This window comes from Salirhabdus sp. Marseille-P4669 (assembly GCF_900240405.1).
Taxonomy (GTDB): Bacteria; Bacillota; Bacilli; order Bacillales; family Alkalibacillaceae; genus OEQK01.
Map to the genome: position 1 here is coordinate 1 of NZ_OEQK01000007.1, position 57,671 is coordinate 57,671.

Genomic DNA, 57,671 nt, shown 5'->3' on the forward strand with positions numbered 1-57,671 from the left:
AAGATGAGATTTCCCATCATTTTAAATGAGTAAGATTCCTCAGAGACGATGAGGTAGATAGGTCCGAGGTGGAAGCATGGTGACATGTGCAGCTGACGGATACTAATCAATCGAGGACTTAACTAAAAAAATAATCATGCGTGATTCCGATTCTTATCTAGTTTTGAAGGTGTTATGGATAAAAGACTTGTGTTTTTATCAAATTAACGCTATAATTTAATTTGTCTTTAATGTCTGGTGGTGAAGGCGAAGAGGTCACACCTGTTCCCATTCCGAACACAGAAGTTAAGCTCTTCAGCGCCGATGGTAGTTGGGGTGTTTCCCTTGCGAGAGTAGGACGTCGCCAGGCATAAAGAAATTATTGCATAAGCTAAGGCTTAGCATTATCGCGGGGTGGAGCAGTCTGGTAGCTCGTCGGGCTCATAACCCGAAGGTCGCAGGTTCAAATCCTGCCCCCGCAACCAAATTTATTACCGTATTACGTTGAATTACTTCGTTGTAAGGTAATATAGGTAGTACTTTAGTGCAACCAAAAATATTGTACATAAATGCAAATAAATAAATACAATTGGTCCGGTAGTTCAGTTGGTTAGAATGCCTGCCTGTCACGCAGGAGGTCGCGGGTTCGAGTCCCGTCCGGACCGCCATTTTACTATCTTAATTGCATATGATAAATTCAACCTTAGGAGAACCATCCTAAGGTTTTTCTTTTATATAGGAAGGTTGAAATACCTGTCATTATTTCTATTTTAGTAAACAGATTATTTTTGTTATGATTGTAAAGAAAAATACAGACAAATACTAAAAGGTGATACAAATGGATCCTTACATAATTCATACAAATAGTCCCGAAGAGACAATGGCTTTTGCTGAAAAATTAGCGACCTATTTAAAACCTGGAAATGTTTTAACATTAGAAGGGGATTTGGGAGCAGGGAAAACGACATTTACAAAAGGACTTGCAAAAGGACTGAAGATTAAAAGAACAGTTAATAGCCCTACTTTTACAATAGTGAAGGAATATGAAGGCATATATCCTTTATACCATATCGATGCATACAGATTAGAAAACAGTGAAGAGGATATTGGTTTTGAAGATTATTTTGCAGGTGACGGGGTTACGGTTGTAGAGTGGGCGACATATATAAGCGATTTTCTGCCAGATACCTTGTTGAACGTATCCATTACATATGAGTCAGAAAATGCAAGGAAAATACAATTAATGCCACAGGGAACATTTTTTGAGGCAATTTGCAAGGAGTTAATAAAATGAAAGTATTAGCTATCGATACATCTAATCAAACAATGAGTATTGCTCTGATTAGTGATCAAAAAGTAATAGCTGAAATTACAACAAATGTGTCAAAAAATCATTCAGTCCGATTAATGCCATCTATTCATGGTATGTTAAACGAAGCAAATGTAGTTCCACAGGATTTAGATAAAATTGTTGTAGCGATTGGGCCTGGATCCTATACAGGAGTTCGTATTGGTGTAACAACAGCAAAGACCTTAGCTTGGAGCTTAAACATTCCTGTATCTACAGTTTCGAGTTTAGAATTAGTTGCATACAATGGCTTATATTTTAATGGTTTGGTTTGTCCATTTTTTGATGCCAGAAGGGGACAAGTATATACTGGACTTTATAAGAGCAATGGAGAAAGCCTCCAACTTGTTTGGGAGGAAGCTAATTTGTTATTTGTAGATTGGTTGAAACAATTAGCAGAACAAGAAGAGTACATTTTATTTATAAGTAATGACCTAGAGCTACATAAAGAGTCTATAAAAGAAATTTTAGGAGAAAAAGCGATATTCGCACCAGCGTATTTAGCATTACCAAAAGCATCCGTACTTGGTATCGTTGGGGGAGAAAGAATGGAAATAGCAAATATCCATGAATTAGTACCAAATTATATGCGTTTAGTAGAAGCAGAGACAAAGTGGTTAGAGGAGCAAAGGAAAAATAGTAATGAGTAATGTATTTATAAGACCAATGGAATTGGATGATTTGGATCAGATTATGGAGATTGAACATGCTTCTTTTACCTCTCCTTGGTCAAAAGATTCCTTTCAGCTAGAGCTTACGGAAAATCGATTTGCTACTTACTATGTAATTGGAGATGAACAAAAAATCTTTGGTTATTGTGGTTTATGGGTAATTGTAGATGAAGCTCAAATTACGAATATTGCCATTTTACCTGAATATAGAGGGAATAAATATGGAGAGCAATTATTTTCTTATGTATTGCAACAGGCGAAGGAAAAGGGTGCAGAAAAGCTAACTTTAGAGGTTCGGGTATCAAATATTGTTGCCCAAAAGCTATATCGTAAATATGGTTTAGTTCCAGTAGGAATTCGTAAAAATTATTATGTCGATAATCAAGAAGATGCATTATTAATGTGGGTGAAATTATAATGGAAAAAAACAATCAAATGATATTAGCAATAGAAACAAGCTGTGATGAAACTGCAATGGCAATTATTAAGAATGGACAAGAGGTAGTTGCAAATGTAGTAGCATCCCAAATCGAAAGTCATAAGCGTTTTGGTGGGGTAGTTCCAGAGATTGCATCGAGGCATCATATTGAACAAATAACGGTAGTATTGGAAGAGACTTTAAAAAAAGCAAATATGACAATGGATGATATCGATGCTATTGGTGTTACGGAAGGTCCTGGGCTAGTTGGTGCATTATTAATTGGTGTAACTGCTGCGAAGTCACTTGCATTTGCTTATCAAAAGCCATTAATAGGTGTTCATCATATAGCAGGACACATTTATGCGAATCGACTTCTGAAGGAATTTCAGTTTCCATTATTATCTCTCGTCGTCTCTGGGGGACATACAGAGTTGATTTTGATGAGAGAGCATGGCAAGTTCGAAGTGATTGGCGAAACACGTGATGACGCTGCAGGAGAGGCTTATGATAAAGTGGCAAAGTCTATTGGCCTCACCTATCCAGGTGGACCTCAGATAGATAAATTAGCGCAAGTTGGGGAAGATACGTATCATTTTCCAAGAGCACTAATGGATGATGAAAGCTATGACTTTAGTTTTAGTGGTTTAAAAACGGCAGTAATCAACACCATTCATAACACCAAGCAAAAAGGGGAAGAGGTATCGAACGAAAACATCGCAGCAAGCTTTCAAGCGAGTGTAGTAGATGTGCTTGTTTCCAAGACCTATCGTGCTGTAAAAGAGCATGACGTAAAGCAATTAATTGTTGCTGGTGGTGTCGCTGCAAATCAAGGGCTAAGAGCAAAATTAGAGGATACTTTTAAACAAGAAGATGTAGAAGTGATGATTCCTCCAATCCAATATTGTACAGATAATGCAGCAATGATAGGTGCTGCAGCTAGTATCGCCTTCGAACAAGGACATCGAGCAAGCTTTGATTTAAATGCAAATCCTTCCTTAAGTTTAGAAAGATATGCGAAACGATCGGTAAAATAAAGTAGATAGGCACAGGGTATTTGATTAAATACCTCGTGCCTTTTTTTTATATTTTGATTCTACGATAGTTATACACAGATAAAACGTCCAATTGTGGAAAATAGATAACCATTGTAATTATAATGGCATTTAAGTTGTGGAGAAAATATGTGGATAAGTATGAGAAGAAATGTGGACAATGTGAATAACTGCTGTGGATAGCTTTAAATTAGTAGTTTTTTTGTGTGTAAGTCTGTGGAAAAGTAGTGGACGTCTAATCAAACACCGTTCTTAATAAAAAAGAGCTTATCATTTTTAAGATAAGCCCTCTTCGTTTAATGATAATTATTCACCGCGGCCAATTGTATTATTTAATTTTTTGCGATATTTGTCCTTCCAAGTTTGCTCATCCTTGACTAGCTCGTCACAGAAAGCAGCTACGTCTTCGCCCATGATATCAGTTATTTTCTTGCCTTCTGCTGCTGCTTGCTCCAAAAGGTCCAGAATGCCGTCAAAGATACGCTTTGTTCCCTTCCAGTCAGTGGGTGCACCACCAGCAGTCCACATATATTTTTGAATCGCTTTGTAGGCATTATGGTACTCACTTGGCAGCTCCCTCGCACGTGCCTCCATTGCTTTCCATTCCCGTTTGTCTTCCAAACTTCCGATAATTTTTTCAAATAAACTCATGTTACTTCTCTCCCTTTCTTTTATTTGCTTTGAGTTCATTAATTCTACTTGAGACGAAATCCCACTTTTTCCAAAACAGTTCAAGTTGTTCCTGACCTGCTGCATTAAGTGTGTAAAATTTTCTAGGCGGTCCTATATTGGAGGGCTTTTTCTCGATGTTAACCAAATTTTTTTTCTCAAGCCGCATAGTAATTGTATAAACTGTACCTTCAACTACATCCGTAAAACCAAGTTCTCGCAGGTGCTGTGTGATTTCATATCCGTAAGTCTCCCCACGACTGATGATTTCAAGTACACAACCCTCCAGTACCCCTTTTAGCATTGCCGTGATATTTTCCAAGCTTATTCCTCCGTTTTCGGTATAATCTCCAGTAACCTTTATCACTTGTATTCAGTATTACTTATTACTGGTATATAGTATTACAAAGTAGCTTGGCATGTCAAGCATTATAGAAATATTTTTACTTTTCTAATGCTTACGTATTAAAAAAAGCTTCGCCAAATATGTTGACGAAGCTGATGAATTGCACACTAATATCGATTGTTTTGATTTTATTTTGGAGTTCTTTTAAACTTTCGTATTCCATATAGAAACCGTATATTCTAAGAGAAACCTTCTAAAGAAGCTCCGCTAGCTTCTCTTCTGTTTCAGTCCATTCGTCCATCATGGAATCCAATTCTTTCTGTAACTGATTATTAGATTCGGCGATTTCTCGAAGCTTTTCGTGATCAGCGACTATGTCGGGCTCATACATTCGTTTTTCGTTTTCTTCCATTTTGCTTTCTATTAGTTGAATATTGTTTTCTAATTCTTCGATTCTTCTTTCCAGCTTTCGTATTTCTCGCTTTTGCGCTTTATCCTGAAAATATTGTGTTTTATCATCTTGCGTTGTGGTTTCCGTGGTATGGTTCTCATTTAAGGCATTTATTTCATGTTCTTCTTGTTTTTTCTCGGTGTAGTAATCGTAATTTCCTAAGTACTTCGTTGTTCCTTCCTTGGACATTTCTATAATCGTTGTAGCAATGCGATTGATAAAGAAACGGTCATGGGAAACAAAAAAAATCGTGCCTGGAAAATCAATTAGGGCAGCTTCTAATACTTCTTTACTGTCTAAGTCTAAATGGTTCGTCGGCTCGTCCATAATGAGAAGATTTGCTTTCTCTAACATCAACTTAGCTAGCACTAACCGTGCCTTTTCCCCACCACTTAAGGATGCCACTTGCTTTAATACATCATCCCCAGAAAAAAGGAAATTACCGAGTATGGTACGAATTTCTTTTTCGGGCTTTGTCGGATAGTTGTCCCAAAGCTCTTGTAAAACGGTTTTTTCCTTTGTTAAATTACTTTGTTCTTGATCGTAATAACCAATTTGTACATTTGTACCATATTGGATTTGTCCAGAGCTTGGCTGAAGCTGGTTCACAATGTTTTTAAGTAAGGTAGATTTCCCTATCCCGTTTGGCCCCACTAATGCTACACGATCCCCGCGGTGAATCATTATATTAACATGTTTAAATATTGGCTCATCGGTTGCGTGGTAACGAAAAGCAAGATCGTTTATTTTTAAGACATCGTTCCCACTTTGACGTGTAATTTCAAAGGAAAACTTAGCAGATTGATTTTCGATTAATGGCTTTTGCATGACATCCATTTTCTCAAGCTGCTTTCTTCTACTTTGCGCTCGCTTTGTTGTAGAAGCACGTGCGATATTTTTTTGGATAAACTCTTCAAGCTTTTTTACTTCTGATTGCTGTTTTTCAAATTGTTTTATATTACGCTCATATTCTTCTGCTTTTTGTTCTAAATACTTACTATAGTTCCCGTGATATCGAGTAGATGTTTGAAAGGAAATTTCATAGACTGTATTCACCGTCTTATCTAAAAAGTAGCGGTCGTGGGATACGATGACAACAGAGCCTTTATAGCCTTGTAAGTATTGTTCTAGCCAATCAAGCGTTTCGATATCCAAATGGTTTGTAGGCTCATCTAGTATTAGAATATCTGGCCTAGATAATAGCAGCTTTCCTAAAGCAAGTCTCGTTTTTTGTCCACCACTTAGCTGTTGAATAGGAGTTTGAAAATCATAATCTTGGAATTTTAACCCATTCAAAACGCTTTTGATATCGGCTTCGTATTGAAAGCCGCCATCTCGCTTAAATGTTTCTTGCTTCGCATCGTATTCCTTTAATAGTTGTTCATAAGCTTGGGTATCCTGTAAGACTTCAGGATCGCCCATCTTTTGCTCGAGCTGTCTAATTTCACTCTCCAATTTCTTTAAGTGGGTAAATACCTGCTCCATTTCATCCCAAATACTTAATGTAGATTCAAATCCCGTCGTTTGCGATAAATATCCAACTGTCGTTTCCTTTGGCTTATGTATTTCACCGTCATCGAATGACAATTCCCCAGCCATTATTTTTAATAAAGTAGATTTGCCAGCTCCATTCCTACCGACAATTGCGATTCGGTCCTGGCTATGTACTTCTAGTTTAATGTTCGATAAAATAAGGTCAGCACCAAAGAATTTCTTTATATTATTTAATTGCATTACTATCATTTATTTTCACCTCAACGATTTAAGTGTATCTTAACTATTAGATGAATAGCAAGATAAGAGCAGTTGCGAAAACAAGGGAAGTATTACTTGAAAAACGCTCTTGTGAAATATTTAACTTTTAATATATGATGTAAATAGACAGAAAAAAGAAACAACATTGGAAACAGCGGTTTCATTGTGAGGAGGAATAATAGTGACATTAGGAGAAAATACGAAGATTCCACAAGCTACTGCAAAACGATTGCCTTTATATTATCGTTTTATCAATAACTTATATAATCAAGGTAAAACAAGAGTTTCCTCCAAAGAGCTGAGCGATGCGGTAAAAGTAGATTCGGCAACAATACGTCGTGATTTTTCCTACTTTGGAGCATTAGGAAAAAAGGGTTATGGCTATAATGTAAATTATCTTTTAACGTTCTTTAAAGAAACATTAGAGCAAGATACATTCACGAAAGTGGTTTTAATCGGAGTAGGTAATTTAGGTACTGCCTTTTTACATTATAATTTTACGAAAAATAATAATACAAAAATTGTGATGGCTTTTGATACGAGTGAGGATAAGGTTGGGACGAAGGTAGGTGGGGTCCCGGTTTACCATATTAACGAAATGGATAAGCGATTGAAGGATGAAAATATTTCGATTGCCATTTTAACGGTGCCAGCACAAGCTGCTCAAAGTATGACGGAGCAAGTAATCGATCATGGGGTAAATGGTATATTGAACTTTACACCAGCGCGAATTAACGTCCCAAGCAATATCCGAGTTCACCACATTGACCTATCGATAGAGCTACAGTCATTGGCATATTTTTTAAAGCATTATCCATTAGATCAAGAGGGATTAGAGAACCTAGAATAAGAAGAAAAGCTAAATCCTAGTATAGACCAGGATTTAGCTTTACTTTTTTTTGCTGTTTTTCAGTTTCACATGAACCGTTAGCAGCCGAATCGCCGCAGCAAAATCTAATGTTGCAACAAGTGCTAAAATGATTGTGGTTAAGTTCCATACCGTATCTTCTACACTTTGGACAGCGATATAGGTAAAACCACTTCCCATTAGGAAATACAGTATAGCCATGGATAATGGTGATGCTCTCATAAGAAAATGAATCCTCCAATTATACTTTGCATTTGCTCATATTGTTCTAATATTTTCTCCATTTCTTCAGGTGGTACTAGAAACTGTATGATAAATACAAATGAATTTACTGATATATGGGTTAAAATTGGTACAAGAATACGCTTCGTCTTTACATAAAGAAACGCAAATACTAAACCAGCTGCAGTATATCGTAATAAATGCTCAGGCTCCATATGTAATAAACCAAATAATAGAGAAGAAATAACGATACTTAAGAAAAAGCTTCCGTATTTTTGATAGATGGAACCAAAAATGATTTTACGAAAAACCACTTCCTCTAAAATCGGTGCGATAATAGCAGTTATGACAATAAATAACGGCATATAGCTTGCGATTTCAACTAGATTTGCGGTGTTTTCTGAATCTGGACGTACTCCAAATATGTTAATTTCAATATTACCAGCTATTGTTTGGGCAATGAGAACGAGAAAAAAACCAATGATTGTCCATAAAACAATCATTCCGATATCTGTTCGATTGCGTGTAGCGGATGACTTCATATCTGGACGTAAGAAGTATAACGTTAACAATAACATAATCGGAAAACTAATGAGTGACCAGATTCCGGTTAGTGCTAGAACATCTCTTGGTGCTCCAAAAAACAATAAAATCGGTGCACCTATGTTTACCGAGAATAGACCAATAACATAGGTAAAGATAACATACCAATATCTTCTAGGCAATGAACACGACTCCTTTTTGTTGACTATAGAAATAAATTTCCATGTTTATACATACTTTAATATGGACAGCATTTTATAGATAGCATATTCCAATTATAAATGAAAAATTAATACAAAAAAAATAATAACAACACTTGCATTCTGACAAGGAATTCATTATTATAATAATTGGAATTAGCACTCAACTAACATGAGTGCTAACAAAATCGAATTTTACTATTTCTAAAATTTGAGGAGGTTGAACTTTATGTTAAAACCACTAGGTGATCGTGTAGTAATTGAAGTAGTTCAACAAGAAGAAACTACGACAAGCGGAATCGTACTTCCGGATTCTGCAAAAGAAAAACCACAAGAAGGTAAAGTTGTTGCAGTAGGTACTGGCCGTGTAACAGATAACGGTGAAAGAGTAGCTCTAGAAGTAGCAGAAGGCAATAGCGTAATCTACTCTAAGTATGCTGGAACAGAAGTTAAATATGAAGGTAAAGAATACTTAATTCTTCGTGAAAGTGATATTCTAGCAGTTATTGAATAAGTTTTCTCGAAGAACGAGATTGGTATAACATAATAGATTAAAAATTTGAGGAGGGCATATTACATGGCTAAAGAGATCAAATTTAGTGAAGAAGCTCGTCGCGCTATGTTACGCGGTGTAGATACATTAGCAAATGCTGTTAAAGTTACACTTGGACCAAAAGGACGTAACGTTGTATTGGAGAAAAAATACGGATCTCCACTAATTACAAATGATGGTGTAACAATTGCAAAAGAAATTGAGTTGGAAAACCACTTTGAAAATATGGGTGCACAACTAGTTTCAGAAGTTGCTTCTAAAACTAATGATGTTGCTGGTGACGGTACAACTACTGCAACTGTATTAGCACAAGCAATGATTCAAGAAGGTTTGAAAAACGTTGCATCTGGTGCAAACCCTGTAGGTGTACGTCGTGGTATTGAAAGAGCAGTTGCAACTGCTGTAGAACAATTACAAGCAATTTCTAAGCCGATTGAAGGTAAAGATTCAATCGCTCAAGTAGCTGCTATTTCTGCTGCGGATAAAGAAGTAGGTCAACTAATTGCAGAAGCGATGGAACGCGTTGGTAACGATGGTGTTATTACAATTGAAGAATCAAAAGGCTTCACTACAGAGCTAGAAGTAGTAGAAGGTATGCAATTTGATCGTGGTTACGCTTCTCCATATATGGTAACAGACCAAGATAAAATGGAAGCTGTTTTAGAAGATCCATATATTTTAATTACAGATAAGAAAATCGCTAGCATTCAAGAAGTACTACCAGTTCTTGAGCAAGTAGTACAACAAAGCCGTCCAATCCTTATCATTGCGGAGGATGTAGAAGGTGAAGCACTTGCTACTCTAGTAGTAAACAAACTACGCGGTACATTTAACGCTGTTGCGGTTAAAGCTCCTGGCTTTGGTGACCGTCGTAAAGCAATGCTAGAAGATATAGCTGTTCTAACTGGCGGTACAGTAATCACAGAAGATGTAGGTCTAGAATTGAAGAACGCTTCTATCGAACATTTAGGCCGCGCTTCTAAAGTAGTCGTAACCAAAGAAAATACTACTGTTGTTGAAGGATCTGGTGATTCTGCACAAATTTCTGCTCGTGTAAATCAAATCCGTGCTCAATTAGAAGAAACTACTTCTGAGTTCGATAAAGAAAAATTACAAGAGCGTCTTGCTAAATTATCTGGTGGTGTAGCGGTAATTAAAGTTGGTGCTGCTACAGAAACAGAATTGAAAGAACGCAAGCTTCGCATTGAAGATGCATTGAACTCTACTCGTGCTGCAGTAGAAGAAGGTATCGTAGCTGGTGGTGGTACAGCACTAGTTAACATCTATAACAAAGTAGCGGAACTAGATGCTACTGGTGACGAAAAGACTGGTGTAAGCATTGTACTACGTTCTCTAGAAGAACCAGTTCGCCAAATCGCTCACAATGCAGGTCTTGAAGGCTCTGTAATTGTAGAACGCTTGAAAAACGAAGCGGTTGGCGTAGGTTTCGACGCTGCAACTGGCGAATGGGTAAACATGGTTGAAACTGGTATCGTAGACCCAACTAAAGTTACTCGTTCCGCACTACAAAACGCTGCATCTGTAGCTGCTATGTTCTTAACTACTGAAGCAGTAGTAGCAGATCTACCAGAAGAAGATGCACCTGCAATGCCTGATATGGGCGGTATGGGTGGAATGGGCGGCATGATGTAACTTTAACCACTTTCTTATGAGAAGTGTTAAGTGCATCCTAGAAACCCAAGAACCATTCATTAAAAACATATATCAATGACAACAACCACTTCCTTTTAATTAGGGAGTGGTTGTTGTGTTGTTAAATAATTTGGTGTGTAAGGCTGTTTTTGATGACAACCAAGATGAACTAAAAATTACCAGCTACAGGGATGTTAATTCTAAATGGTCTTCGCCCCTCTAAAAGACTCGGATGTTTCATCTTTATCCCGTTTCAAAAACATTTTCAGGAAAAACAACGGATAAATCATTAAATACAAGTTCATAACCCACCAAGTAATTTCATAGTCATTGCTATAGACCCAAAATGTAATTGCTTGTAAACCAGAACAGAAAGTCAATATTAGTGAGATTAAGGCGAAAGTTTTCCAAGCTTCTCTATTTTTGTTATATAGATATAAGCTGGAAAGTCCGGTTATTGAAATCAATATATCTAAAGGAAAGAAAGACCAATTCCATGCGATAATGATAGAATTATCATAATCCTTGAATGCCCAGCTTTTTGGAATTAAGTTAAAAAAGGTAACGATCCAGTATATGATAAATCCTATGTCTGTTACTAAAAAAAAGGGCTTTAAGTATTTCATCCTATACCTCCAGTTTTTAGGCCAAATACGTAATAGTAAAACAGTAATCCCAGGTTGGTATTCTAAAAGAAATAATAACAGTATAACAACACAGTGTTAGGGGGGATTCATGATACGCCTTATCTTATTTAATTGCCCTTTTCTGTCATCTGTTGACTATTTTCTTTTTCGTGCTCAACAGTAAAGTTTAGTGTTGTTACACCAATAATTATTAGAATAATAGATAGTACCTTAAGCAGACTAAAGCTTTCACCGAAATAAAAAACACCGATAAATGTAATAATTAATATCCCCATTCCTGACCAAATGGCATATGCTACTGAAACATCTATTGTTTTTAATGTTAGAGTTAGGAAAGTTAGACTGCCAACATAGGATATAATCAGTAATGCACTTGGCAAAAGCTTGGTAAATCCTTCAGATAATTTCATGCATGTTGTTCCAGCTACCTCTAGTAAGATGGCTAGACACAAATAGATCCAAGACATGCTTGTTCCGCCTCCTATGATCGATTAGTGATGCCATTTAATAGAATATCCATTACGGTTTGCAGTCTCTCCCCAAAGGTTTGTTGATTCCGGGTAGAAACAGTTGGGTCATATATTTGATTGATGGCACCCAAATATATCTCTATAAATGCTTCTAAATTGACTGGACGAATTAGCCCCAACTCTTTCCCTTGTTCCATTAACTCCAAGACAACAGACCATTCTTTTTTTAAGAAGTAATCTAGCTTTTCCCACTGTTGATAATGGTGTTTTTTTAGATCTGATAATAACCTCATATCCATGGTTTCAAATTCTTTTGGTGTACAGCAAAGTATTTGATTTATTTTTTCAACTAATCCTAGGCTTTCACTCTCTGCAATTACTTTTTCCTTTTCTTTTATTTGCGAAATGAGTTTATCAATAATCATCTCAATAATCTGATCTTTTGAAGTAAAATGTTCATAAATTTTTCTTTTACTCGTCCCTAGTCTTTTAGCCAATTCTGCTGTTGTAAAAGTAAAACCTTTTTGATGTATGAGAATGATTGTTTCATCGAAGATTCTTTCTTTCAATTTTGTTCCCCCTTCACGGTACCCGCGATACCAACTTGGTTTCACAGGTATTATACTGGGTATTTTTGGTATTTTCAACAAAAAATTATAAATCTCTTAAAAATAGGAACTTTCTCCTTTGTTAGAAACAAAGAAACACGAAGGAGATAAAGGTTAATAGGTATAAGTGGTTCAGTAGGTTTAGAGAAAAGAATTTATGCTTCTTAAGGTGTAGGTGTGGACGTAAAAGCAGGACTAGAGAAAGATGGGGTGTCATGTCTTTAGGTATTCCTAAGGATACATAGATTACAATAAAGGCTAAAGCTCCTAACGAGAAAGAAGCGAGATGCCAATTATGAGTAATAAAACAAGAAAAGCTAGGGGCGTAATAATTATGTGTGTGAAGTTTGTTAATTTATAGTGTGGGCGAGTAAGAATGTTTTAAGTGAGGTGCTAACATTTTGCTAACGCAATCCAGTGAAAAGGAATAGATCCCAGACCTTAGGGTTGTATGATGTAATAAACATCATATAACCCTTATCTATCTATCAAAGATTTAAGGTTATGGGACTTTCCCGTGACCTTTTTTATTATTTTATTAGTTCGATTTTCGGAAAATTTTTTGCTGGATTTTACCTTCTATATGTTGAATCCATATGGGAAACGTTATGTAAAATGAATCAAAAGGGAATGAATAGGATGGAGGAGTCCTTATATCTCTTTCAATGATTAAAAAAAGGAAAAAGTCCTAATAACAAATGAAAGGAAGATTGAATAATGAACCAGTGGAATGAGCGTTTTCAGACAACGAATTATATTTATGGAACGGCACCAAATGTTTTTCTAAAGGATTACCATAAAAAACTAAACATTTCTGGTGCTGCCCTGGCCATAGCAGAAGGCGAAGGGCGTAATGCTGTTTACTTGGCTGAACAAGGTATGGACGTTACAACTTGGGATTATGCTGAATCTGGGCTAGCAAAAACAAATAGGCTTGCAAAAGTACGAGGTGTCAGCGTTTCCACGGAGCTAGTAGACTTAAAAGAAGCAAGATGGAGTGAAGAACAATGGGATGAAATTGTATGTATATATGGGCATTTCCCCAAAGAAATTCGCAAGAAAACACTTCAAGGTGTAAAGAAAGCTATTAAAAAGGGAGGATATTTTCTTTCGGAGGTGTATTCAAATTATCAAATTCCTTATAAGAGTGGAGGACCTCAAGATGTAGAATTCTTGTACAAACCTGAGGAATTTCTCCAAACCTTTTCTGATTGGCGTATTCTCCATTTCTTTATGGGGGAAGTTGTCCGTCATGAAGGGGAAAAGCATAATGGACTTTCCCATGTGATACAGTTTGTTGGACAAAAACCATAAGATATTAAATGTGATTGATCATCGGAACGGCCAAGTATTCAATTGATGATTAAGTGAAATATCAAGTTACAAATAATTAAGATGGTAATCTGTCTGTTCAACAGCATACCGACAATAGTTTGTAGTTGGTAACTTCTTTCTATTATATTTAATATTGCTATCTTGTTTACACTTGAAAGCACGATTGGGTTATATAAAAATTTATTTAGGAAACATGTACCCTATACAAATTTTATTCATTCATCGGGGCTGCTTCCCAATATAGTAATCACCTATTTTGCAGATTTTTATTTATTATTATTACATCTATTGTATATTCATACACTAAATTGTTTGGGAGTTTGATAGAATATTTATATAAAATTTATTGAGATGGGGGAGATATAATGGATTTGTTTTTAACATATGTTTTAGTAGGACTTTCTGTTGCAATGCCAGTTGGTGCCATCACGGTAGAAATGTCTAAGCAAGGGCTGAAAAACGGTTTTATCCACGGTTGGGCTGTGGGTCTAGGTGGAATGACAATTGATTTAATACTCATCGTTGTTCTTTACTTCGGTCTAGCTTCAATTCTTCAAATTCCTTATATTCAGGTCCCTATGTGGTTAATTGGTGCGGTGTTTTTATTTCTAATTGGATATGAATCGGTTAAGAATGCTGATAAAGATATAACACTAACAGGGGAGAAGCCCAATAAGTCATTTACCTCCTCTTATCGGAATGGGTTCCTTGTTGCTATTTCCCCCGGAAACATTGTTTTTTGGCTAAGTGTTTTTGGCACAGTATTATCTAACACATATGATACTTCAGAGCCGGTGATGTTTTTAATTATTGCTGCAGGAGTATTGACGGGGATATTGCTTCACGATATAGGGTTGCTAACCATTTTGGCTTACACTAGAAAGATAATGAGCCGAACAATGATAAAGTCCTTCTCCATTTTTGCTGGGTTAGTGTTAATTGGTTTTGCTGGTTATTTTATTTATGAGTTCATTGTTGGTATGAATAAACTGATTTAAAAAATTAAATAACCAATACTTGACCGTACTGCACAATGATGAAACAATTCCTTGAGGCTCAAGGGCTAAACTACAAAGAAGTAAATGTGCAGACAGATCCTATTGCCGCTGAAAGATTGGTGCAAGAAACTGGACAGATGGGTGTACCGCAAACAAAGGTGAATGGCTACTGGATTCTTGGATTTGATCCAGAGAAGCTGATGCAATATGTAAAAAAATAGGCAAAAAAAAGAGGCTTAGTCCTCTTTTTTTTGCCTATTTGACTTAATCGACTAGTAGTCTTTACTGTTAAATTTCGCTTTCTTGTTGTCTAGTTATATTTCCCCTCAACTTTACAATGCATCCGCCTTCATTATTAGGATTAACCGAGATTTGATCCACTTAAATACTATATCTATATCCCAATTTTAAATAAACCTCTTTTTATTCATCTCTTTTCTATGTAAGCTAATTAAAAGTAACTTCAATAAGTCTTTTAAAAAATAGATTACTAGAATATATGTTACCAGCTAATTTAAATTATTTTTTTGAAACCTTTTATCTCATCTGTCGTCTAACGTTTGAATTTTTATAAAGGGGAGGTGTCTATGAATTGAAGCAGCTTCGTTTAATCGAACAACAAGGAGTCGTATCTAAAGAGGATAAGCTAATGGAACTTATGGATACTTATGGAGATATGGTAAAGAAAATAGCTTATACATACGTAAAGGACATGAATTTAGCTGAAGATATAGCTCAGGATGTGTTCGTTAATTGCTACAATCATTTGGAACTTTTTAAAGAAAATTCATCCCATAAAACATGGCTATATCGCATTGCGGTCAACCGCTGCAAGGATGTATTGAAAAGCAATGCTTACAAACGTTTTCTTCCATTTAATAAAATATCCGCACGGTCATACGAAAAAACACCCGAGGTAAAAGTTATTGAGGATAGTACCAACAAGGGCGTGACGAACGCTTTAATGAGTTTACCCCCGAAGTATCGAGAAGTACTTTTTCTCTTTTATTATGAGGAATTAAAAATAAAGGAAATTAGTGACATCATCAACCTTAATGAGTCGACAATTAAAACAAGATTAAGGCGAGGCAAGCTATTATTGAAAAAGGAATTAGAAAGGAGACGAATTGAGTTATGAACGATAAAGACTTCTTTCAATTAAAAGAACAGCTTGATAAAGAATCGTATCAACATATATCTTTTTCAGAAAATGAGAAGGGACGTGTCATGATGAGAATTTCAGAAAAAGAAAAGCACAATAAAAGGAAAATTGGACAAACCATCGTATTAACCATCGCAACACTTTTCGTTGTCGTTGGTGGTGGTGCGCTAGCAATTAGTGAAATTCAGAAGAGTCCAGAGGCAACTGTCGAGAAAAGTGTAGATGTAACCGAGGAAGCCCCGGTGGAGGATATACAAGTGAATGAGGATGATACAGAAATGACATCTAATGCTAGTGAGGATACACTTGATGACAAGGCTTGGGAAGATAAGACAATTACAGAAGGATTAACAGAGAATGATCCACAAAATGTCCAGGAATTCATTGCACAATTTGATGAGATTTATAAAGAGCCATTACCAGAGCAGTATTCAGATGACCCTGCACTCTATTACCAAATTGGTGCCATGCTTATTTTTACTAGCCTAGATATGAATTATAAAGCAGAAGGAGTTGCTGTGGAAAAGGATTTGCAGAATCTAAGAGATGTAGCTGCTATCGTTAGGGAAGAGCATGAGGCAAGATATGCTCATTTGGGATTAGAAAACGAAAATCCCCATAAATATGAAGACCAATTTAAGGAACCAAGTGAGAGATTGGAGCAAGGGCATGTCTATGTGAAAGCACTTCTAAATGATTTAAACATAGCGCTTAATGATGCAGAAGGAACAACAGAAGGATATACGTATATGCTAGATGGGGAGAAAATAGAGGAACTAGAAGCGTTTATTCGTAATGAGTAAATTTTAAAATACTAATCTATTTAGTAAAGTAAGAAAAATAGGAGTGATAAACGCTTCTAATCCTGGGATCCTCATGTTAAAATTGAATTACACGCATCTCCCTTTTGTTTTTGTTTATTGGTCTAAACAAAGTCAAACAAAATAGGAGATTGCGTGTTTGTTTTTTTTTCTGAATTTTATCTTCACCCCAACAAATACCATAATAAAAAAACACCCCGAAGTTCTTTCGGGATGCGTTTCCATCTCCTGACAGATGAGACGTTCTTTTATTCGTTATCCAATACTTGCTTCATTACTTCGATTTTACCAAGCATTTCAGCTTCGCGATGGGAGAGCATAATTAGTAAGTCCTCATGTGTTTCGACGCTACCATAAGGAACCTTGAACTTCACGTTTGATTTCCAAAATAGCTCTCCAAAGCTGTTGATTCGGTTTTGTTGATCAACTAAATCCTCGAATAATTGCTCAAGACTAGGTGCTTTTATAGTCCAATCAGCAGCTTTTTTATCAGAACTAAATAATTCAGCATATTCTTGAGGGATTTTTTGTGAATTTTTCTGGCTGACAAACAATAGCTTCTCATTTATAAAAAGGATGTTGCCGATATACCAGCGAATTGTATTATCAAAGTATTTAGACTGCTGATCCAAGAGGTCCTCATCTAAATCTTTAATGAACGTAAGTAAAGAAGTTCTTGCAAGGTTAAATTGTTTAAGAACAGACATGTTACTTCCTCCTATTAAATTGTTCCTCTTAAGTATAGTGGAAATACGTTGAAGGGACAAGAAACGTGCCCTCTATAACTTGTCCATTATTTTCCGGAATATTTTTTAGAATTTCTTTTTGTGAACATAATGGGAGTATAGTATAGTTATAGTATGTATCCTTTTTACTAAAAATTTTGATTATTATATGGGAGGAGTCTCGATAAATGACCCAGCAAACATTTTTAATGAATCATAAGGTTGGAAAACTTTTAAGCAACATTAAAAAGGTTATCATTGGTAAAGATGAAGTAGCAAAGCTAAGTGTGGTTGCATTGCTCGCTAAAGGACATGTGTTGCTTGAGGATGTTCCTGGAGTAGGGAAGACGATGCTTGTTCGAGCGTTGGCAAAATCTTTAAGTTGCGATTTTACTAGAATTCAATTTACGCCAGACCTACTGCCATCCGATGTAACAGGTGTATCCATATATAACCCGAAGGAACTTCAATTTGAATTTCGTCCTGGACCAATTTTAGGTAATATCGTTTTAGCTGATGAAATTAACCGTACATCTCCGAAAACACAATCCGCACTATTAGAAGGCATGGAAGAAAAAAGCATTACAGTAGATGGTACCTCCATCCCGTTAAATAAACCTTTCTTTGTTATGGCTACCCAGAATCCAATTGAATACGAAGGGACATACCCACTACCAGAAGCCCAGCTTGACCGGTTCTTATTAAAGTTGAATATGGGATATCCTTCTCAGCTAGAAGAAATCGAGATGCTCAAAAGAACCTCTGGTACCCATCCAATTGATTCTATCGAAGCGATTATGGAAAAGGAAGAATTAATAGAGTTGCAGCAGCAGGTGGATGACATTTTTATCAACGAATCCATTCAACGCTATATTGTGGATATTGTAAGTGGAACAAGGGAGCATGCAAAGGTCTTTCTAGGTGCAAGTCCACGTGCGTCCATCGCATTAATGAAAGCAGCGAAAGCATATGCGTTAATTCAAGATCGAGATTATGTTGTGCCCGATGATGTGAAATATTTAGCGCCATTTGTTTTATCCCATCGTTTAATTCTTACATCTGAAGGTAAATTTGAAGGGAAGAGTGAAAGAGCTATTGTGGAAGAAGTATTAGCTCAAGTAAAAGTGCCAATAGATAGGGGAGTACAATGAAGCGAACCATTCTTTTTAGCTTAAAGTTTTTAACGATTCTACTATTTGTCGGCATATTATTCGCATATGCAATGTTCCAAGGTGGATTTGTTAGCTGGTTTCTCTTTTTTGGTTCTCTACCAATTTTCCTATATATGGCGTTGTTACTTATTTACCCTATTTCCAATATTAAAATAGAGCGAAATATAAAACAGAATATTATCGAAGCTGGGAATGATGTGAAAATCGAAATCGTCTTTAAACGGAATCCACTTTTCCCGCTTTATTACTGCATTATTGAAGATATTATGCCTGATTCCATTGGTTATCGGGATACGAAGCATAAAAAGTTTAAGTATTTATCCAAACCCGACGCGTTAAAGGAAAAGCAAGGGGCGAAAAAAGTAATCTTTCCCTGGCTGAAAAGAACGTTTTCCTTTGTATATACATTGAAGCATGTTCCAAGAGGAGAGCATGTTTTAAATCAGTTGCGAATCGTGGTTGGAGATTTTACTGGAACGGTGAAAAAGGAAAAAATTTTTAATGTGGAAAGCAAATTACAAGTCTTTCCTGCAAAACGAAAGGTGACCCTTCATAAAACAGCAGCAAGCTTTGAAGAAGGTGTTTCCAACTCGCTAAATCGCACCATTAACAATACGACCGTTGTTGCAGGTGTACGTAATTATGCACCAGGAGACAGAGTGGCGTGGATTGATTGGAAAGCGAGTGCGAGGAAAAATGAGATGATGACGAAAGAGTTTGAGCAAGAGAAGAGTCAGGATATGCTTCTGTTGTTTGATGCAACAAGCTATGAAAATATGAATTGGTTAGCCTTTGAGGGTGCAATAGAATTGGGAAACGCGTTACTTAATTCCCTCCATGGAGAAGCGGCACGACTAATGTTCACCTCTTTTGGTGCAACAAGGGAAACGTTTGCGATCAACCATGATATTTCAAGTAATCAAAACGTATTAAAATACTTAACCTCTTTAAGGCCACAAGCCTCTTTACCGTTTGCCAAAGCCTTAAAGCAGGAGGTAAGTCTATTGCAACGAGGCTATTCGTTGATGATTATTACCACAAACTTTTCTAGAGAGTTATACGACGTTCTTTTGGAATTAAAGCTAAAAAGTCCAAGAGTTGTATTGTTCTTAGTAAAGGATTTAACCTCTTTTTCGAAAGAGGAGCAAGATTTATTTAAACGGCTGAAAAACTATGGAATTATTCTCAATATCATAACAGAAGAAAAATTAATCCACCAAAGTTTTGAGGTGAATGCATAATGGCACTTAAAAATATGCACAATCGCCAAGCAATATTAGACACAATCGTTTATATTGGTAGCTTTTTTCTATTTTGGGAATGGCTTAGACCACTTGAACAAATTACCGATACCGCTGATATTTTTATCTTTGTGCTTTATACAGCTTTTTGTTTTTTTCTCTCCTATATGCAATTGAAGTGGTGGATTGGGTCTCCATTAAAGCTAGTAGGGTTACTCTTTATATTAGATGGACTCTTTTTCTATGATCCATTTCTATCGAAGGAGTGGAGAATTCAATTTATAAATGAAATTCAATTTAATATTAGTGCAATGATGAACCAAGAATGGTGGGAAATGACGTCCATCTTCCGTTCTCTACTCTTTCTTATTCTATTATGGCTTATGAGTTATTTACTCTACTATTGGTTCGTAGTTGCTAAGCGTGTGGTGTTTTTCGTTCTCCTAACCTTTATTTATTTAACGGTTATTGATACATTCACCGCTTACGATGGCACCTATGCTATTGTCCGTACCTTTTTAATTTCATTAATTATAGTAGGATTAGCGAACTTTCAACGGATATTAATGAAGGAGAAAATATTCCGGATTCCAAAGGATAAATACGTATCCTGGATCATGCCTCTAGTAACGGTTATTCTCCTATCCAGTATTATTGGTTATGCTGCGCCTAAGTTTTCACCACAGTGGCCTGACCCCGTACCTTTTATTAAAAGTGCTGCAGCTGGTGCAGGTGGGGAAGGATCTGGTTCAGGCATAAAAAAGGTGGGTTACGGGGAGAACGATGAGCGCCTCGGCGGTTCCTTTGTTCAAGACGAAACAGTTGTATTTCATGCTACCGTTGAAAATGGGCAGTATTGGAAAATTGAAACAAAGGACGTTTATACAGGCAAAGGCTGGGTTCGCTCTAATGATGACGAGCCTTTTGTAGATAGTACGGATGGTTCTATTGAAATGAATGATTTTTCCCCTGTTGTAGAAACGGTTAGTAAAAACGGCGAGCTCGCGTTTAACCCTACAGAGAAACTACCTAAGTTGGCATATCCCTATGGTGTTTCATCGGTTTCCGCCAATGAGCCGGTTGCATTTTATTCTTATCGACAGCAGTCAAACGAAATTTATGCTTTGAATACTGAGGGAGATACGACCGAATTAATCCAATATGAAGTTGGTTTTCATGAACCGACGTATTCCTTAAAAGCATTACGAGAAGTCGATGAAAATGCAGATCCAGAGGAGGTGAAGGAACAATATACCCAAGTTCCTGAAAATTTACCGGAAAGGGTACAGGAGCTTGCATTAGAATTAACAGCAGAAGAAACAAATCGTTACGACAAAGCGAAGGCAATTGAAGACTATTTAGACTCAGCTCGTTTTCAATATAGTACAACAGGTGTAGCAGTACCGGGCGAAGATGAGGATTATGTCGATCAATTTTTATTTGAAACCCAAATTGGTTATTGTGATAATTTCTCCACTTCCATGGTGGTATTGCTACGCTCATTGGATATTCCTGCAAGATGGGTAAAAGGATTTGCGCCTGGTGAAGAAATGGACCAATTAGAAAATGGCCAACGTGTATATGAAGTAACAAATGCCAATGCCCATTCATGGGTTGAAGTGTACTTCCCAGAAATCGGCTGGGTACCATTTGAACCAACCAAAGGCTTTTTTAACCCGACAGACTTTACTTCCGGATTAGATTTGGAAGAGTTAATAAACAACCAAGAGGATAAACCGGATGTTCCTGCAAGCAATATGGAAGAGCCGAAAGAGGAAGAAAAGGAAGAAAATAGTACAGCAGCTCGTAACTGGTCTATCGATATCGATTGGAAGGATGTTTTTGTTGGAGCGAGTGTGCTTCTAATTGTCGGCTTGATTCTTTATGTAACAAGGTTTAAATGGTTAACTTGGTACAAAATAAAGAAATATCGAAAAAAGGCAGACTTAGAAACATATGTGAAAGAATATAAATTTTTATTAGCGTTACTCGCGAAAAAAGGGCTAAAGCTCCAGTCAGATCAAACGTTACGAGAATTCGCGATTGAAGTGGATAAGAAGCTGCACACCATTGAAATGCGTAGATTGACAAGTCAATATGAGAAGATTCTTTACAAGAAGGACCCAGACGAGACCCAGTGGGGTAAATTAACCGAGCACTGGGAGACGTTAATCAATCGGATATTAACGAATTTGTAGGTATAAAAATCGAACATTAATAAATAATGTTATAAAAATATTCGTTAATAGATTGACAATTTGCTAGTATGGATGTACTATATGTAATGTAATCAAGTAAATAACACCGTCGTATAATTTTGGGGATAAGGCCCATAAGTTTCTACCGGACTACCGTAAATAGTCTGACTACGAGGTGATTGCATATAGTACGTTCCTTTTTTATGTGCAATTTCCGTCCGTATGTAGAACACTCATGGCCACAAGCCTGGGTGTTTTTTCTTTTGGGGAAATTTTTTGTGACTCGCCCCTTAGAGGTTTGTAGAGTTTGGTTAGTGCCAATATACGGTGTGAAAAATGGGGAGGAAAAGAGAGTGAAAAAGTACTTTAAGTTTGATGAACTTGGTACAAATTATCGCAAGGAAACGATAGCGGGTATTACTACGTTTTTATCGATGGCTTATATTTTATTTGTGAACCCGAATATTTTAACATTATCCGATATTGAAGATGTACCAAATCGAATGGATGTAGGAGCGGTATTTACTGCTACAGCACTAGCTGCGGCAATTGGTACTTTAATTATGGGATTACTTGCTAAATACCCAATTGCGCTAGCACCTGGAATGGGGTTAAACGCATTCTTCGCTTATACAGTAGTGTTAACTTGGGGGATTCCTTGGGAAACAGCTTTAGCAGGTGTATTGGTATCTGGACTTATTTTTATTCTTATTACCGTTACAGGTATTCGTGAAACGATTATTAATGCAATACCAGCACAATTGAAGCTAGCGGTAGGTGCAGGTATTGGACTCTTTATCGCATTTATCGGTTTGATCAATGCTGGTATAGTCGTCGATGATCCAGCAACATTGGTTGCATTAGGTGATATTACAGAGCCTACGACGTTATTAGCAGTATTCGGTATCGTAATCACCGTAATCCTGTTAGTAAAAGGTGTGAAAGGCGGAATCTTCTACGGTATGATCATTACTGCTATTGCAGGAATGGTTGTTGGACTAATCGACCCACCAGCCAAGGTAGTCGATTCGATACCGAGTCTTGCACCTACATTTGGTCAAGCGTTCGCGCATTTTGGTGATATCTTTACAATTGAGATGTTAGTTGTCATTTTAACTTTCTTATTCGTAGACTTTTTTGATACAGCAGGAACACTAGTTGCAGTTGCGAGCCAGGCTGGTTTTATCAAAGACAACAAATTACCACGCGCTGGTAAAGCCTTATTTGCAGACTCTGCAGCAACAGTAGTAGGGGCATCATTAGGAACATCCACTACAACATCCTTTGTAGAATCGACTGCAGGTGTTGGAGCGGGAGGAAGAACTGGTTTTGCATCTGTTATCACAGCAATTCTATTCTTGCTTGCATTATTCTTCTCGCCATTATTAGCAGTTGTCACAACGGAAGTAACTGCTGCAGCCTTAGTTATAGTTGGTGTGTTAATGGCAGCCAACTTAAAACACATTGAATGGGATAAACTAGAGATCGCAGTCCCAGCATTTTTAACAGTATTAGCAATGCCACTAACCTATAGCATTGCTACCGGTATTGCAATTGGATTTGTATTCTATCCAATTACCATGCTTTTAAAAGGTCGTGCTAAAGAGATTCACTGGATTATGTACGTTTTATTCTTCGTTTTCGCAGCTTACTTTGTATTCATAAGCCCAGGTTTATAGAATCATAGAGTACCAGTCTGGCTAGATGCCAGGCTGGTTTTTTTATGGTGTGGGTGCGTGGGACATAGGATGCGGCGGATGGGATAAGAGGGGCGGGTTGGTTGATAAACTGGATGGGACATAAGATGGGGAGGATGGAACATAAATCCCGGGGAATGGAACACAAGGGTCGTGCGGGTTGATAAGTTGCATGGGATGGAACAAAAACCGAGTAAGGTGGAACACAAGATGGGGAGGATGGAACATAAATCCCGGGGAATGGAACACAAGGGTCGTGCGGGTTGATAAGTTGCATGGGATGGAACAAAAACCGAGTCATGGGATGGAACAAAAACCGAGTAAGGTGGAACACAAGATGGGGAGGATGGAACATAAATCCCGGGGAATGGAACACAAGGGTCGTGCGGGTTGATAAGTTGCATGGGATGGAACAAAAACCGAGTTAGGTGGAACATAAGATGGGGAGGATGGAACATAAATCCCGGGGGATGAAACACAAGGGTCGTGCGGGTTGATAAAAGTCGAAAGTTGGAACAAAAACCGAGTAAGGTGGAACACAAGATGGGGAGGATGGAACATAAATCCCTGGGGATGGAACACAAGGGTCGTGCGGGTTGATAAAAGTCGAAAGTTGGAACATAGACCGAGTAAGGTGGAACACAAGATGGGGAGGATGGAACATAAATCCCGGGGAATGGAACACAAGGGTCGTGCGGGTTGATAAGTTGCATGGGATGGAACAAAAACCGAGTAAGGTGGAACACAAGATGGGGAGGATGGAACATAAATCCCTGGGGATGGAACACAAGTAGCGTGCAGGTTGATAAGCACCGTGAGTTGAAACATACACCGAGTATGATGGAACACAAAGTGGAGAGCTTGAAACATAAACCCCAAGGGATGGAACATAAAGAACAGGTCGGTCGATAAAAGGCTTGAGTTGAATCACAAATCGGATAATCTGAATCATAAAACAAAATAAGTGGAACAAAGCCGTCGTAAACTGAACGATAAACCTTGATCTTTGGAACACAAAACCCAGCTGGTAACTTATCGTTCAAATGATGTACCATAAAACTCAATCTTTGATACATTAATCAGCTTTTTTGAAACACAATACCCAGACACTGAAACATATCCGCACAGCCTCAAAGCCGCGCCCACAAAAGATATGATTTATACATAATAAAAAAGGGTTTCCCGCTACATTTGTCGAAATATAGAGAAAAAGTATAAGGATGTGATTAATTGATTGTTTTTAAACGAGAAGTACCAATGATGATCAAGCTGTTAGAGGCTTTACTCCGTCGTATCCCCCAAAACCACTCGAAGCGTTCAGAAATAGAGGTAGAATTAAGTAAGTACAGAGCTGGATTTAAGGGTGAGCAGTCTTTAGACTATTATTTAGATTTTCTCCCTGAACAAGATTTTCTCATTTTACATGGTTTAAGACTCCCGTTTAAAGATTACCACTTTCAAATAGATACATTAATGCTATCCAGGTCATTTTTCCTCCTCATTGAAGTTAAAAATATTGGTGGCAACCTGTTGTTTGAGGATACATATAAACAATTTCTTCGCATTCTGGATAATGGTGAGAAGGAAGTGTATAAGGAACCAGTACAGCAGGTGAAAATGCAGCAATTTCAGCTTTCCTATTTATTAAATGAGTGGAAATTTCCATCTATTCCAATTGAACATCTTGTTGTGTTTGCGAATCCGAAAGCCATTTTGCAAACGAGCAATCCTAGCTCCGAATATACCAAAAAGGTCATTACGAGCCCTGGGTTATTAGATAAAATCAATGAAATAAAGACAAGGCGAAAGGAAGAATACATAACAGGAAAGGATCTTCGGAAGATTGCTAGAAACTTGATTAAAAAACATGTGCCGGCCAAACCTGATATTTACCATAAGTTTGAAATTTCTCCATCTGATATTAAGCCAGGTGTTTTTTGTTCCAATTGTGATACGACATGTATGAGAAGGAAATCTGGCAGATGGATTTGCACAGAATGCAAAAGTTCCTCACTTCATGCCCACATTGAAGCCCTCGAGGATTATTCCTTTTTAATTAGTTCTAAAATTACCAATCGACAAGCAAGAGAATATTTGCATATCTCTTCTCGGACGACCATGCATCGAATATTAAAAGAAATGAATTTAAAGCATACGGGCTCAAAAAAGAACCGGGCATATGTACTGGAATTTGATTTGTGAAATGAGGTGACCCGGCACGCAAATTACAAGCGCATCTGCTAGAACAGAAGCTTCATATTCTCCTTCACATGGTTAACATTTTTCATCCCCACCATTGTAGCTAAAATGCCATTCGTATTCAGTATTTCCCTCAATTCTCGTTTTGGATCTCGACCCTTTTTCAAAACAGTACCTAAATGGAATGGTGAACTTGTGGTGGTGTGAATTCCAAGTAACTTGGCGGCATTTATTAAAGTATGCCATTCGTCATTTACTTTTTGATTTTTCGTAGTCTGTGCTTCTGGCATGTTCGAGTTTAGTGGGAATTGAATAAACTTAAAGTGATGTTTTTCTCCATTTACCTTATGAGCAATACTCACAACCCGCTCCAATGAGATGTAACCCGCTTCTTTTGGATCACAAGTTAGTCCAGTCCATGTTGCAATTCCATAAAAACGGATTGTACCTTTTTTCACTTGGCTTTCAAAAAAGTTCAGTAAATGCTCTAGCTTTTTATAAAACCTCTCTTCTCCTAAAGCCATCATAGAAATCTCGGGGTTATGTAAATAATAGATATCAATGGTGTCTAAGTGAAGATGACTTCTACTTTGTTGAATGGCAAACTCAAAGTAGCTTGGGGCTAAGACGTGACGATGATGGTCGACTACATTAAGATCCGATTCTGTTATTATTTGTTGATCTAGTAAGATGGTTTTTAAATAATCCTTAGGTACTAGATTTGCTTCGATATCACCTGGGATTATCCCAGCTTTTGTTGAAATAATAACTTTATTTCGATGAATTACGTTTTCTTCGTAAATCAACTTTTTCAAAACAAATCCAATATCCCTTTCCGAACGCATTCCTCGATAATTGATAGCGGTATCTATGAAATTAATGCCATTTTTTAGTGCATAGGATATGGATTGGCGATATAGGTTCGAGTCTGCTATATTCATTTCCCCTAAGTGGGTACCGATTGCAATGGGGGAGGTCATAAAATAAGGTGTATTACGGAATGAAAAAGGAAATGATTGTGCATAGCTTGAAGTACCAGGTAAAGAAGCAAAGCCTTTAATCAACGTACATCCCTCCTAACGTAACACCATAATACCGGAAAAAATCCTTCAATAAAATCCTAAAAAAGGAAGTTTTTATATGCTATACTTAAGGTAAGAACAAAAAATAATTACTAATTTCTAGTAATCTAAAAAAACGGTTGACCACGTCGACAAAAACTGATATATTTTAAAAGTCGTCAAAAGAATTAAATGGGCCTGTAGCTCAGCTGGTTAGAGCGCACGCCTGATAAGCGTGAGGTCGGTGGTTCGAGTCCACTCAGGCCCACCATCCTTTGGGGCCTTAGCTCAGCTGGGAGAGCGCCTGCCTTGCACGCAGGAGGTCAGCGGTTCGATCCCGCTAGGCTCCATACGCAAAAAGCCAGAAAGCAAAACAATGCTTTCTGGCTTTTTTGTATTGTTTTTCTCATTCTTTTGAATCTGTTACCATACCAGTAGGGATTTAATTTTCCAGAACTCGGATGGGTATTTTATTTTTCTTAGACTCTTTTTGAATGAGGCGATAAAGGGTAATGTATAATAGGCCGTTTTGATAAGTTGCATTTATTTTGTCACTGCGAACCGGAAAAGGAAGTTCTATTTTGCGTTCAAAGGTTCCTTGCAGAATTTCCTCTTGAATTAACTGTTTGGAACCTGCTTGAATTGTAATGATTCCTCGTATTTCAAGGATTGCATAATCAACTAGTACATCTACACTTTTAACATCTTTCATTCCAGGTATATTTACAATACAGCTTATTTCGTTATCTGATTTATAAAGATTAATTTGGGGTATAGGTGGTTTTACAATACCTTCAAACTGAGTCCAAAATTCTTCGCCAAAAAAATGGTCCATGTTGCTTTTCCAATCTTGCATTGTCTTGAAAGGATCCATAAAATAAACCTCCATATCATGTTCGTGGTACTAAATTATTTTATGTAAAAACTGGGCGCAGAGTGATAATAATTGGAAATGTTTCAAACAATAAGGAATAGGAGGTACGCTCTTATGGAAAATTTACTTGAAAATGGTCTCATAATGGTTTCCATCATATTGGTTGTGAATATTGTCTATGTCTCTTTATTTACGATTCGCATGATTCTTACGTTAAAGGGGCAACGATATACGGCAGCGGCAGTGAGTACGGTGGAAGTAGTTATTTATGTCGTGGGATTAGGGTTAGTGCTTGATAATTTAGATCAAATTCAAAACCTTATTGCCTATGCGATTGGGTATGGGATTGGGGTTATAACGGGGATGAAGATTGAAGATAAGTTAGCTCTTGGCTACATAACAGTTAATGTTATTTCATCTAGTCCGGATTTGGAGTTTACGAAAAAACTTAGAGATAAAGGGTATGGGGTCACAAGCTGGTCAGCGTATGGAATGGATGGAGATAGATTAGCGATGCAAATTTTAACCCCACGAAAATACGAATTGAAATTATATCAATCCATTAAAGAAATTGATCCCAAAGCGTTTATTATAGCTTATGAACCGAAGACCATTCATGGCGGATTTTGGGTGAAGCAAGTAAAGCGAGAACGATTGAAGAAAAGAGAAGCACAAGAGTAGGTGATAGTATGACGAAGAAACCGAAGAAGATGCGCTTTCGGGTCGAGGAAGGCGAAACGATCTCGGACTGTTTAGCAAGGATGGACCGGGAAGGATATAAACCAAAGAGAAGAATGGAAAAGCCAATCTTTAAAGAAAAGGAAGATGGTGTAGAACCAGTCGCAAGAGAAATCATTTTTGAAGGTGTATTGAAAGAATAAGAAAAGCCCTTGAAGAATGTGGCACTCCGAAAGTTAGATTTAATTGTTCTAACTTTTGGGATGCACTTCAGTATCAAGGGCTTTTTCAATTTGCGCACTCCCAATGCTTCACATTTTGGGAGGCTCTTCATCATCAAGTTGTTGATATAACCTTTTGTCATCTTCCTGATTTGGGAGAATATCATGTAACATATTGGAAACCTTTGGACTTTTCACAACTGCCGTTACCGGACAGTATCTTACAATTCCTTCAGCAACCTTCATGGCGCTTAAAAAAATGATGAGGAGGCTGCTTTGTTGCCAAGGTCTTTTGATTAATCGTGCAGTTCCATAACTTAAAAACGATAAGCCAGCAGTTATTCGAACAAGTGCGTTCATGATACCAATATTTGATTTAAACAAAACTTTTCCTTCCCTTCATGTATTTAATGTATTAAAATTTTACATAACAAAAGTTTTTTCAGATTTTTCAGAGATGGGGGATAGACATGGGTGATTACTATCAATGGCGTAACCGACAGCTTCGTGAACAAGTAGCTGTTGTTGATGAAAAATTGCAACCTACAATGGTGTTAATAAATGCTACGTATTTAAATATGTTTTTAAAAAAATGGATGAAAGCGAATATTTGGATATATAACGACAGAATAGTCTATGTTGGTGATAAACTTCCGCGAAAGATGAAAAATATAGAAATAGTGGATTGTGAATCAAAGTATCTCGTCCCGGGCTATATTGAACCACATGGCCATCCATTTCAGTTATATAATCCCCACAGTTTTGCGCAATATGCAGGACAAACTGGTACAACGGTGTTAATTAATGATAACTTAGTGTACCTTTATTTATTCAATAAAAAGAAAGCGTTTTCTTTGTTGGATGAGTTTAGTGACATGCCTGTTTCGTTATACTGGTGGGCCAGATTTGATTCCCAGTCAATTCTCCAGGACGAGGAGGAATTTGTCCAAAATGCAGATGTATTATCTTGGTTGGAGCACGACGCTGTCATCCAAGGTGGGGAGTTAACCTCATGGACTAGTTTACTAAGAGATGATGACCGTATGCTCCACTGGATTCAAGAAACAAAACGATTAAGAAAACCTGTTGAAGGTCACTTACCAGGAGCTTCATTGGAAACCTTAACAAAAATGAAATTGTTAGGTGTTGATAGTGACCATGAGGCAATAACAGGAGAAGAGGTCTATCGAAGGCTTTTATTAGGATACCAGGTTGCACTACGTAACTCTTCCATTCGTCCAGATTTAAAAAAGTTATTCAATGAGTTAAAGGAGTATGATCTAGATTCCTACGATAATATTATGCTGACCACGGATGGCTCTACTCCTGTGTTTTATGACGGTGGGGTTATTAATAAATGCATTGAGATTGCGATTCAGGAAGGTGTCCCAATCATAGAAGCATACCGTATGGCTACGTATAATGCGGCAAAACATTTTTCCATTGATCATTTAGTAGGGAGTATTGGGCCAGGAAGGTTGGCACATATTAACTTTTTAGAATCAAAAGAGAACCCAAATCCAGAATCTATCTTGGCGAAGGGGAAATGGTTAAAGTATAATGGAAAAGTTAACAATGACAATAAGGCTTTTCAGTGGAATAAATATGTAAAACCATTGAAAATAGATTGGGAATTACAAGATACAGACTTTCGTTTCTTTGTACCAGTTGGCATGGAGATGGCGAACAACGTTATTTTAAAACCATTCGCTATTACAGAAGGACTGCAGCAAGCAGAGCTGAAAAATGATAATGATAATGCCTTTGTTATTTTAATGGATCGTGCTGGGAAATGGAGAATAGCTACACTGCTACGCAACTTTACTCGTAGCTTGGGTGGTCTTGCAAGCTCTTTTACAAATACAGGTGATATTGCCCTAATAGGGAAAAGAAAAGAAGATATTCGCTTAGCATTCAATAGAATGAAAGAGATTGGTGGGGGAATTGTTTTAGCAGATCAAGGCAAAGTTTTGTTTGAGTTACCTCTTAAATTGGCAGGAATGATGTCAAATGAGAAGATGGAGGAGCTCATTAAACAACAACATACCCTTTCGGAGATTATTTTGAAGCATGGATATAAATATGAGGATCCCATCTATACACTACTCTTTTTATCGGCTGTTCACCTACCGTATATACGCATAACGCCAAAAGGAATTATCGATGTGAAAAAGAAAGAAGTACTCTTTCCTGCGATTATGCGTTAAAATATTAAAGTGAAGAGTAAAAATATTAGTCTAAGTAAGCAAAGATGCAACAACAATAGAAATAGGAAAAGAAAGTGGGGATACAGTGCTTGCTAAAAAAAGCATGCTACTCATCTTCATGCTAATGGTATTCGTACTAGCAGCATGTAATGATGATAAGGCTAAGGAAGTAACAGAAGAACCTGAAGAAGTTGAAGTGGAAGAAGAAGTAGCAGCAGACCCAAAATCAGAATTAAAGAATGTTTACCCATTAACTGGTATTAAAACAAACGATCCCGTGAACAACCGTATTGTAGGAATTATGGTGAATAATGCGACACAGGCTAGACCTCAATCAGGTTTATCACAGGCAGATATCGTGTATGAAATACTTGCGGAAGGTCCAATCACACGGTTTTTAGCCTTTTTCCATAGTGAAACACCAGAGGTAGTAGGTCCAGTTCGAAGTGCTAGAGAGTATTATGGCAAGCTTGCTTTCGATATGGATGCCATTTATGTATACCATGGAGCTGCAACCCACGTAGAAGAAAAAATATTAAGTACAGGTGTCGATGTTCTGCAAGGGATGGTATACGATAATGATCAAGTGTTATTTAAGCGGGAAGATTTTCGAGTAGCACCTCACAATTCGTATTTCATCTATCCGAATGTGTATGAGGTTGCAAGTGAAAATGGTATTGATGTGGAGCGTGAATACGAGCCATATCCATTTTTAAAGGATGACGAAGTGGCTGAGCTTTCTGGTAACCCTGCTAATCAAGTAGAGATTGTCTATTTTGAAGGCCAAGAAGAGGTTATGTATGAATACGATCCTTCTATAGAAAAATACATTCGCTACAACGATGGGGAAAAAACAATTGAATTGGACGATGAAGAGCCAATTTTATTAGATAATATTTTCGTAGTTGAAACACACCATGAGGTAATTGATTCCGCTAATCGCAGAGCGGTTGATTTAGAATCTGGTGGTAATGGATACTTAATTCGAAAAGGTACAGTTGAAGAAGTGACATGGAAAAATGTCGATGGAAGAATTTTACCTTTCCAAGATAACGAGCCATTAAAATTTGTACCAGGTAAAACGTGGATAAATATTGTTCCGACATCGCCTGGAATTGAGCAATCTGTAACAATTCAGTAAGAGGAAGAGGAGGTAGATTACATGCAAATCGATAAATTAAGAGGAAAAGAACTCGATCAGCTTTTCAAAGCAATTTTATTACTAGAAGATGTGGAAGAATGCTATCGTCTCTTTGATGATTTAGCTACGGTTAATGAAATTCAGTCATTAGCACAACGCATGCAAGTAGCTCGTATGCTACGCGAAGGATATACGTATCATAAAATTGAAACCGAAACAGGTGCCTCAACAGCAACCATTTCTCGGGTAAAAAGAAGCTTGAACTATGGTAATGATGCGTATGATATGATTTTGGAGCGTCTTTATAAAGAAGAAGAAAAACCAGTAGAATAAAAAGAAAGCGGAAGAGCTACAGAATTAGCTTCTTCCGCTTTTTCTATCTATTAAGAAATATTCTAGCTCTTAAAAAAATTAAAATCTAATTTTTTCATTCAAGAAGCTTTTCAATTCAGCAATTGGCATACGTTTTTGTTCCATTGTATCTCGGTCACGCACGGTTACTTGCTTATCTTCAACAGAATCGAAGTCAAATGTAATACAGTAAGGAGTTCCAATCTCATCGTGACGACGATATCTCTTACCAATTGATCCTGACTCATCGTAATCGACCATAAAGTCTTTCGCAAGCTCTGCATACACTTCTCGTGCTTCCTCTGAAAGCTTTTTCGAAAGTGGGAAGATAGCTGCTTTATATGGTGCAACAGCTGGATGGAAATGCATTACAGTGCGGCTTGTGCCATCCTCTAAGGCCTCTTCTTCAAATGCATCAGCAAGGAATGATAATACTAAACGGTCCACACCTAAAGCTGGCTCAATAACATATGGAATGTATCGTTCATTGTTATTTTCTTGGTCAATATACTCAAAGTCTTCGCCAGAATGTTGTGCGTGCTGTTTTAAGTCATAATCGGTACGTGAAGCAATTCCCCATAGCTCACCCCAACCGAATGGGAATTTATATTCTAAATCGGTTGTACCATTACTATAGTGAGACAGCTCATCTTCATTATGATCACGACGGCGTACGTTATCTTCTGCAATACCTAGAGATAATAAGAAGTTATGACAATAATCCAACCAATATTGGTGCCATTCCTTCTCGGTTCCTGGCTTACAGAAAAATTCCATTTCCATTTGTTCAAATTCGCGTGTTCTAAAGATAAAGTTACCTGGTGTGATTTCGTTACGGAAGCTTTTACCGATTTGAGCAATACCGAATGGTAGCTTTTTGCGCATGGAACGTTGTACATTTTTAAAGTTTACGAAAATGCCTTGAGCTGTTTCTGGACGCAAGTAAATTTCATCAGCAGAATCCTGTGTAACACCTTGATGTGTTTTGAACATTAGGTTAAATTGACGAATGTCTGTAAAATTACTTGAGCCACATTCAGGACAAACAATATGATTGTCTTCTATTAATTTAGCCATTTCTTCAAAAGGAAGACCATCTACAACAATTTCTTCCCCTTTTTCTGCAAAATGATTTTCAATTAATTTGTCTACTCGATGTCTTGCCTTACAATCTTTACAATCCATCATCGGATCATTGAAGTTTCCAACGTGACCAGATGCTTCCCAAGTTTTTGGATTCATTAAAATAGCTGCATCTAAACCAACGTTATAAGGGGATTCTTGCACAAACTTTTTCCACCATGCGTCTTTTAGATTTTTCTTTACTTCAATTCCAAGTGGACCATAATCCCAAGTGTTTGCTAAACCACCATAAATTTCTGAACCTTGAAATACAAAACCTCTATGTTTTGCGTGATTAACTAATTCTTCCATGCTTTTTGCCATGATTTGGCCTCCTTCATTCTTGTATTGAATAAACAGAACAAATGCTCTATAATGATAGAGAATACAAACAAAAAACTCTCGTCACAAGGGCATTTAGCCCAGGGACGAGAGTTGTTCTCCCGCGGTTCCACCCTGATTAGTGTAGAGGGTAAAATTCTACACTCACCTCAAGATACGAAACACTCAGAATTGCCGTTTCTCTAAATCTTTTTCTAGGCTTACACCATCCCTAGATCGCTTGAAAAAGAGGATTTAGATACTATTGATTCGTCATCATGCACTTATTCATTTCGTAACATTATTGTCTTCATTTTAATGGATTATTCATGTTTAATCAATATTAGCATATCCCAATTGTTGCTACAAGTTTCCATACTTAAATATTCCAAATAGGATTTATCCTCAAAGAATGCTATCATTTTTGCTATAATATAATGGTGGAAAATTTGAACGATGCCAATAAGTAACGGGGGCAAAAACATGTATGATATAGCAAAGTGGAAACACGTTTTTAAATTAGACCCAAACAAAGAAATTTCGGACGAACATTTAGAGAAAATTTGTGAATCGGGTACAGATGGAATTATTATTGGTGGGACAGACAATGTCACATTAGATAATGTCATTCATTTGCTAAGTAGAGTACGGCGGTATACGGTACCTTGTGCGCTAGAAATATCTAATATCGAATCGGTAACGCCTGGGTTTGATTTTTATTTTACGCCATCGGTATTAAATAGTGAAGATAAGAGATGGTTTATGGATTTGCATCATCAAGCTGTGAAAGAGTTCGGTCACTTAATGGATTGGGATGAATTTTTCATGGAAGGTTACTGCATATTAAATCCAGAATCAAAAGTGTTTCAACATACGAATGCAAAAATGGTAAAAGAGGAAGATGTGCTTGCTTATGCTCAGATGGTTGAGCATATGTTTCGTTTTCCAATCTTTTATATAGAATACAGTGGTGCTTATGGAGATCCAGCTCTTGTAGAAAAGGTAAGCAACCAATTAGACAAGACGTTATTATTTTATGGTGGTGGAATTACATCTCCTAAGGAAGCGGAAGAAATGGCGAAATTTGCTGATGTAGTCGTGGTCGGAAATGTTATATACGATAATATAAAGCAAGCGTTAAAGACAGTCAAAGCAGTAAAAAATGATTAGAAAAGGTGGGAATACTGTGAGTTTCACGAAAGAGCAAATCGTTAACGGAATGAATGAACAACAAGCAAAAGCCGTCCAGCACACAGAAGGTCCTTTATTAATTATGGCCGGTGCAGGGAGTGGGAAGACAAGAGTATTAACCCATCGAATTGCTTATTTATTACACGAAAAGGATGTTGCGCCTCACAATATTTTGGCGATAACCTTTACCAATAAAGCGGCAAGAGAAATGAAGGATAGAGTGGGACGACTAGTAGGACCAGAAGGCAATCAAATATGGATTTCTACCTTCCACTCTCTTTGTGTCCGTATTTTAAGAAGAGATATTGATCGTATTGGTATAGATCGGAACTTTTCGATTTTAGATACAACGGATCAGTTGTCCGTAATTAAGCAGTCCGTAAAGGAGTTAAATATTGATCCGAAAAAATGGGATCCTCGTATGATTTTAGGGAAAATTAGTTCTGCTAAAAACCAATTAATAGATCCGGAACAATATCAAAAAATGACGACAGGTAATTTCTTTGAAGAAAAGATAGCAGAGGTTTACAAGCTATATCAAAAAACGTTAAGACGAAATCATGCTTTAGATTTTGATGATTTAATAATGGATACCATTCACCTATTTGAACGACTTCCAGAAGTGCTTCAGTATTATCAAAGACGCTTTCAATATATTCATGTGGATGAGTATCAAGATACGAACCATGCTCAATACCAGCTCGTTAAAATGCTAGCAAATCGCTATGAAAATCTATGTGTTGTTGGGGACTCTGATCAGTCCATATACCGTTGGCGAGGAGCGGATATTGCAAATATTTTATCGTTTGAAAAGGACTATCCGAATGCAAGAGTGATTTTGCTAGAGCAAAATTATCGATCTACAAAACGTATACTAGATGCAGCAAATCATGTTATTGAAAAAAACACCTCACGTAAACCGAAGAAATTATGGACGGAGAATACATCCGGCGAAACGATAAAATATTATCCAGCAGCTACCGAAAAGGATGAAGCATTATTTGTTGTTTCACAAATCGAAAAGCTAATGAAGGAAGAAGGAATCAATTATCGGGATATGGCTATTTTGTATCGTACAAATGCCCAATCTCGTGCAATTGAGGATGTTTTCGTAAAATCGAATATACCTTATCAAATTGTTGGTGGAACAAAGTTCTATGATCGAAAAGAAATTAAGGACTTACTTGCATACTTGCGACTAATTGCAAATCCTAATGATGATATAAGCTTTCAACGGGTAGTTAACGAGCCGAAGCGTGGAATAGGGAAAACTTCAATGGATAAATTACTAGCTTATGCTCAAATGCATGACTTATCCCTATTTGATGCAGCTAGTGAAATTGAACAAATTAACATTAGTAAAAAGGCAGCCAATGGTATCTTCGATTTTCGTAAAATGATTGACAATTGGACAAAAATGCAAGAATTCTTATCGGTATCTGAAATTGTAGACGAAGTACTAGAGAAAACAGGGTATGTCGACATGCTGGAAAAGGAAAAAACATTGGAGTCCCAGAGTCGTTTAGAAAACATAAACGAATTCAAAACCGTAACAAACCAATTTGAAAAAGATAATGAAGATAAAAGTCTAATTGCCTTTTTAACAGATTTAGCGCTTATTGCAGATATTGATCAAGTGGAAGATGAAAACGAAGATAATAAAGTCGTCTTGATGACGTTACACTCCGCAAAGGGACTTGAATTTCCTGTTGTATTCCTAATTGGTATGGAGGAAAGTATATTTCCACATAGTCGTTCCTTAATGGACGAGGAAGAAATGGAGGAAGAACGTCGACTGGCATATGTAGGGATTACAAGAGCGGAAGAGCAGCTTTACCTGACACACGCTAGAGAAAGAACCTTATATGGTAAGACGAATTGGAATCCAGTTAGCCGTTTTATTAGTGAAATTCCGGATGAATTAATTGAAAATCTAGGTGAGGAAACACGTAGTTTTGGAAGCATTAGCTTTGATAATCCATTTTCCTCAAATAGAAATGAAAAACCTATTACACAGCAAATCAAACGGAAAGCCCAGAAAATGCAGCCGCAGTCAACCGGTGGAGAAAATATTGGTTGGCAAGCTGGCGATAAAGTAGAGCATAAAAAGTGGGGTACTGGTACAGTTGTGAAGGTTCAAGGTAATGGGGAAGAGATGGAACTGGACGTTGCATTCCCAGCACCTGTTGGTATTAAACGTTTATTGGCAATGTTTGCACCAATCACGAAAGGATAAGTGAGGTGTTTTTAATGGATAAATTAGAGGCGAAAAAACAAATCGAACAATTAAGTGAAGAGCTAAATCGTTATAACTACGAATATCATGTATTAGATCAACCAACTGTTTCCGATTATGAATACGACCAAAAGATGAAGCAGCTAAAGGATTTAGAGGAGCAGTTTCCAGAATTTATCACAGCGGATTCCCCTTCCGTGCGTGTTGGTGGACAGCCACTGGATGCCTTTGAAAAGGTTCAACATACTATTCCGATGCTAAGCCTTGGGAATGCCTTTAATGAAACAGATTTAAAGGAATTTGATCGTCGTGTACGGGAAGGAGCAAGTGTGGAGAAAGTCTCCTATGTATGTGAGTTGAAAATTGACGGTCTTGCTATTTCCCTGAGATATCGTGATGGGTTAATGGAACGTGGGGCAACTCGTGGTGACGGTCGAACAGGTGAAAACATTACCCAAAATCTTAAAACGATTAAAAGCATCCCGTTAAAAATTAACGAAACGGAAACCATTGAGGTACGAGGAGAAGCCTTCATGCCAAAGCGTTCTTTCTTGTCCTTAAATGAAAAAAGAGAAGAAAATGGGGAAGAACTCTTTGCCAATCCTAGAAATGCGGCAGCTGGTTCTTTGCGTCAATTAGATCCAAAGATTGCGGCATCGCGTAACTTAGACATCTTCATTTATAGTGTTGGAGAGTGGGAAGCAGGTGATATTGCATCCCATAGTGAAAGATTAGCTTATTTAAAAACATTAGGCTTTAAGACCAATCCAGAGACGAAAGTATGCCAAAGCATCGAGGAAGTTATTGAATATGTAAAGTACTGGACAGAGCACCGACCAGAATTAGCGTATGAGATTGATGGAATCGTAATTAAAGTGGATCAAATTGAACTGCAAGAGATGCTTGGCTATACAGCAAAAAGTCCAAGATGGGCAATTGCTTATAAATTTCCTGCAGAAGAAGCAGTTACAAAATTAATAGACATTGAATTGAGTGTTGGGAGAACAGGCGTTATTACACCAACAGCTATATTAGAACCAGTGAAAGTAGCAGGTACTACCGTTCAACGAGCATCCCTGCATAATGAAGATTTAATACGCGAAAAAGACATACGAATTGGGGACAAAGTTGTAATTAAAAAAGCTGGTGATATTATCCCGGAAGTGGTCCGGGTCATACCAGAAGAGCGTAGTGGGGACTTAGTAGAGTATCGGATGCCAACAGAATGTCCAACTTGTGGGAGTGAACTCGTTCGTTTGGAGGAGGAAGTTGCACTACGTTGCATAAACCCAAACTGCCCGGCACAATTAAAAGAAGGACTCATTCACTTTGTATCAAGAAATGCGATGAATATTGATGGTCTTGGTGAAAAAGTAATTCGCCAGCTTTATGACGCTGGGCTTGTCCACACCATCGCAGATTTATATAAACTCGAAAAAGAGTCACTATTAAAGCTTGAGCGTATGGGAGAAAAGTCTGTTACGAATTTGCTTGCAGGAATGGAAAAGTCAAAAGAAAATTCCTTGGAGCGATTGCTGTTTGGACTTGGTGTGCGATATGTTGGAAGCAAAGCTGCTCAAACATTATCCGAGCACTTTGGGAATATCGATGCTTTAATGAGTGCAACGATGGAGGAATTAATTGAAATACCGGATATTGGGGAGAAAGTGGCGGATTCTATTGTTCGTTATTTTGAGGAGCCACAAGTCCGTGCGTTAATTGCAGAATTAAAGACACTCGGTTTAAATATGGAGTATAAAGGACTGAGAAAAGAGGATGTTGCAGAAGGCTCACCATTTTCCGGAAAAACAGTCGTGTTGACTGGTAAGCTAGAACAATTCTCAAGATCCGATGCAAAGAAGCAAATTGAAGCTTTAGGTGGTAAAGTTACTGGAAGTGTAAGTAAAAGTACTGATATACTAATAGCAGGTGAAGATGCTGGCTCCAAATATGATAAAGCACAGCAGCTCGGTATTACCATTTGGGATGAACAGCAATTAGTTGATGCCTTAAGTAAATAGAGGGGTAGTTAATATGAAAAAGTCTTTTCTTTTCTTCGTTAGTATCCTATTGTTCGTAACGGCTTGTACTCCTTCTTATGATAGTGAGGAGGAGATAGTACAAGATACAGACGAAGAAGATCCAGAAACAGCGATTATTCCAAAGTATAATTTTTCAGATGACGAATACAAAATTATTTTAGAATACGAGCCTGGTCAGTCAAAGGGCGTTCTAGATGAACAAATTTATAAACCAGGTAAAGCACGTGGAGTTATTGTAAATCAAGTCTTTAATCGTTATGACATTGATGAAATGGAAGAAGGATTAAGAAGGCATTCGAAATCTGTTTTTGACCCTGAGCATTTTTATTTTCAGGAAGGCCAATTTCTTACAGAGGAAGTTGTTTATCGTTGGCTAAACCGAAAATATACCGAAGCAGATTGGGAAGAGTACTATAAGGACCATGACAAAAATCCTCCTTTAACAAAGGAGCAGTTCATGAGTGGGTTAAACCCAACCTTTACCGGAGATGAAAGTGATCCAGATGCTTATAAGAAGAGCCCACGTTATTTATCACATATTTTAGAACAAAATTATTTGCAAAAAACGGAAGAAAATACAGTTGGTCGAAAAGGAATATCTATTGCCCTTGCGATGAAGTCTGTTTACCAATATCAAACAGAAGTTGGTGGACCTACCTATTACCATGAGATTTCAGAAAAAGAGATGCTGAAAAAAGGGAAAGAATACGCACAAATTATATTGGAACGAATACGCAAAATGGAAGAAGCGCAAGATCTACCAATCATGTTTACAATCTACAGAGAAGAATCGCAGTCTTCTCTTGTGCCAGGTAATTTTGTTGCCAAAACGGTTGTGGATGGTAGTGACATGACGATTGGGGAATGGACATCAATAGAAGAGGATTATGTGTTATTTCCTTCTGATGAAGCGGACAAAAAGTATCCTGGAGATGCGAACATGATGAAGGACTTTACAGAAAGTGTTCGAGAATTCTTCCCTGATTATGTAGGTGTTATTGGTAAAGGCTTCTATGTTGACGGTGAGCTGCAAGAATTGATCGTAGAGGTACCAATTGAATTCAAAGGAAAAGGGGAAGTTATTGGATTCACCCAATATGCATACGGCTTGATTATGGAAATCTTTTCGAACAAGTATGACTTAGAAATTAACGTACAATCTACAAATAAACAAGAAGCAATTCTTTACCGGGATGCTGGAAAAGAGGAGCCAGAGGTTTATATCTATCATTAATGGATTAGGCTTCGGTATATCAATATCATTTACTTGTATGTTAATTCTAAATTCTAAAATCTAAAAATTAAACATAGGACACCTTTATAAATTATTGTATGGTTACTTTACATTTATTAAGGTGTCCTTTTTATCTGCGTAAAAAAGAGTGGTATGCACTTGTTATAGTGATTACCACTCTTTTTATTTACTGACGTTTTATCCAGCCTCTTTGACTTTTTATAATGAAATACTTATTCACAAACGGAAACAAACTATTCTACTGTAATACTTCCGTTATGCGTTTTTAGAACAATTGCATGTTCACCGTCACCTATAACCAAAGGACCATTGGAGTTACCGAAAATAGTAATCTTTCCGTTGTGGACACTCGTATTAAACGTCACGTTTGTTGGTTTTTCATCTGTAGTTATGTTTATCTTACCGTTGTGTGTTTGCAAGTCTATCGGACGATCCATCTGCTTTGTTTCAAGAGAAATGGAGCCATTATGAGCCTTTCCTTTCAGCTCACCATCTATATTTTTCATCTCAATTTTACCATTATTTGTACTTACCCGTACGGACTCCGAATTAATATTCTCCATATATATTTCACCATTATTTGTGCTTAGTTCTGAATGGGCTGTTTGTAAATGGCTGACACTTATTTCTCCATTACTTGTATCCACAGTTAAGTCATTAATTTCCAAATTATCTATCTGTACACTACCATTGTCAATTTCCGCATGTAATGACTGATACACTTTTTGTGGTAAATATATTTTTAAGGTTTGGTTCCAATCAAAAAAATGAAAACGAAAAAACGATTTGGATTTATCTGCTGTTTCAACGGCCCATGTATTACCGTTTTTTTCAGCCGTTAGCCTACTGTTATTTGTACCTTTTCCAGTCAATTCCGCTTTAATAATGGAATCGGAAGTAGGGATAATTTCTACTTTTTCATTATGCACCAACATTTTTATATTCTGTATATCAGTAGCATCGATTTCCTTCGTTTGAACTACAGTGGCATCTCCATAAAGACGATAAGAAATAATACTACCTAAACCACCAACCACTATACATATAAGTGCTAACCATAACACTTTTTTAATATTAATATTAGTCACTCTTCATCCCACCCTTTACAAGCTGAACATTATAATTTAAATATCGAATTAATCCGTTTTGAAGCCATTTCGTAACATAGTACATTCCAATGATTAATAATAGTCCGGCCCCTGTTAATGCTATTGAGGAGAACATGTCTAGATAATTAAAGGTATCTGGAAAAAATATGATGTTTATGAGAAATAATAGTGGGGAAATGGTAAAGGCTCCCCCTGTTATCCACCCGGCAAGTATGATTCCGACAATGGCAACGAATGGAGCTAGCACGATTACAAGATTAAAAAAGCCTAAACCGATAACTGCCCAGACTGCTCGGAAAATATTAGCTGTTGAAGAGGAGCTTTCAACTTTCTCCAGATAGTAAGTAGCTAATAACTCTTTAGCTAGTTGATTTGGATTTCCAAGTGATTTTGTTATCTCCTCCTCTGACTTATTCTGCTCTTTTCCAATTTCAAAGTGTTCCTGAAAGTCATGTAAAATGTCTTTTCGTTCCTCGTAAGGAAGCCTTTGGAGGGATTTATCCAACTTGTTTAAAAACTGATTTTTATTCATCATTAACACCTTCCTTTATGATTTGGTTTACCCCACTAGTAAACCGCTCCCACTCTTCCATAAGCTCATGTAGATGCTCTCGACCTTTGCTTGTGAGCTTATAATACTTGCGGGATGGTCCCTCAGATGATTCCTGTAAGTAGGTTGTAAAATATTCTTCATTTTTTAAACGCCTTAATAATGGATACACAGAACCTTCTGAAATTGCTATTTGATCGGAAATCTTTTGAACGAGTTCATAGCCGTAACGATCCTGTTTATCTAATAAAGCAAGGACACATAATTCTAAAGCTCCTTTTTTAAATTGGACGTTCATCTAACCATTCACCTACATTCCATTAATTACTACTAAATAATAAACAGTAGCAATGTATATTTAGTACTAAACAAGTATACTATACCAAACACTATTATATAATGCAAGGTACTATATAAAATTTATTTACCCCCGTTTTGGATAGAATGACATTGGAGCTTGTTGGCAGGGGTATGCAAGCTATTTGTTTTGCTGTTCAGGTGTATATATGAAAGCCCGTAGAAAGTTTTTTCAAAAAACTTTAAAAATGAACAAAATATTGAATTTTTTACTCAACATGTTTGAAGCATAAGAGCTATTAGGTTAGAATGAAAAAGGAATCCCCTTAAAAAGTGGGATAAGGGACTATATATATAAAAAGGAGGAGCTAACATGGTAGTACCATACACACACGAGCCTTTTACAGACTTCACAAATAGTGAAAATCGTAAAGAGTTAGAAGAAGCGCTGAAAAAAGTAGAAGGTGAATTAGGTAAAGAGTACCCACTTATTATTGGTGGCGAGCGCATCTTTACGGAAAACAAAATTACTTCTACAAACCCAGCTAACAAAGAGGAAGTAGTTGGTTATGTTTCAAAGGCAAACCAAGAGCTTGCTGAAAAGGCAATGCAGGTTGCAGATGAAACATTTAATACTTGGAGAAAAACGAAGCCAGAATTTCGTGCAGATACTTTGTTCCGTGCGGCAGCTATTGTTCGTCGTCGTAAAGCAGAATTTACTGCTTGGGCAATTAAAGAAGCAGGTAAGCCTTGGAAGGAAGCGGATGCAGACGTTGCTGAAGCAATCGATTTCTTTGAATATTATGGTCGTCAAATGCTTAAATTTAAAGATGGTCAACCAATAAACAGTCGTCCGATTGAAAATAATCGTTTCAATTATATTCCTCTCGGTGTTGGTGTTGTTATTTCACCATGGAACTTCCTTTTTGCAATTATGGCAGGAACTACCGTTTCCGCTATGGTGGCAGGTAATACAGTATTATTAAAACCAGCAAGTGCTACTCCAGTTATTGCCTATAAGTTTATGGAAGTAATGGAAGAAGCAGGCATGCCTGCTGGTGTTATCAACTATGTACCAGGAAGTGGTGCGGAAGTTGGTGATTACCTAGTTGATCATCCTCGTACACGTTTCATTAGCTTCACTGGCTCTCGTGATGTTGGAACGCGCATTTTCGAAAGAGCTGCTAAAGTGAATGAAGGCCAATTATGGTTGAAGCGTGTTATAGCGGAAATGGGTGGTAAAGACACAATTGTTGTAGATAGTGAATCGGACTTGGAATTAGCAGCAGATGCGATTGTATACTCTGCATTCGGATTCTCAGGTCAAAAATGTTCTGCATGTTCTCGTGTTGTTGCACATGAAGACATTTATGATCAATTAGTTGAGCGTGTTGTAGAATTGACGAAGCAAAATACAAATGTAGGTGAACCTACAAAAGCCGAAACATTTATGGGTCCAGTTATTGATCAAGCAGCCTATAACAAAATTTTAGAATATATTGAAATTGGCAAACAAGAAGGTAAATTGTTAACTGGTGGTGAAGGAGACGATTCAAAAGGCTACTTCATCCAACCTACCGTATTTGCTGATTTAGCTCCAAATGCTCGTATCATGCAAGAAGAAATCTTTGGTCCAGTTGTTGGATTTACGAAGGCGAAAAACTTTGATGAAGCAATTGAAATTGCCAATAATACAGACTATGGCTTAACAGGTGCAGTCATTTCAAATAATCGTGAGCATATTGAAAAAGCACGTGAAGATTTCCATGTAGGTAACCTTTACTTCAACCGTGGATGTACAGCAGCTATCGTAGGCTATCATCCGTTTGGTGGCTTTAATATGTCAGGTACAGACTCAAAAGCTGGTGGCCCTGATTACTTATTAAACTTTATGCAAGGTAAGACGACTTCTGAAATGTTGTAACATAAAACAAAAATGTCCCCATACTATTTAAGTATGGGGATTTTTTAATTGATATTGGAGCATTACGGAGTATATAAGGGCTAAAGTCCTATAAATGTTAGGTTTTTCAGCAAATATACCCTATTATCCCGTAAAATAGACAAATATCTTTTTGAAAAATTCTTAATATTTGTTTAAAATTGATAGTATCGGAACAAAGGGGGGACAAGTAATGGAAGACTTTGCACTAACAGGAGCAACAGTGTTTTGGCTTTTTGTACCTATGCTATTAATCGTAGTATTATCTGCACTATCATTATTTAAAAAGGAGTGATTAAGCTTTTATGGAAACATTAATAACATTTATTGTGTATTTAGCCGGTATGTTAGCAATCGGTATTTGGGGATATAAGAAAACTAGTAACATATCAGACTACTTTTTAGGTGGAAGAAAGCTAGGACCTGGTGTTGCTGCACTAAGTGCTGGTGCATCTGATATGAGTGGTTGGCTATTATTAGGTCTTCCAGGTGCCATTTATGCCTCTGGATTATCAGAAGCATGGATTGCGGTTGGTTTATCCATTGGTGCCTACTTGAACTGGCAATTTGTTGCAAGACGTTTACGTACGTATACAGAAGCATCAAACGATTCGATTACAATCCCTGATTTCTTTGAAAACCGCTTTAAAGACAACAGTCATTTACTCCGATTAATTTCTGCAATTGTTATTTTGTTTTTCTTCACGATCTATACAGCTTCAGGAATGACTGCAGGTGCAAAATTATTTAGCTCATCATTTGATCTCACATACACGCAAGGTTTATGGATTGGTGCAATTGTAATTATTGCTTATACATTTTTAGGCGGATTTTTGGCCGTTAGTATGACGGACTTTATTCAAGGTATTTTAATGTTCTTAGCACTTATTATTTTACCTATTGTTGCGATTAGTGAAGTTGGTGGATGGCAAGAGACATTAAATGCAATTGGCCAAGCAAATGAAGGCCATTTAAACATGGTTGCAGGTGTTAGTGCAATGGTAATTATCTCAAACCTAGCTTGGGGACTTGGCTATTTCGGTCAACCACATATTCTTGTAAGATTTATGGGTTTACGTTCCCATAAGGATGTACCTAAAGCAAGATTTATTGGTACCGCTTGGATGGTGTTTGGTTTATTTGGTGCTATTTTTGCAGGTTTTGCAGGATTCGCGCTAGTGTCCAGTGGGGGTCTTACTGTAGGAGATGGAGAAGAAATCTTTATTCTGTTATCTCAAACATTAACGCATCCATTAGTTGCTGGAATTCTTCTAGCTGCTATTCTTTCTGCGATTATGAGTACAATTGACTCTCAATTACTCGTATCCTCATCTGCACTAGCGGAGGATTTTTATAAAGGGGTATTCCGTAAAAACGCATCTGATAAGGAATTAGTACTTGTCGCTCGTATCTCTATTTTAATTATTGCTGTCATTGCATTAATTATTGGTAGTGATCCAGATAGCTCCGTACTTGATCTAGTAAGCTATGCTTGGGCAGGATTTGGTGCTGCCTTTGGACCGCTTGTTCTATTAGCGCTATTCTGGAAACGAATTACTGCTGCAGGTGCCATTGTAGGTATGCTTGCAGGTGCTGTAACAGTAGTAGTTTGGGGCAACATGGAAGGCGGAATCTTTGATCTATATGAAATCGTTCCTGGATTCTTATTAAACCTAGTGCTTGCCGTTATTGTGAGTCTTATGACGAAGACGAAACCAGAAATGGAAGAAGAATTTGAAAAGGCTCGTGAACTAGCAAAAAGCTAAATGTAATAGAATCATGAAAACCGTCTCCACGTGAGGCGGTTTTTTTCTTGGAAAGTCTTGCATAACATAGGGACGCGAGAATTATGGCAAGGTAGACGAGTAAATGAAATGGAGTGACGAGTAAACGATGTATTTAGGCGAGAAAGCAGGGTCGCGGCGAGAATTAATTGTGGGTAGACGAGTAAATGAAATGGAATGGCGAATAAATGATGTGTCTAGGCGAGTAAGCTGAGACTTGGCGAGAATTAAGGCAAGGCAGGCGAGTAAATGAAATGGAATGGAATGGCGAATAAATGATATATCTAGGCGAGTAAGCAGAGTCATGGCGAGAATTATGGCAAGATAGACGAGTAAATGAAATGGAATGGCGAATAAATGATGTATCTAGGCGAGTAAGTAGAGTCATGGCGAGAATTATGGCAAGGCAGGCGAGTAAATGAAATGGAATGGCGAATAAATGATGTATCTAGGCGAGTAAGCTGAGACATGGCGAGAATTAAGGCAAGGCAGGCGAGTAAATGAAATGGAATGGCGAATAAATGATGTATCTAGGCGAGTAAGCAGAGTCATGGCGAGAATTAAGGCAAGGCAGACGAGTAAATGAAATGGAATGGCGAATAAATGATATATCTAGGCGAGTAAGCTGAGACATGGCGAGAATTATGGCAAGGCAGGCGAGTAAATGAAATGGAATGGCGAATAAATGATATATCTAGGCGAGTAAGCTGAGACATGGCGAGAATTAAGGCAAGGCAGGCGAGTAAATGAAATGGAATGGCGAATAAATGATGTGTCTAGGCGAGTAAGCTGAGACATGGCGAGAATTAAGGCAAGGCAGACGAGTAAATGAAATGGAATGGCGAATAAATGATGTATCTAGGCGAGTAAGCTGAGACATGGCGAGAATTAAGGCAAGGCAGGCGAGTAAATGAAATAGAATGGCGAATAAATGATGTATCTAGGCGTGTATACCTAATTTGGGCGAATAAAACCTTAAAATAGAATAGTAAAATCTTTACTTTAACGAATAAAGCTTTGCAAACGACGAGTATTTGAGAAAAAGTTGCATCTAATAACAATAAACCTATCCCATAAAAGGTAATTTAAATAAAATAGGTAAGGTCCCCCACCTACTAGTAAATTCCTTTAGCACTTAACTCCCAGACGTATCTTTAAAGAAACATACAGAATCAAATCGTGGCGAAATGGACCACACTAAGACGGAGAATCAACATATCGATTTTTGTCGAAAGGTTTTTAACGGTTTTTCCTCAAAAACGGTTTCTTTTTTAAATTCACTGTTATATAATACAAAACATAAACATATAACTGTATTATAACAATTGAAAGGGTGATGAAACATTGGCAACAGAAATTACTGGTGTTGAAGCTCGAGAGCCGGTAGAAAACAAGGAACAGCAACTATTAACTGCAGGTGCACTTGTCTTCTTACAACAGTTGGAACGTCGCTTCGGGAAACGAAGGAAGGAACTGTTACAGTACAGACAAGAGCGACAACAATTATTTGATGCAGGTGAAAGACCAACCTTCCTTGAGGAAACGAAGCAGATTAGAGAAAGGGATTGGACAATAGCACCCATTCCGGAAGAAATTCAGGATAGAAGAGTTGAAATTACAGGTCCTGTAGATCGCAAAATGATCATTAATGCATTAAATTCGGGTGCAAAGGTGTTTATGGCCTGTTTTGAGGATGCGACCTCACCAACTTGGGATAACATTATCGATGGTCAAATAAATTTAAGGGATGCTGTTAGAGGTACAATTTCGTTTACAAATGATTCAGGAAAAAAATACGAGTTGAATGAGGAAACTGCTGTACTATTTGTACGGCCACGCGGATGGCATTTAGAGGAGAAGCATTTAGTTGTGGATGGTAAACCGATGAGTGCAAGCTTGTTTGATTTCGGGCTGTACTTTTATCATAATGCGGAAACGTTGCTGGAGCAGGGGAAGCGACCCTATTTTTATCTTCCGAAGCTTGAAAGTCACCAAGAAGCAAGATTATGGAATGACGTGTTTGTCTTTGCTCAGGAATATTTCGGCATTTCCCAAGGGACGATTAAAGCAACCGTTTTAATTGAAACCATTTTAGCTGCATTTGAAATGGATGAAATTTTATATGAATTAAAAGATCATTCGGCTGGTCTGAACTGTGGAAGATGGGATTATATTTTTAGTTATTTGAAAAAGTTAAAAGGACATGGGGATGTCATCTTACCAGATCGCTCCATTGTAACGATGACGGTTCCGTTTATGAGATCGTACTCACTGTTGACCATTCAAACATGTCACAGACGCAAAGCACAAGCTATTGGGGGAATGGCTGCGCAAATTCCGGTAAAAGGGGATGAAGAAGCAAATAATGAAGCCTTTCGGAAGGTTCGGACGGATAAAGAACGGGAAGCAAAAGATGGTCATGATGGTACTTGGGTTGCGCATCCAGGCTTAGTTCCTTTAGTTATGGATGTTTTTAATAAAGAAATGCCTACACCGAATCAAGTGGAACAAAAAAAGCTTGAGAACATCCGAGTAACGGAAGATATGTTATTAGAGGTTCCAACAGGAGATATTACCGAAGCGGGACTTCGCCAAAACATTCGAGTTGGCATTTTGTATATTGCCAATTGGCTGCAGGGTAGAGGTGCCGTTCCAATTAATCATTTGATGGAGGACGCGGCAACTGCTGAAATATCTAGAGCACAAATATGGCAATGGATTCGGCATCCAAAAGGAATGCTAAGTGATGGTAGAAAAGTAACGGTCGAGCTTTACAACGAAATGAAGGAAGAAGAGCTAACGAAAATCATCAATGAGATTGGTGAAGAAGTGTATGAGCAAGGACGCTTTCATGAAGCGGTCGAGTTGTTTGATGATTTAATTTTGCAGGATGAATTGTTAGACTTTCTGACATTACCAGGCTATGAAATTTTGTGAAAACGAGTGTAGTGCTTACTAATGCATTACCTAGAGTAACTAATGAAATTGAGAGGGGAAATGAAAATGGAAAACAGAATGAAAGCATTAGAAGAAAGCTGGGAGATAGATAGTCGCTGGAAGGGTGTGGAACGACCTTATTCAGCAGAGGAAGTGATTCGCCTTAGGGGCTCGATTGATATTGAGTACACATTAGGAAAAAGAGGCGCAGAAAAACTGTGGAACTATTTAAATACAGAGGATTATATTAACGCGCTAGGTGCATTAACAGGTAATCAAGCAGTTCAGCAGGTCAAAGCAGGTTTAAAAGCCATTTATTTAAGTGGCTGGCAAGTAGCGGCGGATGCAAATTTATCTGGCCATATGTACCCGGACCAAAGCTTATATCCTGCTAATAGTGTGCCACATGTGGTTAAGAGAATTAATCAGGCCCTGCAAAGAGCGGATCAAATCCACCACATTGAGGGGGATGAATCGATTGATTGGTTCCAACCTATAATTGCCGATGCGGAAGCAGGCTTCGGAGGTCAATTGAATGTATTTGAGTTAATGAAAGGGATGATTGAATCAGGAGCATCTGGGGTTCACTTTGAAGATCAATTATCAAGTGAAAAGAAATGTGGGCACTTAGGTGGTAAAGTATTGTTGCCTACGCAAACAGCAGTGCGAAATTTAATTTCTGCTCGACTTGCTGCAGATGTGATGGGTACACCAACCGTACTAATAGCAAGAACCGATGCGAATGCAGCGGATATGGTAACAAGTGATATTGATCCATATGATCATACGTTTATTACCGGAGAAAGAACGGCAGAAGGGTTTTATCGAACCAAAGCTGGTCTGGATCAAGCTATTTCAAGAGGTTTGGCTTATGCGCCATATGCAGATTTGATTTGGTGTGAGACATCAGAGCCGAACCTGGAGGAAGCAAAGCGCTTTGCGGATGCAATTCATGAGAAGTTTCCTAACAAACTGCTAGCCTATAATTGCTCACCTTCCTTCAACTGGGAGAAAAAATTGGATAAGGAAACAATCGCAAACTTCCAAAAAGAACTAGGTAAAATGGGATATAAATTCCAATTTGTAACGTTAGCAGGCTTTCATGCTTTGAACCATAGTATGTTTGAATTAGCGAGAGGGTATAAGGAGAGTGGTATGGCTGCCTATTCTAAGTTACAGCAAGCCGAATTTGCTAGTGAACAATATGGTTATACAGCAACAAGACACCAGAGAGAAGTAGGAACAGGGTACTTTGATCAAGTTTCTATGATTGTTACAGGAGGTACTTCTTCCACAACCGCTCTGAAAGGTTCGACTGAAGAAGAGCAATTTACTGTAAAGTCCTAAATTATTTATATCATCGTGACACTACTGTTTCCTAAAAGGCTTACTCACCCCACATGAGTAAGCCTTTTTAAATGTTCCTGTTCTCTCTGGCTAACCTAAACATAACAATCCAAACGTTGTGTTGCAATCATTTTTTACTAATGTTTGAAAAAGTACTAATATTTAGTTGAATTTGTATTCATTTTTGCATAAAATAAAAGTGATTGATTAATCAATCATTCTTTTTTTAGAAAGGGGTATAAACATGAAATCTTTATCTGAAAATCAGCTGAAAAAGCGTGCAACGATCATCCAATCTGCAACAGAGTTATTTTCGTATAATGGATATGCTGACACAACCATTTCCAAAATTGCGAAACGTTCTGGCATTAGCTTTGGCAGTGTATTTACTTATTTCGAAACAAAAGAAGCTTTATTCGAAACAGTCATTATAGAGCCAATTGAAGAATTTAAGAAGCTCTTTTTTCGAATGCCCACAGGTTCAATCGACAAAACAGGAATAAAGGAAATGACAAGAAAACATATCGACTTTTTTGTGAATCAAAGACCTTACCTACAGCTCATTCAACAAGTACTAGGGCAACCTGAGAAGTTTCCTAAGTTATTTACTGAGTTAACGGACTTTTATGAGGAATGGTTACAAATTTTAATTCGGTTTATTCAAGAAAGTCAAGGACATAGGTTACTGGAACAATTTGATCCGGAGGCTGTAGCGAGGGGTTATATTAGCTTTTTAATTGGTATGCGACTCACATTAACCGATGATGAAACAAATTCAGTCTGGAAGCACTTTTATGCAATTGCCAATCGGATTTTAGGGATAAAGGAGAGTGAATAATGAAATTTAAAGAGCTCCATCCAAATATTAAGTGGAGATTTGTTGTCGGATTTTTAACGAATTTATCGTATATGATGGTTGGACCATTTCTCGTAATCTTCTTTACCAATAAAGTTGGAGCTGGGATTACGGGAGTATTATATTTGTTTATCGTTTTATCTGCTATTATCGGAAGCTTCTGTGGTGGGTATTTATCTGATCGGTTTGGTAGAGTAAAAGTACTTTTTACAACCGAACTATTCGCAGCAATTATCTTTTTTGTCATTGCGCTACTTAATTCTCCTTGGTATGATGAGCCATACTTATCAGCTGTTGCCTTCATCTTTTACACCTTCTGTACAGGCTGTTTTCAACCCGTCACCATGGCCCTTATTTTAGATAGTAGTACACCAAATACAAGAGAAGGAATTTTCCGGATAAATTATTGGATTAGTAACCTAGCTGTTGCGATTGGTAGTTTAATTGGTGGATTTTTATTTATGGATTATCACTTTTTATTGTTTGTAATTGTAACCATTACGGGTATTATCTCTGTTGTAATTACCGCGATCTTTTTAAAGGATGTCTATAAACCTAAGGTGATCGAAAAGAAAATAGAGGAAACAGAAAAAAGAGAGTTTCCACTCCTATCCGTGGTGAAAAGCTATAGGGTGGTTTTTCGAGATAAGGTGTTTTTACTATTTTTAGTAGGCTCCGTGCTTGTCTTAAGTATGGAAACCCAGTTAACGAATTATATTGGAATTAGGCTTGCCAACGAAGTAAACAATACGAAAATTCTAGATGTAGGCAGTTTGGAATGGACGATTAATGGAACCGAGCTATTAGGGATATTGCGAAGCGAGAATACCATATTAGTCGTTGTTGGAACCTTCCTTGTTACCTATTTCATTAAACGGCTAAAAAATGAAACAAAATTTATTGGTGGGGCATGTCTTTATGCGTGTAGCTTTGTGGCCATTTCCTACTTAACAACACCATGGCTTCTGTTGGTTGTTATGCTGTTAGCAACAATCGGAGAGCTTATCTATGTGCCTATTAAACAATCGATTTTAGGAAGCCTTGCTCCAGATGAATCTCGTAGCAGCTATATGGCGGTCCACCATTCCTCTATGGCTGTTACAGAAATCATGGCTGGGATTTTCATAATGCTCGGAACCGTCGTAGCTGCTCCTATTATGACACTTATATTTGGATGTATCGCAATTCTTGGCATACTGTGCTATGTGAAATTAGTGAAAATAAAGCAAGCTGTATTTGTTGTAGAGGAGAAGGCCCACACAGTCGACTAAATTACGCTTCTTAACAGGTTTCATTCTATCAATAAAATGTTAAAATAATAAGGGTACAAGTTGATAATATAAATAACTATTTGCTATTATTAATTAATATTGTGAGGGTTCGAACATATTTGGAGGTGAACGAAAGCATATGGCTGAAATTTCAAAGGATCAAGTAAAACATGTTGCCAACCTTGCTCGCTTGTCTTTTTCGGAAGAGGAAGTAGAGAAATTTACAGAGCAACTAGGTTCTATTATTAAGTTTGCGGAACAATTAAATGAATTGGATACAGAGAATGTAGAACCAACAACACACGTATTGGATTTAAAAAATGTTATGCGTAAAGATGAGCCTAAGAAGGGCTTAACGCAAGAAGAGGCATTGAAGAATGCACCAGACAAACAAGATGGTCAATTCCGTGTTCCATCTATTTTAGAGTAAGGAGGTTCAACATGTCACTATTTGATTATTCCATAAAAGAAATCGAAGAAAAGTTACATAACAAAGAAATCAAAGTTCAAGATTTAGTAGATGAATCGTATAACCGTATTGCGGAAGTAGACGACCAAGTGAAGGCCTTTTTAACCTTAAATGAAGAAGAGGCTCGTAGACAAGCAAAGGAATTAGATGAAAGAGAAGCATCAACAGAAGAAGTCCTTTTTGGTCTTCCAGCAGGTATTAAGGATAATATTGTTACAAAGGGGCTTCGCACTACTTGTGGAAGTCAATTTTTGGATAACTTCCATGACCCTTTATACGATGCAACGGTTATGCAAAAGCTGCAAAAAGCGAAAGTCCTTACGATTGGTAAATTAAATATGGATGAGTTTGCAATGGGATCATCCAATGAGAACTCAAGCTACTATGCAACACGTAATCCTTGGAATATTAATCATGTCCCAGGCGGCTCAAGTGGTGGCTCAGCTGCAGCGGTAGCTTCTGGACAAGTATTATTCGCGTTAGGATCCGATACAGGTGGTTCCATACGTCAACCTGCTTCCTTCTGTGGTGTTGTTGGCTTAAAGCCTACCTATGGAAGGGTATCACGTTTTGGATTGGTGGCGTTTGCGTCATCACTAGACCAAATCGGTCCACTTACTCGTACAGTTGAAGATAATGCACGAGTTCTAGAGGTAATTGCTGGGCATGATCCAATGGACTCTACTAGTGCAAATGTAGAAGTTCCTAAATATACAGAAGCTCTAACAGGTGATGTAAAAGGAATGAAAATCGCTGTACCTAAGGAATATTTAGGAGAAGGCGTTTCGGAAGAGGTAAGAGAGTCTATTTTAGCAGCATTGAAGAAATATGAAGAGCTTGGAGCAGAATGGGAAGAAGTATCCTTACCACATTCCAAATATGCTGTTGCTACGTATTATTTATTAGCATCATCAGAGGCATCTGCAAACCTTGCCCGTTTTGATGGGGTTCGTTATGGGGTACGCTCCAAGGATGCAACCAACATGATCGATATGTTTAAGCTCTCCCGGAGTCAAGGCTTCGGTGAAGAAGTGAAACGTCGTATTATGCTAGGTACATTTGCATTAAGCTCTGGATATTACGATGCTTACTATAAAAAAGCACAAAAGGTTCGTACTTTAATTAAACAAGACTTTGATAAAGTATTAGAGAAGTATGATGTTATCGTTGGACCAACTTCACCAACCCCAGCCTTTAAAGTTGGTGAAAAAGTGGATGATCCATTAACGATGTACGCAAGTGATATATTAACAATTCCGGTTAACCTAGCAGGTGTACCAGGTATTTCCATTCCTTGTGGCTTCTCTAATGATGGCTTACCAATTGGCTTACAAATTATTGGCAAGCATTTTGATGAGTCTACCGTATATCGTGCAGCACATGCCTTTGAGCAAGCGACAGATTATCATAAAAGAAAGCCAGAGCTTGGAGGTGCAAACGCATGAACTTTGAAACAATAATAGGTTTAGAAGTGCACGTTGAGTTAAAAACCCAATCGAAAATTTTTAGTCCGAGTCCTAATGCTTTTGGTGCGGACACGAATACAAATGTTAACCCAATCGACTTAGGTTATCCAGGTGTGCTACCAGTTTTAAATGAAGAAGCAGTAAACTTCGCAATGCGTGCAGCAATGGCCTTAAATTGTGAGATTGCGACACATACGAAGTTTGATCGTAAAAACTACTTTTATCCGGATAATCCAAAAGCATATCAAATCTCTCAATTCGATCAACCGATTGGAGAGCACGGTTGGATTGAAATTGAAGTAGACGGCAGAAAGAAAAAGATTGGAATAACACGTCTTCATTTAGAAGAAGATGCTGGTAAATTAACGCATAATGATGATGGCTATTCCTTAGTGGATTTCAACCGCCAAGGTACACCACTAATTGAGATTGTTTCAGAGCCAGATATTCGTACGCCCCAAGAGGCTTATGCTTACTTAGAAAAACTAAAGAGCATCATTCAGTATACAGGAGTTTCCGATTGTAAAATGGAAGAAGGCTCCTTAAGATGTGATGCGAATATTTCACTTCGTCCAATTGGTCAAGAGCAATTCGGTACGAAAACAGAGTTAAAGAACTTAAATTCCTTTAACTATGTACAAAAGGGATTAGAATTTGAAGAAAAGCGTCAAGCGCAAGTGTTACTATCTGGTGGTGTAATTGGACAAGAAACCCGACGCTATGATGAAAAAACAGGTGAAACCATTTTAATGCGTGTGAAGGAAGGCTCTGATGATTATCGTTACTTCCCAGAGCCAGACCTCGTGCCCCTTTATATTGATGATGCTTGGAAGGAAAGAGTTCGCAATGAAATTCCAGAGCTTCCAGATGCACGTCAAAAACGTTATGTGGATGAATTGGGGTTACCTGCTTATGATGCGCACGTGTTGACACTTACAAAGGAAATGTCTGATTTCTTCGAAGAAACCATTGCTGCTGGTGCGGATACAAAGCAGGCATCTAACTGGTTAATGGGAGAAGTATCTGCTTATTTAAACAAGCATTACAAAGAGCTAGCAGATATTCCATTAACTCCTAGTGCACTTGCAAAAATGATTAAGCTTATTGAAGATGGTACCATCTCCTCTAAAATGGCGAAAAAGGTATTTAGTGAGCTTGTAGAAAAAGGTGGAGACCCTGAAAAGATTGTAAAAGAAAAAGGGTTAGTACAAATTTCAGATGAAGGTCAGCTTACGGAGATCATTACTAAAATTTTAGATGAAAACGAACAATCGATTATTGACTTTAAAAACGGTAAAGATCGTGCGCTCGGTTTCTTAGTAGGCCAAGTTATGAAAGCAACAAAAGGACAAGCAAATCCACCAATGGTAAACAAAATACTGATTGCGGAAATGAACAAAAGATAAGTTAGGATAGAGATTAGTGCGAAGTGTACTAATCTCTCTTTTTTATGTTCATTTAACACTTACAATTACATAGTTTTTGAGTTATACTTTTAAACATTGAAAACCAATTAATCATAATGCAATTGTAACGATCATATTAATTCATAATAATACTTTTTAAGTCTTTTCAACTTTGTATATTCGCGTTATTATGAAAAGGGTGACAATTACCATATTTTAGTTGTGAAGGTGAATTTATGAAACGCGCTAGAATAATTTATAATCCAACCTCTGGGAGAGAGGCTTTTAAAAAGGAACTACCATATGTTTTGGAAAAGCTAGAACAAGCAGGGTACGAGGCTTCTGCGCATGCAACAACTTGTGAAGGGGATGCTACCCTTGCAGCGAAAGCAGCCGTAGATCGTCAATATGACATTGTTATCGCTGCTGGTGGTGACGGAACCATTAATGAGGTTGTTAGCGGTATTGCAGAACAGGATTATCGTCCTAAACTAGGTATTATTCCGGTTGGTACAACAAATGACTTTGCACGTGCTATCAAGGTACCTAGAAATATTCGAAAAGCAGTAGATGTCATCTTAGAAGATCACACAAAAAGATTAGATATCGGTAAGGCTAATGACGATAAATATTTTATAAATATTGCTGCGGGTGGAAAAATCACCGAGCTAACGTATGAAGTGCCAAGTAAATTGAAAACCATGATTGGACAACTTGCCTATTATGTAAAAGGGATAGAAATGTTGCCAAAATTACGTCCGACGAAAGTGAAAATTAAATACGACGATCAAGAATTTGAAGAAGATGTCATGATGTTTTTAGTATCGAACTCGAATTCTGTTGGTGGATTTGAAAAATTGGCCCCTGATGCAAAATTAGATGATGGCTATTTTGATTTTCTAGTTTTAAAGAAAACGAATATTGCCGATTTTGTTATGTTAGTAACGAGTGCACTTAGAGGAAATCATTTAAAAAGTGACAAAATCATTTATACACGAACAAAATGTGTTGAAATAGAGACGGAAGAACATATGCAATTGAATATTGATGGCGAATTCGGGGGATTATTACCTGGGAAATTTGTCAATCTGTATCAACATATTGAATTCTTTGTACCGAAAGACTTTGATTAAAGATAGCCACAAGCTATCTTTTTTCTTTTCTCTACAAATTATTTATAATGAAAGGATGACTTGGTTGTAGAATAATGTATCATTACGTGATAGATTTGGAAAAGCTAGAACAAGGAATAACAGATGTATAAAGGAAGAGGTACATATGGCAAAATTGAAACCACCTGTAGAAAAAAATGAAATGGTCGAACTTACCTTTGAAGATGTAACGCATGAAGGGGATGCTGTTGGGAAGGTCAATGGTTATCCTTTATTTGTGCCTTATGGTTTACCAGGAGAAAAGGCAATCGTTAAAGTATTGAAGGTTAAGAAAAACTTTGGCTATGGGAAATTAATGAAGGTCTTAGAACAAAGTCCAGCTCGAATTGAACCTCCTTGTGATGTGTTTTATCAATGTGGT

General features: G+C 37.5%; 53 protein-coding genes, 4 tRNA genes, 2 rRNA genes and 1 riboswitch (1 of these 60 running past the window's edge). Of the genes, 43 read left to right on the plus strand and 16 right to left on the minus strand.

Going from position 1 to position 57,671, the window contains the following annotated elements:
- The 8 genes from C1A05_RS13240 to tsaD all read left to right on the plus strand — a co-directional run.
- A 23S ribosomal RNA gene (locus C1A05_RS13240) occupies positions 1 to 126 on the plus strand; the annotation flags it as partial.
- Positions 127 to 233: 107 nt separating this feature from the next.
- A 5S ribosomal RNA gene (gene rrf, locus C1A05_RS13245) occupies positions 234 to 349 on the plus strand.
- Positions 350 to 387: 38 nt separating this feature from the next.
- Positions 388 to 464, plus strand: a tRNA-Met gene (locus tag C1A05_RS13250).
- 106 nt (positions 465 to 570) lie between these two features.
- Positions 571 to 647: transfer RNA gene (locus C1A05_RS13255), tRNA-Asp, on the plus strand.
- A gap of 170 nt (positions 648 to 817) precedes the next feature.
- Positions 818 to 1,273, plus strand: a complete 456-nt coding sequence (gene tsaE / locus C1A05_RS13260) for a tRNA (adenosine(37)-N6)-threonylcarbamoyltransferase complex ATPase subunit type 1 TsaE (RefSeq protein ID WP_102028728.1) — start codon at positions 818 to 820, stop codon at positions 1,271 to 1,273.
- The gene (tsaB, locus tag C1A05_RS13265; RefSeq protein WP_102028729.1) at positions 1,270 to 1,977 is read left to right on the plus strand and encodes a tRNA (adenosine(37)-N6)-threonylcarbamoyltransferase complex dimerization subunit type 1 TsaB; all 708 of its coding nucleotides are present in this window, start codon (positions 1,270 to 1,272) and stop codon (positions 1,975 to 1,977) included. Before tsaE ends, tsaB begins: the two co-directional genes overlap by 4 nt.
- Entirely contained in the window at positions 1,970 to 2,416 is a 447-nt protein-coding gene (rimI, locus tag C1A05_RS13270; RefSeq protein ID WP_102028730.1) for a ribosomal protein S18-alanine N-acetyltransferase, read from the plus strand. The genes tsaB and rimI overlap by 8 nt, the downstream gene beginning before the upstream one ends.
- Positions 2,416 to 3,453 (plus strand): tRNA (adenosine(37)-N6)-threonylcarbamoyltransferase complex transferase subunit TsaD, encoded by a 1,038-nt coding sequence (gene tsaD, locus C1A05_RS13275; protein ID WP_304528547.1) that lies wholly within the window; start codon positions 2,416 to 2,418, stop codon positions 3,451 to 3,453. Before rimI ends, tsaD begins: the two co-directional genes overlap by 1 nt.
- A 324-nt stretch (positions 3,454 to 3,777) precedes the next feature.
- Here tsaD and C1A05_RS13280 read toward each other — a convergent pair whose 3' ends face one another.
- From C1A05_RS13280 to C1A05_RS13290, 3 genes are all read right to left on the minus strand, one after another.
- Positions 3,778 to 4,122: a DUF1048 domain-containing protein gene (locus C1A05_RS13280; RefSeq protein WP_102028732.1), complete on the minus strand. Its 345-nt coding sequence runs from the start codon at positions 4,120 to 4,122 to the stop codon at positions 3,778 to 3,780.
- 1 nt (position 4,123) lies between these two features.
- Positions 4,124 to 4,462: a PadR family transcriptional regulator gene (locus C1A05_RS13285; RefSeq protein ID WP_102028733.1), complete on the minus strand. Its 339-nt coding sequence runs from the start codon at positions 4,460 to 4,462 to the stop codon at positions 4,124 to 4,126.
- 277 nt (positions 4,463 to 4,739) lie between these two features.
- Positions 4,740 to 6,680 carry an ABC-F family ATP-binding cassette domain-containing protein gene (locus tag C1A05_RS13290; RefSeq protein ID WP_102028734.1) on the minus strand — a complete coding sequence of 647 codons (1,941 nt, stop codon included), beginning with the start codon at positions 6,678 to 6,680 and terminating at the stop codon, positions 4,740 to 4,742.
- Between the two features lie 193 nt (positions 6,681 to 6,873).
- On the opposite strand from C1A05_RS13290, the gene C1A05_RS13295 reads away from it, so the two are divergent.
- Positions 6,874 to 7,542, plus strand: coding sequence for a redox-sensing transcriptional repressor Rex (locus C1A05_RS13295; RefSeq protein ID WP_102028735.1), 669 nt, complete (start codon positions 6,874 to 6,876; stop codon positions 7,540 to 7,542).
- Between the two features lie 39 nt (positions 7,543 to 7,581).
- On the opposite strand, the gene C1A05_RS13300 is transcribed toward C1A05_RS13295, so the two are convergent.
- Both C1A05_RS13300 and C1A05_RS13305 read right to left on the minus strand, forming a co-directional pair.
- Positions 7,582 to 7,782: a YdiK family protein gene (locus C1A05_RS13300; protein ID WP_102028736.1), complete on the minus strand. Its 201-nt coding sequence runs from the start codon at positions 7,780 to 7,782 to the stop codon at positions 7,582 to 7,584.
- Positions 7,779 to 8,507, minus strand: coding sequence for a CPBP family intramembrane glutamic endopeptidase (locus C1A05_RS13305; RefSeq protein ID WP_102028737.1), 729 nt, complete (start codon positions 8,505 to 8,507; stop codon positions 7,779 to 7,781). The genes C1A05_RS13300 and C1A05_RS13305 overlap by 4 nt, the downstream gene beginning before the upstream one ends.
- A 247-nt stretch (positions 8,508 to 8,754) precedes the next feature.
- Between C1A05_RS13305 and groES the strand changes: the two genes are divergently transcribed.
- Both groES and groL read left to right on the plus strand, forming a co-directional pair.
- A complete protein-coding gene (groES, locus tag C1A05_RS13310) occupies positions 8,755 to 9,039 on the plus strand; it encodes a co-chaperone GroES (protein ID WP_102028738.1) in 285 nt (94 codons plus the stop codon).
- Between the two features lie 63 nt (positions 9,040 to 9,102).
- Complete coding sequence (gene groL, locus C1A05_RS13315) at positions 9,103 to 10,731, plus strand: chaperonin GroEL (protein ID WP_102028739.1); 1,629 nt, start codon at positions 9,103 to 9,105, stop codon at positions 10,729 to 10,731.
- 200 nt (positions 10,732 to 10,931) lie between these two features.
- Here the strand turns inward: groL and C1A05_RS13320 are convergent, their stop codons facing one another.
- From C1A05_RS13320 to C1A05_RS13330, 3 genes are all read right to left on the minus strand, one after another.
- Positions 10,932 to 11,357 (minus strand): YvaD family protein, encoded by a 426-nt coding sequence (locus C1A05_RS13320; RefSeq protein ID WP_102028740.1) that lies wholly within the window; start codon positions 11,355 to 11,357, stop codon positions 10,932 to 10,934.
- Between the two features lie 128 nt (positions 11,358 to 11,485).
- Positions 11,486 to 11,845, minus strand: a complete 360-nt coding sequence (locus tag C1A05_RS13325) for a DMT family transporter (protein WP_102028741.1) — start codon at positions 11,843 to 11,845, stop codon at positions 11,486 to 11,488.
- Between the two features lie 14 nt (positions 11,846 to 11,859).
- On the minus strand, positions 11,860 to 12,417 hold the full coding sequence (locus C1A05_RS13330; protein ID WP_102028742.1) for a TetR/AcrR family transcriptional regulator: 558 nt from the start codon (positions 12,415 to 12,417) through the stop codon (positions 11,860 to 11,862).
- 756 nt (positions 12,418 to 13,173) lie between these two features.
- Here C1A05_RS13330 and C1A05_RS13335 point away from each other — a divergent pair.
- The 5 genes from C1A05_RS13335 (at position 13,174) to C1A05_RS13355 (ending at position 16,754) form a co-directional block, all read left to right on the plus strand.
- The gene (locus C1A05_RS13335) at positions 13,174 to 13,770 is read left to right on the plus strand and encodes an SAM-dependent methyltransferase (RefSeq protein WP_102028743.1); all 597 of its coding nucleotides are present in this window, start codon (positions 13,174 to 13,176) and stop codon (positions 13,768 to 13,770) included.
- Positions 13,771 to 14,156: 386 nt separating this feature from the next.
- A complete protein-coding gene (locus C1A05_RS13340) occupies positions 14,157 to 14,789 on the plus strand; it encodes a LysE family translocator (RefSeq protein ID WP_102028744.1) in 633 nt (210 codons plus the stop codon).
- 35 nt (positions 14,790 to 14,824) lie between these two features.
- Positions 14,825 to 15,010 (plus strand): glutaredoxin family protein, encoded by a 186-nt coding sequence (locus tag C1A05_RS13345; protein WP_102028745.1) that lies wholly within the window; start codon positions 14,825 to 14,827, stop codon positions 15,008 to 15,010.
- A 371-nt stretch (positions 15,011 to 15,381) separates the two neighbouring features.
- A complete protein-coding gene (locus tag C1A05_RS13350) occupies positions 15,382 to 15,927 on the plus strand; it encodes a sigma-70 family RNA polymerase sigma factor (protein ID WP_102028746.1) in 546 nt (181 codons plus the stop codon).
- Positions 15,924 to 16,754, plus strand: a complete 831-nt coding sequence (locus C1A05_RS13355) for a hypothetical protein (RefSeq protein WP_102028747.1) — start codon at positions 15,924 to 15,926, stop codon at positions 16,752 to 16,754. Before C1A05_RS13350 ends, C1A05_RS13355 begins: the two co-directional genes overlap by 4 nt.
- A 266-nt stretch (positions 16,755 to 17,020) precedes the next feature.
- On the opposite strand, the gene C1A05_RS13360 is transcribed toward C1A05_RS13355, so the two are convergent.
- The gene (locus tag C1A05_RS13360) at positions 17,021 to 17,479 is read right to left on the minus strand and encodes a DinB family protein (protein WP_102028748.1); all 459 of its coding nucleotides are present in this window, start codon (positions 17,477 to 17,479) and stop codon (positions 17,021 to 17,023) included.
- Positions 17,480 to 17,685: 206 nt separating this feature from the next.
- Here C1A05_RS13360 and C1A05_RS13365 point away from each other — a divergent pair, with 206 nt between their 5' ends.
- The 5 genes from C1A05_RS13365 to C1A05_RS13400 all read left to right on the plus strand — a co-directional run bounded on the left by C1A05_RS13365 (position 17,686) and on the right by C1A05_RS13400 (position 26,007).
- On the plus strand, positions 17,686 to 18,648 hold the full coding sequence (locus tag C1A05_RS13365) for an AAA family ATPase (RefSeq protein WP_102028749.1): 963 nt from the start codon (positions 17,686 to 17,688) through the stop codon (positions 18,646 to 18,648).
- Entirely contained in the window at positions 18,645 to 19,910 is a 1,266-nt protein-coding gene (locus C1A05_RS13370) for a DUF58 domain-containing protein (RefSeq protein ID WP_102028750.1), read from the plus strand. Before C1A05_RS13365 ends, C1A05_RS13370 begins: the two co-directional genes overlap by 4 nt.
- A complete protein-coding gene (locus C1A05_RS13375; RefSeq protein ID WP_102028751.1) occupies positions 19,910 to 22,108 on the plus strand; it encodes a transglutaminase-like domain-containing protein in 2,199 nt (732 codons plus the stop codon). The genes C1A05_RS13370 and C1A05_RS13375 overlap by 1 nt, the downstream gene beginning before the upstream one ends.
- 89 nt (positions 22,109 to 22,197) lie before the next feature.
- A riboswitch (purine riboswitch) is annotated at positions 22,198 to 22,299 on the plus strand.
- 162 nt (positions 22,300 to 22,461) lie between these two features.
- Positions 22,462 to 23,787, plus strand: a complete 1,326-nt coding sequence (locus C1A05_RS13380) for an NCS2 family permease (RefSeq protein ID WP_159462074.1) — start codon at positions 22,462 to 22,464, stop codon at positions 23,785 to 23,787.
- A gap of 1,248 nt (positions 23,788 to 25,035) precedes the next feature.
- Positions 25,036 to 26,007, plus strand: coding sequence for a nuclease-related domain-containing protein (locus tag C1A05_RS13400; RefSeq protein ID WP_102028755.1), 972 nt, complete (start codon positions 25,036 to 25,038; stop codon positions 26,005 to 26,007).
- Positions 26,008 to 26,045: 38 nt separating this feature from the next.
- Here C1A05_RS13400 and C1A05_RS13405 read toward each other — a convergent pair whose 3' ends face one another.
- Positions 26,046 to 27,068: an aldo/keto reductase gene (locus C1A05_RS13405; RefSeq protein WP_102028756.1), complete on the minus strand. Its 1,023-nt coding sequence runs from the start codon at positions 27,066 to 27,068 to the stop codon at positions 26,046 to 26,048.
- A 191-nt stretch (positions 27,069 to 27,259) separates the two neighbouring features.
- Between C1A05_RS13405 and C1A05_RS13410 the strand changes: the two genes are divergently transcribed.
- A tRNA-Ile gene (locus C1A05_RS13410) sits at positions 27,260 to 27,336 on the plus strand.
- A gap of 6 nt (positions 27,337 to 27,342) precedes the next feature.
- Positions 27,343 to 27,415 (plus strand) — tRNA-Ala (locus tag C1A05_RS13415).
- A gap of 92 nt (positions 27,416 to 27,507) precedes the next feature.
- On the opposite strand, the gene C1A05_RS13420 is transcribed toward C1A05_RS13415, so the two are convergent.
- On the minus strand, positions 27,508 to 27,939 hold the full coding sequence (locus C1A05_RS13420) for an Hsp20/alpha crystallin family protein (protein WP_102028757.1): 432 nt from the start codon (positions 27,937 to 27,939) through the stop codon (positions 27,508 to 27,510).
- A gap of 114 nt (positions 27,940 to 28,053) precedes the next feature.
- On the opposite strand from C1A05_RS13420, the gene C1A05_RS13425 reads away from it, so the two are divergent.
- A complete protein-coding gene (locus C1A05_RS13425; RefSeq protein ID WP_102028758.1) occupies positions 28,054 to 28,620 on the plus strand; it encodes a DUF2179 domain-containing protein in 567 nt (188 codons plus the stop codon).
- A gap of 8 nt (positions 28,621 to 28,628) precedes the next feature.
- Entirely contained in the window at positions 28,629 to 28,820 is a 192-nt protein-coding gene (locus tag C1A05_RS13430) for an NETI motif-containing protein (protein WP_102028759.1), read from the plus strand.
- 108 nt (positions 28,821 to 28,928) lie between these two features.
- Here the strand turns inward: C1A05_RS13430 and C1A05_RS13435 are convergent, their stop codons facing one another.
- Positions 28,929 to 29,222 (minus strand): YgaP family membrane protein, encoded by a 294-nt coding sequence (locus C1A05_RS13435; protein WP_234998544.1) that lies wholly within the window; start codon positions 29,220 to 29,222, stop codon positions 28,929 to 28,931.
- 86 nt (positions 29,223 to 29,308) lie between these two features.
- On the opposite strand from C1A05_RS13435, the gene C1A05_RS13440 reads away from it, so the two are divergent.
- From C1A05_RS13440 to C1A05_RS13450, 3 genes are all read left to right on the plus strand, one after another.
- Complete coding sequence (locus C1A05_RS13440) at positions 29,309 to 31,045, plus strand: adenine deaminase C-terminal domain-containing protein (RefSeq protein ID WP_102028760.1); 1,737 nt, start codon at positions 29,309 to 29,311, stop codon at positions 31,043 to 31,045.
- Positions 31,046 to 31,130: 85 nt separating this feature from the next.
- The gene (locus C1A05_RS13445; RefSeq protein ID WP_234998545.1) at positions 31,131 to 32,186 is read left to right on the plus strand and encodes a DUF3048 domain-containing protein; all 1,056 of its coding nucleotides are present in this window, start codon (positions 31,131 to 31,133) and stop codon (positions 32,184 to 32,186) included.
- Positions 32,187 to 32,207: 21 nt separating this feature from the next.
- Positions 32,208 to 32,519 (plus strand): YerC/YecD family TrpR-related protein, encoded by a 312-nt coding sequence (locus C1A05_RS13450; RefSeq protein ID WP_102028761.1) that lies wholly within the window; start codon positions 32,208 to 32,210, stop codon positions 32,517 to 32,519.
- A gap of 78 nt (positions 32,520 to 32,597) precedes the next feature.
- Here the strand turns inward: C1A05_RS13450 and C1A05_RS13455 are convergent, their stop codons facing one another.
- Entirely contained in the window at positions 32,598 to 33,983 is a 1,386-nt protein-coding gene (locus C1A05_RS13455; RefSeq protein ID WP_102028762.1) for a glycine--tRNA ligase, read from the minus strand.
- A 480-nt stretch (positions 33,984 to 34,463) separates the two neighbouring features.
- On the opposite strand from C1A05_RS13455, the gene C1A05_RS13460 reads away from it, so the two are divergent.
- Genes C1A05_RS13460 through C1A05_RS13475 form a run of 4 tightly spaced genes read left to right on the plus strand, consistent with a single transcriptional unit; the run spans position 34,464 to position 40,683 of the window.
- Positions 34,464 to 35,150 (plus strand): heptaprenylglyceryl phosphate synthase, encoded by a 687-nt coding sequence (locus tag C1A05_RS13460; protein ID WP_102028763.1) that lies wholly within the window; start codon positions 34,464 to 34,466, stop codon positions 35,148 to 35,150.
- 16 nt (positions 35,151 to 35,166) lie between these two features.
- A complete protein-coding gene (gene pcrA / locus C1A05_RS13465) occupies positions 35,167 to 37,407 on the plus strand; it encodes a DNA helicase PcrA (RefSeq protein ID WP_102028764.1) in 2,241 nt (746 codons plus the stop codon).
- 14 nt (positions 37,408 to 37,421) lie between these two features.
- Positions 37,422 to 39,428: an NAD-dependent DNA ligase LigA gene (gene ligA, locus C1A05_RS13470; RefSeq protein WP_102028765.1), complete on the plus strand. Its 2,007-nt coding sequence runs from the start codon at positions 37,422 to 37,424 to the stop codon at positions 39,426 to 39,428.
- Between the two features lie 13 nt (positions 39,429 to 39,441).
- Positions 39,442 to 40,683 carry a CamS family sex pheromone protein gene (locus C1A05_RS13475; protein WP_102028766.1) on the plus strand — a complete coding sequence of 414 codons (1,242 nt, stop codon included), beginning with the start codon at positions 39,442 to 39,444 and terminating at the stop codon, positions 40,681 to 40,683.
- A gap of 254 nt (positions 40,684 to 40,937) precedes the next feature.
- Here the strand turns inward: C1A05_RS13475 and C1A05_RS13480 are convergent, their stop codons facing one another.
- Genes C1A05_RS13480 through C1A05_RS13490 form a run of 3 tightly spaced genes read right to left on the minus strand, consistent with a single transcriptional unit; the run spans position 40,938 to position 42,661 of the window.
- Entirely contained in the window at positions 40,938 to 41,792 is an 855-nt protein-coding gene (locus tag C1A05_RS13480; protein ID WP_102028767.1) for a DUF4097 family beta strand repeat-containing protein, read from the minus strand.
- A complete protein-coding gene (locus C1A05_RS13485) occupies positions 41,785 to 42,345 on the minus strand; it encodes an HAAS signaling domain-containing protein (protein ID WP_102028958.1) in 561 nt (186 codons plus the stop codon). The genes C1A05_RS13480 and C1A05_RS13485 overlap by 8 nt, the downstream gene beginning before the upstream one ends.
- Entirely contained in the window at positions 42,338 to 42,661 is a 324-nt protein-coding gene (locus C1A05_RS13490; RefSeq protein ID WP_102028768.1) for a PadR family transcriptional regulator, read from the minus strand. Before C1A05_RS13490 ends, C1A05_RS13485 begins: the two co-directional genes overlap by 8 nt.
- Positions 42,662 to 43,033: 372 nt before the next feature.
- On the opposite strand from C1A05_RS13490, the gene pruA reads away from it, so the two are divergent.
- The 11 genes from pruA to rlmD all read left to right on the plus strand — a co-directional run.
- Entirely contained in the window at positions 43,034 to 44,584 is a 1,551-nt protein-coding gene (gene pruA / locus C1A05_RS13495) for an L-glutamate gamma-semialdehyde dehydrogenase (RefSeq protein ID WP_102028769.1), read from the plus strand.
- 323 nt (positions 44,585 to 44,907) lie between these two features.
- Entirely contained in the window at positions 44,908 to 46,368 is a 1,461-nt protein-coding gene (putP, locus tag C1A05_RS13500) for a sodium/proline symporter PutP (protein ID WP_102028770.1), read from the plus strand.
- 1,374 nt (positions 46,369 to 47,742) lie between these two features.
- Positions 47,743 to 49,323 carry a malate synthase A gene (gene aceB / locus C1A05_RS13505; RefSeq protein WP_373419482.1) on the plus strand — a complete coding sequence of 527 codons (1,581 nt, stop codon included), beginning with the start codon at positions 47,743 to 47,745 and terminating at the stop codon, positions 49,321 to 49,323.
- 66 nt (positions 49,324 to 49,389) lie between these two features.
- On the plus strand, positions 49,390 to 50,670 hold the full coding sequence (gene aceA, locus C1A05_RS13510) for an isocitrate lyase (protein WP_102028772.1): 1,281 nt from the start codon (positions 49,390 to 49,392) through the stop codon (positions 50,668 to 50,670).
- 244 nt (positions 50,671 to 50,914) lie between these two features.
- Positions 50,915 to 51,508: a TetR/AcrR family transcriptional regulator gene (locus C1A05_RS13515; RefSeq protein ID WP_102028773.1), complete on the plus strand. Its 594-nt coding sequence runs from the start codon at positions 50,915 to 50,917 to the stop codon at positions 51,506 to 51,508.
- Positions 51,508 to 52,797 carry an MFS transporter gene (locus C1A05_RS13520; protein ID WP_102028774.1) on the plus strand — a complete coding sequence of 430 codons (1,290 nt, stop codon included), beginning with the start codon at positions 51,508 to 51,510 and terminating at the stop codon, positions 52,795 to 52,797. The genes C1A05_RS13515 and C1A05_RS13520 overlap by 1 nt, the downstream gene beginning before the upstream one ends.
- A 139-nt stretch (positions 52,798 to 52,936) precedes the next feature.
- Positions 52,937 to 53,227, plus strand: coding sequence for an Asp-tRNA(Asn)/Glu-tRNA(Gln) amidotransferase subunit GatC (gatC, locus tag C1A05_RS13525; protein WP_102028775.1), 291 nt, complete (start codon positions 52,937 to 52,939; stop codon positions 53,225 to 53,227).
- Between the two features lie 11 nt (positions 53,228 to 53,238).
- On the plus strand, positions 53,239 to 54,711 hold the full coding sequence (gene gatA, locus C1A05_RS13530; RefSeq protein ID WP_102028776.1) for an Asp-tRNA(Asn)/Glu-tRNA(Gln) amidotransferase subunit GatA: 1,473 nt from the start codon (positions 53,239 to 53,241) through the stop codon (positions 54,709 to 54,711).
- A complete protein-coding gene (gene gatB / locus C1A05_RS13535; protein WP_102028777.1) occupies positions 54,708 to 56,138 on the plus strand; it encodes an Asp-tRNA(Asn)/Glu-tRNA(Gln) amidotransferase subunit GatB in 1,431 nt (476 codons plus the stop codon). The genes gatA and gatB overlap by 4 nt, the downstream gene beginning before the upstream one ends.
- 236 nt (positions 56,139 to 56,374) lie before the next feature.
- Positions 56,375 to 57,271, plus strand: coding sequence for a diacylglycerol kinase (locus C1A05_RS13540; RefSeq protein WP_102028778.1), 897 nt, complete (start codon positions 56,375 to 56,377; stop codon positions 57,269 to 57,271).
- A gap of 145 nt (positions 57,272 to 57,416) precedes the next feature.
- On the plus strand, positions 57,417 to 57,671 hold the 5' portion of the coding sequence (gene rlmD / locus C1A05_RS13545; protein ID WP_102028779.1) for a 23S rRNA (uracil(1939)-C(5))-methyltransferase RlmD. It continues 1,122 nt past the right edge of the window; 255 of the gene's 1,377 nt are visible here — the first part of the coding sequence; the start codon lies at positions 57,417 to 57,419; the stop codon falls past the right edge of the window.

Bases quoted from the DNA above. Each gene is read 5' to 3' on its own strand.
- C1A05_RS13475 (WP_102028766.1), top strand. From the start codon at position 39,442: ATGAAAAAGTCTTTTCTTTTCTTCGTTAGTATCCTATTGTTCGTAACG.
- groES (WP_102028738.1), top strand. From the start codon at position 8,755: ATGTTAAAACCACTAGGTGATCGTGTAGTAATTGAAGTAGTTCAACAA.
- C1A05_RS13430 (WP_102028759.1), top strand. From the start codon at position 28,629: ATGACGAAGAAACCGAAGAAGATGCGCTTTCGGGTCGAGGAAGGCGAA.
- C1A05_RS13540 (WP_102028778.1), top strand. From the start codon at position 56,375: ATGAAACGCGCTAGAATAATTTATAATCCAACCTCTGGGAGAGAGGCT.
- pruA (WP_102028769.1), top strand. From the start codon at position 43,034: ATGGTAGTACCATACACACACGAGCCTTTTACAGACTTCACAAATAGT.
- C1A05_RS13515 (WP_102028773.1), top strand. From the start codon at position 50,915: ATGAAATCTTTATCTGAAAATCAGCTGAAAAAGCGTGCAACGATCATC.
- C1A05_RS13490 (WP_102028768.1), bottom strand. From the start codon at position 42,661: ATGAACGTCCAATTTAAAAAAGGAGCTTTAGAATTATGTGTCCTTGCT.
- C1A05_RS13440 (WP_102028760.1), top strand. From the start codon at position 29,309: ATGGGTGATTACTATCAATGGCGTAACCGACAGCTTCGTGAACAAGTA.
- groL (WP_102028739.1), top strand. From the start codon at position 9,103: ATGGCTAAAGAGATCAAATTTAGTGAAGAAGCTCGTCGCGCTATGTTA.
- gatC (WP_102028775.1), top strand. From the start codon at position 52,937: ATGGCTGAAATTTCAAAGGATCAAGTAAAACATGTTGCCAACCTTGCT.
- C1A05_RS13345 (WP_102028745.1), top strand. From the start codon at position 14,825: ATGATGAAACAATTCCTTGAGGCTCAAGGGCTAAACTACAAAGAAGTA.
- ligA (WP_102028765.1), top strand. From the start codon at position 37,422: ATGGATAAATTAGAGGCGAAAAAACAAATCGAACAATTAAGTGAAGAG.
- C1A05_RS13290 (WP_102028734.1), bottom strand. From the start codon at position 6,680: ATGATAGTAATGCAATTAAATAATATAAAGAAATTCTTTGGTGCTGAC.
- C1A05_RS13520 (WP_102028774.1), top strand. From the start codon at position 51,508: ATGAAATTTAAAGAGCTCCATCCAAATATTAAGTGGAGATTTGTTGTC.
- C1A05_RS13280 (WP_102028732.1), bottom strand. From the start codon at position 4,122: ATGAGTTTATTTGAAAAAATTATCGGAAGTTTGGAAGACAAACGGGAA.
- C1A05_RS13320 (WP_102028740.1), bottom strand. From the start codon at position 11,357: ATGAAATACTTAAAGCCCTTTTTTTTAGTAACAGACATAGGATTTATC.
- C1A05_RS13460 (WP_102028763.1), top strand. From the start codon at position 34,464: ATGTATGATATAGCAAAGTGGAAACACGTTTTTAAATTAGACCCAAAC.
- tsaD (WP_304528547.1), top strand. From the start codon at position 2,416: ATGGAAAAAAACAATCAAATGATATTAGCAATAGAAACAAGCTGTGAT.
- C1A05_RS13355 (WP_102028747.1), top strand. From the start codon at position 15,924: ATGAACGATAAAGACTTCTTTCAATTAAAAGAACAGCTTGATAAAGAA.
- tsaE (WP_102028728.1), top strand. From the start codon at position 818: ATGGATCCTTACATAATTCATACAAATAGTCCCGAAGAGACAATGGCT.
- C1A05_RS13425 (WP_102028758.1), top strand. From the start codon at position 28,054: ATGGAAAATTTACTTGAAAATGGTCTCATAATGGTTTCCATCATATTG.
- C1A05_RS13485 (WP_102028958.1), bottom strand. From the start codon at position 42,345: ATGAATAAAAATCAGTTTTTAAACAAGTTGGATAAATCCCTCCAAAGG.
- C1A05_RS13375 (WP_102028751.1), top strand. From the start codon at position 19,910: ATGGCACTTAAAAATATGCACAATCGCCAAGCAATATTAGACACAATC.
- C1A05_RS13325 (WP_102028741.1), bottom strand. From the start codon at position 11,845: ATGTCTTGGATCTATTTGTGTCTAGCCATCTTACTAGAGGTAGCTGGA.
- tsaB (WP_102028729.1), top strand. From the start codon at position 1,270: ATGAAAGTATTAGCTATCGATACATCTAATCAAACAATGAGTATTGCT.
- putP (WP_102028770.1), top strand. From the start codon at position 44,908: ATGGAAACATTAATAACATTTATTGTGTATTTAGCCGGTATGTTAGCA.
- C1A05_RS13300 (WP_102028736.1), bottom strand. From the start codon at position 7,782: ATGAGAGCATCACCATTATCCATGGCTATACTGTATTTCCTAATGGGA.
- C1A05_RS13360 (WP_102028748.1), bottom strand. From the start codon at position 17,479: ATGTCTGTTCTTAAACAATTTAACCTTGCAAGAACTTCTTTACTTACG.
- gatA (WP_102028776.1), top strand. From the start codon at position 53,239: ATGTCACTATTTGATTATTCCATAAAAGAAATCGAAGAAAAGTTACAT.
- C1A05_RS13335 (WP_102028743.1), top strand. From the start codon at position 13,174: ATGAACCAGTGGAATGAGCGTTTTCAGACAACGAATTATATTTATGGA.
- C1A05_RS13420 (WP_102028757.1), bottom strand. From the start codon at position 27,939: ATGGATCCTTTCAAGACAATGCAAGATTGGAAAAGCAACATGGACCAT.
- rimI (WP_102028730.1), top strand. From the start codon at position 1,970: ATGAGTAATGTATTTATAAGACCAATGGAATTGGATGATTTGGATCAG.
- C1A05_RS13340 (WP_102028744.1), top strand. From the start codon at position 14,157: ATGGATTTGTTTTTAACATATGTTTTAGTAGGACTTTCTGTTGCAATG.
- gatB (WP_102028777.1), top strand. From the start codon at position 54,708: ATGAACTTTGAAACAATAATAGGTTTAGAAGTGCACGTTGAGTTAAAA.
- C1A05_RS13365 (WP_102028749.1), top strand. From the start codon at position 17,686: ATGACCCAGCAAACATTTTTAATGAATCATAAGGTTGGAAAACTTTTA.
- C1A05_RS13450 (WP_102028761.1), top strand. From the start codon at position 32,208: ATGCAAATCGATAAATTAAGAGGAAAAGAACTCGATCAGCTTTTCAAA.
- aceA (WP_102028772.1), top strand. From the start codon at position 49,390: ATGGAAAACAGAATGAAAGCATTAGAAGAAAGCTGGGAGATAGATAGT.
- C1A05_RS13370 (WP_102028750.1), top strand. From the start codon at position 18,645: ATGAAGCGAACCATTCTTTTTAGCTTAAAGTTTTTAACGATTCTACTA.
- C1A05_RS13455 (WP_102028762.1), bottom strand. From the start codon at position 33,983: ATGGCAAAAAGCATGGAAGAATTAGTTAATCACGCAAAACATAGAGGT.